Source organism: Pseudomonas sp. NFACC08-1 (genome assembly GCF_900106735.1).
Classification (GTDB): domain Bacteria; phylum Pseudomonadota; class Gammaproteobacteria; order Pseudomonadales; family Pseudomonadaceae; genus Aquipseudomonas; species Aquipseudomonas fluorescens_Q.
Window position 1 is genome coordinate 288,356 of sequence record NZ_FNNL01000002.1, and the last position, 57,247, is coordinate 345,602.

A 57,247-nucleotide genomic window follows, 5' to 3' on the forward strand; every position below is an offset into this window, starting at 1 on the left:
AACTGGAGCGCTACCAGACCGGCAGCTACCAGATGATGTCGTTCTCTTATTCGGGACGGTTCGACGCGGCGCAAAGCTACGAGTCGGTGATTGGCGACAAACAAAAGGAACCACGCAAAGTCTGGGACAACCCTGAGGCCCTGGCGATATTGCGTGAAGCCCAGCGTGAGTTGGACCCCGCCAAGCGCCGGCCCCTATTCGACAAGCTGCATGCCTTGATGCTCAAGGATGTGCCGATGGTGGTGATCTACAACGGTACAGCCATCGGCGCCATGAACAAGCGCATTGAAGGTTACCGCTCCTGGCCCGTTGCCAAGCCACGCCTGTGGGGCGTGAAGCTGGCCGACACTACCCACTGAGGCATACGGCTATGTTTCGATTCATATTGCACAGGCTCGGCATGGCGGTGCCGACCCTGTTGCTGATCTCGGTCATTGTGTTTGCCTTGATTCGCCTGATTCCCGGTGACCCTGCGCTGCTGATGCTCGGCGACATGGCCGACCCGAAAAGCCTGGCCGATATGCGTAGAAGCCTGGGGCTGGATCATTCAGTGGTGACTCAGTACCTGGTCTGGCTCAAGTCGGTGCTCAGTGGCGACCTTGGGGTTTCCATCAGCAGTCGCCAGCCTGTGCTGGAGTTGCTGGTCGAGCGTTTCAGCGTCAGCGCCACGGTGGTGCTGGTGGCGGTGTTACTGGCGACCCTGCTCGCGGTGCCGGTGGGCTTGCTCGCGGCCTGGAAGCAAAACAGCGCGATGGACCTGGGCCTGGTGGCGACTGCGACGTTGCTGTTGTCGGTGCCGAGTTTCTGGCTGGGGTTGCTGTTGCTGTATGTCTTCGGCATTCAGTTGGGTTGGTTGCCGGTGATCGGCTACGTCGGCTTCGCCAGCGACCCTGTGAAGGCGCTGACGTATGTGGTGCTGCCGATCATCACCTTGACCCTCGTGGAGTTCGGCGCCATAGCGCGGATGGCGCGGGCCAGCACCATTGAAGTGCTCCGCCTGGAGTACATCGCCCATGCGCGGGCCAAGGGCTTGTCCGAGCGTGCGGTGTTGTGGAAGCACGCTTTGCGCAATGCGTTTGCGCCGACCTGGACGCTGATCGGTCTGATCCTCGGCAATTTGCTCGGCGGTATCGCAGTCCTGGAGACGGTGTTCACCTTGCCGGGTATCGGCCGGTTGATGGTCGATGCGATTTTTTCCCGCGACTACCCGGTGCTGCAAGGCTGCCTGCTGCTGGTGACGTGCATCTACGTGGTGGTCAACCTGTTGGTGGATCTGCTGTATCCGTTGTTCGATCCAAGGGTGAAGCTATGAATCCCAAGACTCCTGCTTTGCCGACCGGGCTGGTTACTCCGCCTCGGCGGTCCTGGCGTTACCCGCCGCTGAATGCATTGATCGGCGGTACATTGCTCGCCGCCCTGGTATCGCTAGCTCTGCTGGGCGTGGTGTGGACTCCGTACGACCCACTCAAGCTGGACCTGTTGTCGCGCCTGCATGCGCCGAATGCAACGCACTGGCTAGGCACTGACGAATTCGGCCGCGACGTATTCAGCCGTTTGATCATTGGTGCGCGCACCAGTCTGTGGATCAGTCTGCTCTCGGTAAGCGTGGCGGTTATCTGCGGCACGGTGATCGGCATGCTCGCCGGCTATCTGCGCGGTTGGACCGATCGCGTGCTGATGATGCTCAACGATGCACTGCTGGCGTTCCCGGGCATTCTCATGGCGCTGGGCATCATGGCGATCGTCGGCGCCAGTCAGTACGGCATCGTGCTCGCGCTGGGCATCGCTTACACCCCCTCGGTGGTGCGAGTGGTGCGGGGCAGCGTGTTGTCGCTGCGGGAGCTGGAGTTTATCGAGGCGTCGCGAGTGATTGGCAACTCGGAGTTGTACACCATGTTCCGGCACATTACCCCGAACTGTCTGGCGCCGCTGTGCGTGCTCGCCACCAGCATGTTCGGCTGGGCCTTGCTCTCGGAGAGTGCGCTGAGCTTCCTTGGCCTTGGGGTGCCACCGCCCGCCGCCACCTGGGGCAGTATGCTTTCGGCCAGCCGTACCTACATTTCGACTGCGCCGTGGTTGGGTATCTTCCCGGGCATCTTTATCAGCCTGACGTTGTTGGCTATCAATCTGTTCGGCGATGCCTTGCGTGATCGTCTCGACCCGCGCATGAGGAAATGAGCATGAGCGCTCCGGTTACGTTACTGGCTGTTGAAAATCTACAGATTCGTGTCGGCGCGGACGGTCCGCTGGCCGTCGATGACTTCAGTTTCACCATGGCCCCCGGTGAAGTCGTCGCGTTGGTGGGCGAGTCGGGCAGCGGCAAGACCATGGCCGCCCGTGCTGCCATTGGCTTGCTGCCGGCGCCCATGCAGGTGTGTGGTGGTCGTATCCTCTTTCAGGGTGAGCCACTCGATAGCGGCAATGCCAAGGCAATGCGCAGCGTGCGCGGTGCACGGATCGGCATGGTCTTCCAGGAACCGATGGTTTCGCTCAACCCGGCCTTGACGATCGGCCGGCAGATGAGTGAGGCACTCAAGCTACACACCGCGCTCGACGCCGCGACCATCCGTCTGCGCTGTATCGCCATGCTGCAGCGCATCGGCATCAAGGACGCCGAGAAGTGCCTGGCGTCTTACCCGCACCAGTTCTCCGGCGGCATGCGCCAACGCATCATGCTCGCGTCGGTGATGTTGCTGCGCCCGGCACTGCTGATCGCCGATGAGCCGACCACCGCGCTGGATTGCCTGGCACAACTGGACGTGATCGAGCTGATGCTGGAGCTGACGCGCGAGCAAGGCACTGCGATCTTGTTTATCAGCCACGACCTGTCCCTGGTGGCGCGTTATGCCCACAAGGTGGTGGTGATGCGCTCGGGAAGGGCGGTGGAGCAAGGGCGGATCGAAGATATCCTGTTCGCACCAAAGGCCGAGTACACCCGGCAGTTGCTGGAAGCGCTGCCACGCCGTGGCGAGCTGGTGCCATTGCCATCGGCGGACCGCGCGCTGTTGCAGGTTCAGGATGTGTGCATCGAGCATCCCGGCCCGCGCAGTTTTTGGGGGCGCAGCGTGCCAAAGCGCGTGGTGCACTCGGTGAACCTGAGCATCGCTCCCGGCGAGACCCTGGCCCTGGTCGGTGGTAGCGGCTCGGGTAAGACGACCCTTGGCCGTGCGGTGGTCGGATTGGTCACGCCATGTGCCGGGTCGATCCTCTTCCAAGGCGTGGACATCCTCAAGGCCGCCAACCGCGCGCATCGCTTGCACTGCCAGATGATTTTCCAGGACCCGTATTCGTCCCTCGACCCACGCATGACCGTCGGCCAGATCATCGCCGAGCCGTTGCGCCATGAGCCAGGGCTGACACCTGCGCAAAAACGCCAACGGGTCACCGAGACCCTGGTCGACGTGGGCCTGCCTGAACAGTTCCGCGAGAGCTTTGCTCATCAACTCTCCGGTGGTCAACGCCAGCGCGTGGCGATTGGTCGGGCGCTGGTCAGGCGGCCCAAACTGGTGATCGCCGACGAGCCGATCTCGGCATTGGATATGACCATCCAGAAGCAGATCCTCGAACTGTTCGAGCGTCTGCAACGCCTATATGGGTTTGCCTGCCTGTTTATCTCCCACGATCTCTCGGCGGTGGAACGTATCGCCCATCGCGTGGCGGTGATGAATCAGGGCGAGGTGGTGGAGATGGGCTCGCGGGACATGATCTTCGACACCCCACAACACCCCTATACCCGTCGGCTGCTCGCGGCGGCCAGCCCCTTGGAGAAACGTGCGGATGGCAGTTATCGCCTCCGTGCCAGCGTGATTTAGCGACTGCTGCACCCCAGGCCACGGTTTGAACCCCGACCCTTCGTAAATCAGTGATTTGCGGAGCCGGCGAAGCCATGGCCGAAGAAAACAAAAACAAACCCACTCAACCTGTCTGCCAGGAACGTACACATGAATAACCGCATCACCAAAGTCGTTACCAGTGCTGGTGTCATGGGCGCCGGTTTCATGCCCCTGTTTGCCCAGGCTGACTTCGTCGCTGACAGCAAAGCTGCGCTTGAACTGAAAAACTATTACTTCAACCGCGACTACCGCGAATCCAGCGGGCAGAACAAACGGGCGGAGTGGGCACAGGGGTTTATCCTCAACGTTGAATCGGGTTTCACCGAAGGTACCGTCGGTTTGGGTCTCGACATGGTCGGCATGTTGGGGGTGAAACTCGATTCCAGCCCGGACAACTCAGGTACCGGGTTGCTGGCACGCTCGAGCGTGGCCGAGCCGGGCTCCCCCAGCTATGCCCGTCGCGCCCATGACAACTACGCCAAGCTTGGTATCACCGGCAAGGCGCGCCTGGCGCAGAGCGAGCTGCGCGTGGGCTACATGGTGCCGGACTTGCCAACCCTGCAACCGAACCTCAGCCGTCTTTTTCCACAGAGCTTCAGTGGTACGGCGCTGGTCTCCAAAGACATCGACAACCTGACGCTGAACGTGGGCCAACTGGACCAAGTCAAGCAACGTGACTCGACTCACTACGAGGACATGGGACTTACCAGCCAGTACGGTGCCTACAAAAGCAGCGCCAAAAGCGATGAATTCCGCTACGCCGGCGGCGAGTACAAACTGACGCCCAGCACCGTGGTCACCTACCAGTTCGCGCAGCTGGAGAGCCTGTACCAGCAGCACTACCTGGGTCTCAAAAACAGCTTCAAGTGGGGCCCTGGTACGTTCAAGACCGACATCCGTTACTTCAACGCCAACGAAGACGCCGCGGCGCTGGCCGGCAAAGTCGATAACCGTGCATTGAGTACCCGTGTGGGCTACGGCCTCTATGGCCACAGCCTGAGTGGTGGGTACCAGGCGCAGTACGGTTCGACACCGTTCACTTATGTCGACGGCACCAACACTTACCTGTTCACCGAATACCAACTGGCCAACTTCTCCCAGACCGGCGAACGGGTATGGCATGCCCGCTATGACTATGACTTCGCCACGCTGGGCATGCCGGGGCTGTTGTTTTCGACGCGTTATGCCCGGGGGGACAACGCCAGGGTCATCGGCTTCAACGGGGAAGGGCGTGAGTGGGAGCGTGATTTCAGCTTGGGCTATGTGGTGCAGAACGGCACTTTCAAGAACGTGTCGCTGCGTTGGCAGAACGCCAACGCCACCAGCAACTTCGCCCGCGACACCAATGAAAACCGAGTGATCCTGGGCTACACCCTGGCGCTCTGGTAGCGGTAACGACGCGCAGCAGGGTGAGCCTGTTGCGCGTCCAAGCAGTGTAATGAGGGGATAGATCAGATGACGAGTTTGCCGTTGCGGCGGGCAGCGCCCAGTCAACAACGCGTATCGGCGCGTGGCGTGAGTGATTTCATCGATGCGGTGAATGCCGCGGGCCTGGAGCTGCACAGTTTCATGCTGTATCGCGAAGGCGCGGTGGTGGCCGAAGCATTCTGGGCGCCTTACCGTGCCGACCGGCTCCACGTCCAGCACTCGGCGACCAAGAGCTGGGTGTCCATGGCCATCGGGTTGTTGGTCGACGATGGCGTGCTGTCGCTGGATGCCAAGGTCGTCGGTTTTTTTGCCGCCGATTGCCCGGCTCACATCAGCGAACACCTGGCGGCCATGACCGTGCGCGATTTGCTGACCATGCGTACCGGTCACCGGCAGGGCATCTCCGGGGGAGCCTGGCGCGGCCGCAGTGAAAGCTGGGTCAAATTGTTCCTTGATGAGCCGGTCGAAGACCCGCCAGGACAACGTTTCATCTACAGCAGCGCGTCGAGTTTCATGCTCTCGGCGATTGTCACGGTGGTCAGTGGCCAGACAGCCTTTGAACTGTGCAACGCACGTATCTTTCAACCCATGGGCATGGGCCGCATCGAGTGGGACCTCGCGCCCGGGGGCTATAACACCGGCGGTAATGGCTTGAGTTGCTGCACCGAGGATTTGCTCAAGCTCGGTGTGCTGCACTTGCAGCAAGGCCGCTGGGAAGGGCAGCAATTGCTGTCCAGCGAGTGGGTGGCCGAAGCCACGTGCGGGCATGTCGAGGATGTATGGATGGGGACCTTCGACGGCAAGCGCTACCTCGGGCGCGATGAATCAAGCGACGCCGGCATCACGCGGCGCGAGGGTTACGGTTATCAATGGTGGATGACCCTGCACGGTGGCTACTACGCCTCCGGGGTGTTTGGTCAGCAGTGCATTGTGCTGCCGAAGCAGAAGGCGGTGATTGCGTTTACGGCTGGGCTGCCTTTGGGCGAGCGGCGTTTGCACGGCCTGCTGTGGGAGCATCTGTTTCCTGCGCTGGACGTGTCGGCCGACAGCGGGGCCGATGAAGGGCTTGCCGCACTGTTGGCGCGCCAGCAACTGCCACCCCTGGCTGGCGCGTCGACCTCGCCGCGCCAAGCCGAGTTCAGCGGCACGTTCGAGATGGAGGCCAATGAAGACCAGGTCAGCCAGGTGCGCCTGGTGTTCGGCGCCGGCTACTGTGAGTTTTACCTCACGGATCCGCGTGGGACCCACTGCATTTGCGCCGGATTCGCCGACGCCATCGAAAGCCGCACCAGCATGACCGGCCACTACCTGCATCACCAGTACCAGGCGCCCATCACTCCAGTCGTGGCGCAGGCGGCCTGGATCGATGGGGTGTTGATCATGGCCTGGCAATTTGTCGAAACGGCGTTTTGTGATCGCGTCACCTGCCGGCTTGAGCACGGCACCTTGTCTGTAGACCGCAGCGTCAATGTCAACGCAGGCCCGTTGCAGCGCCCGACGCTGACCGGCCATCCGAGTAAAGCTCTGCAGGAGTCACTATGAACGATATTACCCATCCGACAGGTTCCGCACGTGGCGCGTTCTGGGCGCCGTTTACCCCGATGCGCCAGTTCTTGCAGCAACCGATGATGTTCACCAGCGCCGACGGTATGTACTACACCACCACCGATGGCCGGCGTGTACTCGATGCAATGGCAGGGTTGTGGTGCGTCAACGCCGGGCATGGCCAGCCCAGAATCGTCGAGGCCATTCGCGAAGCGGCGGGGCGCCTGGATTTCGTCTCGTCGTTCAAGATGAGTCACCCCCAGGCCCTGGAGATGGCCGAGCGCCTGATCGGCATCAGCCCGGCGGGCATGGAGCAGGTGTTCTTTACCAACTCGGGTTCCGAGGCGGTGGACACTGCGCTGAAGATCGCCCGGGCGTATCACCAGGCCCGGGGCGACAGCCGTCGCACCAAGTTTATCGGGCGGGCCAAGGGGTACCACGGCATGGGGTTCGGGGGCCTTTCGGTGTCGGGTATCGGCCGGCAGAAACGTGACTTTGGCCCGTTGCTGGGAGAGGTGTCACACCTGCCGCTGCCGTACGACGCGGGAATGCGTTTCAGCGTGGGGCAGCCGCAGCAGGGCGTGGCTTACGCCGAGGCACTGTCGCAACTGCTGGACATCCAGGACCCGGGCACCGTGGCCGCGGTCATCGTCGAGCCGGTAACCGGCTCCGGCGGCGTGTATCCACCGCCTCAGGGGTATTTGCAACGATTGCGCGAGATCTGCACCCGGCACGGCGTGCTGCTGATATTCGACGAAGTGATTACCGGCTTTGGTCGCGTCGGCGCCAGCTTTGCCGCCCAAGCGTTCGGCGTTACGCCGGACCTGATCACCACCGCCAAAGGCCTGACCAACGGCGCCGTGCCCATGGGGGGTGTGTTGGTCAGTGGTGCGGTGTATGACGCGTTCATGGCCGGGCCGGCGAACACCATCGAGCTGATGCACGGCTACACCTATTCGGCGCACCCGCTGGCGTGTGCGGCTGGGTTGGCGACCATCGAGGTGCATCGTGAATTGGGCATCAACCAACACGTCAATGCAGTCAGCGGCCTCTGGCAGTCTGCCGCGCTGACGCTGCAGGGCGTTGGTCCGGTGCTGGACGTTCGCGCCATCGGCTTGCTCTGTGCCGTGGAGCTGGAGCCGCGTCCCGGTGCCATCGGCGCGCGCGGCAGCGAAGTCGCACAGTGGTGCTTTGAGCATGGCGTACTGGTGCGCGGCTCGGGTGACACCATCGTGATCTCGCCGCCGTTGGTCATCAGCCCGCAAGAGATCGCCCAGGTGTTCGACACCTTGGCGCGTGCGTTGAGTCAGGTTGCCTGAGGGGAGTAGATCGCATGTCTGATTTGTTTGAGTTCTACATTGATGGCGACTGGGTCAAGCCGCACGGCGACACCGTCGAAACGGTGGTCGACCCGTCTACCGAGCAGGTGGTTGCGCGCATCATCCTGGGTGACGCCCATGATGTGGACCGCGCCGTCTGCGCGGCACGCCAGGCTTTCCCCGCGTTCGCCGCGAGTTCGCTTGAGTCGCGTATCGACCTGCTGCACAGCATTATCGAGGCCTACGAACGCCACAGCGAGGCTTTAATCGAAGCGGTCCACCTGGAGATGGGCGCACCACTTTCCCTGGCTCGCAATGCTCATGTGCCGGCGGGCCTGGGCCATCTGGTACAGGCGCTGCAAGTGCTGCGCGAGTACCGCTTCGAACGTCGCTTGGGCAATTCGCTGGTGGTGCGTGAGCCCATCGGCGTGAGTGCCCTGATCACGCCTTGGAACTGGCCGCTCAATCAACTCACCTGCAAGCTGGCGCCCGCCTTGGCGGTGGGCTGCACCGTGGTACTCAAGCCGAGCGAGCGCGCGCCATTGTCAGCCCATATCCTCGCCCAGGTACTCCATGAGGCCGGAGTACCCAAAGGCGTGTTCAACCTGGTCAACGGCGACGGCCCTGGCGTGGGCGCCGCACTGGCACGTCACGCTGATGTGGATATGGTTTCTTTCACCGGCTCGACTCGCGCCGGTATCGCGGTGGCCAAGGCAGCGGCCGATACGGTCAAGCGTGTGTCCCAGGAACTGGGCGGGAAATCCGCGAATATCCTGCTCGATGACGCCTACCTGCCTGACGCGGTGCGGCACGGCGTGTTGGGTTGTATCCGCAACAGTGGCCAATCATGTAATGCACCGACGCGCCTGCTGGTGCCCCGTGCGCAACAACAGGCGGTGATCGATATCGCCAGAGAAGTGCTGGCACAGGTGTGCTTCGACGACAGTAACCCGACCTCGGCGATCGGTCCGGTGGCGAACGCCCAGCAGTTCGAGCGGGTACAGGCCATGATCGCGCGGGCCATTGCCGAGGATTCGCGGTTGATCGCCGGAGGGCTGGGACGGCCACAAGGGATTGAACGCGGCTACTATGTGCAACCGACGATATTTGCCGACATCACGCCGGATAAGTGGGTGGCACGCGAAGAAATCTTCGGCCCGGTCCTGGTGATCATGCCGTATGACAGTGAGGCCGAGGCGATAGCCATCGCAAACGACAGCCCTTACGGCTTGTCGGGTTACGTCACCTCGGCAAGCCTGGAGCGCAGCCGCACGGTTGCCCGCCAACTGCGCACGGGCATGGTCCACCTCAACGGCGCACGGGCTGACCAGGCCGCGCCGTTTGGTGGCTATAAGCAGTCGGGTAATGGACGTGAATGGGGTGAGCTGGGGTTTGACGAGTACCTGGAGATCAAGTCGCTGTTCGGGTATGAGCGGTTACAAACTGTCGGCTCATTGCCGTAGCGTGGTATTGCGCAGATAGCGCGGGGTCCGGCGGATTGCTCGACATGCTCATCATCCGGCGATCAGCGCCGGCCAGGCTCGGGGCCTATCATTTAGTGATCCGTTACCGAGACTTGGCTTGGCTGTTGGAGCAATACGCGAACGTTGGGCGTTCCCCTTTATTGAGTCAGAACCGCAGTCAGAAAACGGTTTTCTTGAAGGGGCGAGCGGATACGCCCCGATAGAACGACAAAATGGCCAGCACCTGCACGACGACCGCGCCTGTCACGACGGCGACGATCGCGTGATTCGGATCGGTGAAGGCGGAGCGTACCAGGCCGAAAAAGGCCGGGGCGAAGGCGTAGGTGGCCTGACTGATCGCGACCATCAGGGCGATCACCTTGGCGGTTTGTTCACGGCTGAACTCGGTCTGGGCTATCAGTGGCGGCAAGGAGGTGGCATTGCCAATGCCCGAACCGATCAACACCACGGCTATCCAGGCCACTGTCGGGTGAAGGTCCAGGCCGAGAAGCATCAGCGTGCCCAGCATCTGGATGGCATAACCGAGGCAGGCCAGTTGTCGGCGGTTCATGCCTTGGATCATCAAGCGTGCGGCGACGTATCGCCCGCCCATCGCACTGGCAGTGGCCAGGCCCATGGCGAATGAGGCCTCATGCGCTCCCATGCGACCCACCAGGATCGAGTACAGGTGCGCGATCAAGCCGATCTGGGCGAACAGCCCCAAGGACATGCCGGCTGCCAGGGTGCGGAAACTTGCCGAGCTGAGGGTCTGCTTGGCGGTCCACGGCGTGGCGCTGGCGCTGATCGGCACGGGTTCCGGTTGGTCTGCATTGTCGGGATGTTGCCCCAGGCTTCGTGGGCTTTTGTTGAAGACCAGGAAAGCGAAGGCGCCTATGAGCAGCACCGCGACAATGCTGATCACCAGCGCCGCCATGGCAAAGCCGAAACGCTCGATCAGCAACACCCACAGCGGCGAAAAGATCACGCCACCCAGGCTGGCGCCGTTGTAGGCCTTGCCCAGGGACTTGGGTCTTTCCTTGACGTACCACGGCGCGATCAGGGTGTTGACGGCCGCGGCACCCAATGTCACCCAGCCAATACCCGAGCAGAGGGCGCCGCTATACAGCACCCATAATTGGTTGGCGTGAGCCCAGATGTTCACGCCGATGCCCAGGAGGACACTGCCCAGCAGGGTGATGACGGGTATCCCGAAGCGTGCGTAAAGGCGTGGCAGGTTGGCGATGACAAGCGTGCCGCTGAGAAAGTGCACGGTCACGGCAGCCGAGACCTGGGCGATCGGCCAACCCGTGCGCTCCATGACCGCTTGCATATAAATCGGCGGGCCATAGAAGCCGACCCCCCAACCGATCATCGCCAGGATGAACGTGCAGGCCAGTACGGTTTTGCCAAAAAAGCGGGTGTGTGTCATCGCCATCTCCTCCAGGGTGGCTCACAGACTATGGGATCGACAGGTTCCTCAATTCGAGGTGCGTCGAACTATGGATGTCGAGCGATTGCTTCCTGGATTTGGTTTTCGCGTCACTCCGGGACGCTGCTGCCGGCGGGTACGATGCACAGGCAGTTCAACTCACAGCCCTGGAGCATCCGCTACATTGAATGGAGCTGAGCTTCAATCGCTTCCTTGTCGATAATCGACCAGACCTCACGGATCCTGCCGTCCTCGAACGCGTAGAAGACGTTTTCCGTGAAGGCGATCCGTGCTCCATTAACAGCAAGCCCCAGGAACTCCCCAACCGGCGTGCAATTGAAGGCCAGGCGAGCCGCCAGCTTGGGTGGGTCGATCACCAGAAATTCGACTTCAAAGCGCAAGTCGGGAATGTCCCGATAGTTCGCTTCCAGCATGCTTTGATAGCCATGCAATCCTAATCGTCTCGCGTTGTGAACCACCTCCTGGTGCACAAAAAGGCCCAGATTTTCCCAATCCTGTGCATTCAGGCAGGCAATGTAGTCGTTATAAATATCTGCAAGATTCGAGGTCATGGGGACTGATCTCCGCTACGTTTCTGTTCAAAAAAGCATAGTCATGCTGCAGCTTCGGCCTGCTCGTCGTGACGTCGGCAGCTCCATTGAGTGTGCCAGCGACATATCGAAAAATAATGGCGTCGATCTGTCGATTTCGGCCAATGCCATTCGATTAACCCATAGAGCCGCCACACGGACGGCCTAATCCATTCACTCTCAGGAGATCAGAGCATGCGATTTATGGTGATCGTCAAAGCCAGTCCGGAATCGGAAGCCGGAGAAATGCCTAGCGAGGAACTGCTGGCCGCCATGGGTGCCTACAACGAAGAACTGGTCAAGGCCGGGGTGATGCTCGCTGGTGAAGGCCTGCACCCCAGCGCCGAGGGCGTGCGCGTGCAGTTTTCCGGCAAGGACCGGACGGTGATCGATGGGCCCTTTGCTGAAACCAAGGAGTTGATCGCCGGTTTCTGGATCTTCAAGGTCCAGTCATTGCAGGAGGCCATCGACTGGGTCAAGCGCTGCCCCAACCCGATGGTCAGCGACAGTGAAATCGAGATCCGCCAGATCTTCGAGCTCGAGGAGTTCGGCGAGTCCTTAACCCCTGAGTTGCGCGAGCAGGAAGAACGCTTGCGGGTGCAGATGTCTGGCCAATCCTGAAACCGACTACAGGAGACCCTACCATGAGAATCATTCCTTACCTGACCTTCAACGGTAACTGCAAGCAAGCCTTCGCTTTGTATAAAGAGGTACTGGGCGGCGATCTGTTTTCCATGTCTTTTGCCGAGGCCCCCGAGGAAACCGGGATGCCCAAGGACCCCAACCTGATCATGCACGCTTGCCTGACCGTCGGCGCCTTCAGCCTGATGGCCTCCGATTGCCCGCCAGGCCAGCCGTTTCGCAAGCCGCAAGGCGTGTCGGTCTCCCTCAATGTCGACAGTGTGGAGGAGGCCGAGCGGCTGTTTAAAGGCTTGAGTGCAGGTGGCAGCGTGTACATGCCCTTGGAGAAGACCTTTTGGGCGGAACGCTTTGCCATGTTCGAAGACCGTTTCGGGATTGCCTGGATGGTCAATTGCGAGGGGGAAAAATAAGTCGAGCGCAGCCCATGGATGGACGACCCGGGTGAACCTTGCGCCAATACTGCGTTCACTTATTGAGGTGCCGTTTTAAGTGGTCCTGTGGGAGCGAGCTTGCTCGCTCCCACAGGGGCCAGTCTGAATCTGGCGGCCGCCCTCCAGTGCCGATAAGGACTTCGCATGCATCCAACCTCGTCCACATTTCCCTTGGGCTCCGCCGTCGAACGCGAACTCAGTCCGCGTGCGGTCAGTACGGGAATCGTCCTCGGTATTCTGCTGACGCCTTCCAATGTCTATGCCGGGTTGAAGATCGGCTGGTCGTTCAATATGTCGATCATCGCCTTGCTGGTTGGCTATGGCATCTGGCAAGGCTTGGCGAGTCGATCGGTGGGGCGACTGCCCTGGACGCTGCACGAAAGCAATATCAACCAGACCGTGGCCTCTGCCGCTGCGTCGATCATTTCCGGTGGGTTGGTCGCTCCTATCCCGGCCTATACCTTGCTGACTGGCCAGCAGTTGGACGCCATCCCCATGGTGGCCTGGGTCTTTTCGGTGAGCTTCCTGGGGATCTGGATTGCCTGGTACTTGCGCCCGTCACTGCTCAATGACAAGGCGCTGAAATTTCCCGAGGGCATGGCGACCCTGGAAACCCTGCTGCATATCTATAACCACGGCCACGAAGCCGCGACGCGCTTGAAGGTGCTGCTCAGCGCCGCGTTACTGTCCGGGTTGGTCAAGGCGGTCGACACCTTTATGTGGGCCATCCCGCGCTGGTCTCCGAGTGCCCAACTGGAGCGCCTGACGTTTACCGCCGACCCTTCGCTGTTGTTAGTGGGGTTCGGCGGGATCATCGGTATTCGCGTGGGCCTGACCCTGCTGCTCGGTGCCTTGCTGGCGTGGGGCGGGTTGGCGCCGTGGCTGCTGGGGCAGGGCCTGGTGCGGTTGCCGCATGGCAGCAGTGGCCCGCAGTTCGCGGCGCTGGTGGAGTGGTTGCTCTGGCCGGGGGTGAGCCTGATGGTCTGCTCGACCCTGGCCTCGTTGGCGATTCGCTTGTGGGCATTGCACCGGTCCACCAAGGCGGGCGGCGGGGCGATCTGGACGATCCCCAAGCCTGGGCCTGCCGTCGGTTTCATGCTGTCGATCATCCTGGTGGTGAGCCTGCAAGTGCTGTTGTTCGGCATCAATCCGTGGATGGCCTTGTTGACCATCCCCTTGGCGATCTGCCTGGCGGCGGTGGCCGCCCGGGTGGTGGGCGCCACAGGCATTCCGCCGATCGGGGCCATCGGCCAATTGTCCCAACTGAGTTTCGGCATCGTCGCCCCGGGGCAGGTGCCGATCAATCTGATGAGCGCCAACACCGCCGGTGGTTCGGCCGGGCAGTGCACCGACCTGATGAACGACTTCAAGGTCGGCCGGGCGATCGGCGCCACGCCGCGCAAACAACTGATCGCCCAGACCCTCGGTATTTTCGTCGGTAGCATTGTCGGGGTGTTGGCCTACCTGGCCCTGATCCCGGACCCGCCAACCATGCTGCTCACCGAAGAGTGGCCGGCCCCGGCGGTTGCCACCTGGAAGGCCGTGGCGCAAACCCTGACCCTGGGTCTGGATTCGTTGTCAGCGAGCATTCGCTGGGCGATTTTCATCGGCGGCCTGGTCGGCTTGTTGTTGGGGATCCTCGACAGCCTGCTGCCGGCGCATCGGGCCCGCTACTTGCCAAGCACGGCGGCCTTGGGCCTGGCCTTTGTCTTGCCGGCCTCGGTGTCGCTGATGATGGCCCTTGGTGCGGTGCTGACGTGGCTGGCGAGCTGTCGCTGGCCGAGCCTCACGGAACGCTTCGCCATCACCGCGGCGGCAGGGTTGATTGCCGGGGAGAGCATTACCGGGGTGGGGGCGTCGTTGTGGCAGATGCTTACCAACGGCTCGTAGGTGCGACGTGCCCCCTTCAACTGCTAAGGCTGGCCCGTGGTCTTGGTGGAGACAATTTTGCCGTAATTTTCTGCTGGCGGCGTCTCGACGACCAACATACGTCCTTTGCGACACTTGAACTTCACCCCTTTGCGCGGCGCCATGACTTTGGCCGTCTCCATGCACATTGCCTTGGAAGCAAAGGTTGGCCCTGGTTGTCGTTCCTCGACACAGCCTTCGAAGCCACTGCAGATCGTCATCACAACAAAATAAACAGTCATCATCTCGGTGTCGCTCCATTGAGAGATGCGATTAATTACTTCCTGTAGTCCAGGTCGGTGGCCTAAACGTTTTGCGGGGGTTGCCTGCGGATGATGAGCTTCGATTTGAACCCCCAGCAATGGCACAGGGGTACCGTGCGTCGGGAAACCGTCACTGTATTAATTTATTTTTATTTCGTTGAATTTTGTGCCAATAAGTTGGCGTCATCCGGGGTGAATTGGACGTGCTCGAGGTGGCTTGGGATGGCCTTCACCGGGCGGTGAAATGGCGCAGAGAAACGAAAACCTGTGGGAGCGAGCTTGCTCGCGAAGGCATTGGGTCAGCCAACATCAATGTTGAATGGCACACCGCTTTCGCGAGCGAGCTCGCTCCCACAGGCTTTCTCTTGGTTGGCTGGTATTGTGCCGTCGGCCTGTTTTATGAGGACCTGGCAGTGCCCGTTTGGACAAGCTTGGCCTCGAGCCATTCCTTCAGCGCCAGCGTGGCGGAGGAGGCGAATTTCGCCGAGGGCCGGATAAGGTAGATCCCTCCTTTGGCCCCCAACTCCCAGTCCGGTAATACCCTGACCAGTTCTTTGTTTGCCAACGCACGGCTGAACAGCCACTCCCCCGCACCCAGGATGCCGGTACCTGCAATGGCCGCGCTCAAAAGCGCTTCACTGTCGTTGGACACCAGGGAGCCTTGAGGGCGTACGGTCACTTGTTCACTGGCACTGATCAGCTTCCATTCAGGATAAGACGCCAGCCCCGTGAACCCCAGGCAGTTATGATGGGTCAGCTCCGTGGGTGATGCTGGCCAGCCATATCGTTCGATATAACCAGGAGACGCGCAAAGAATGCGCCGATGATCGCCGAGGCGCTTGGCAATCAGGCGGCTATCGTTGAGTTCCCCCAGGCGTATCGCCACATCGAAGCCTTCGGCGATCACATCAACCAAGCGCTCGCTGTAGTTCACGGTGAGCGTCAAATGTGGATGGGCCGCCAGGAACTCCGGCAGTATCGGCGCCAACCAGAGCCTGCCCAGGGCGGCCGGCACCGCCAGCCGCAGATTGCCGCGCACCTCGGCAGCCCCTGACGCTGCCTCTTGTTCTGCTTCATCCATCAACTCGGTTGCCAACCGCAGGCGCTTGACCAGAAGGGTTCCTGCCTCTGTCAGGCGGATATGGCGGGTGCTGCGTTCTAGCAGCCTGACCCCCAGCCGGGCTTCCAGCGCCGCGAGGCGCTTGGAAATGATCGTGGGGTGGCGCTGCAAAAGCCGAGCGGCCGCCACAAATGAACCTTGCGATTCGAGCGCGAGCAACGCGGCAAATTCGTCTGTGTGGCGGCTATCCAGTGTGATCACGTGTCCACGGCCTCCAGGCTTCTCAAGGACATCTCAGGGAGTGAGCAGGAGAGTACCTGAAGCGCGGCCGCTTTCCAGGTCCGCGTGGGCTTGTGCGGCGTTCTCCAGCGGGTAGGTTTTCCAGACGGCGGGTTCGATGATCCCGGCCTGGAGTGCAGCCAGGACGTCATTGGCGCGCGCCTGATACTCCTCGACGCTGCTGGTGTGGGCGGCAATCGAAGGGCGGGTGAGGAACAGCGAACCCTTGGCATTCAGCAGGCCCACTTCGACCGCTTGTGGCGCGCCTGACGACGCGCCGAAAGACACCATCAGCCCGCGCGGGCGCAGGCAATCGAGCGATGCCGCGAACGAGAGACGTCCAATCGGGTCGTAAACCACATCGGCCTTCCTGCCGTCGGTGATTCGAGCCACCTCCTGCGCCAGTGTCTGTGCATCGAAAACCAGGACATCATCGCAGCCCAGTGCACGTGCCTTCTCGACGCTTTGCGCACGAGAGACGACACCGATCACGAAAGCGCCCAGGTGCTTGGCCCACTTGGCCATGATGGCGCCCACACCGCCGGCGACGCCATACAACACCATGACCGTTCCCGGCCCCACCGGATAAGTGCTCTTGAGCAGGTACTGGGCCGTGATGCCCTTGAACAGAACGGCGGCGGCATCCTGGAAACTGATCGAGTCGGGAAGGGGCACCAGTTTCCCGGCCGGAACCAATCGACCACTTGCGTAGGCACCCAACGGGCCGGTGGCATAAGCCACGCGATCACCCACTTTGACTTGAGTGACATCCGGCCCCACGGCAGCGACCACCCCGGCCCCCTCCAGACCCAACCCCGACGGCAGGGCGACGGGAACCGCGCCGTTGCGCTGGCTGACGTCGAGGTAGTTGATACCAATGGCATGCTGCTCGACCCACACTTCACCGAGGCCGGGCGCAGCATGATCGTTTTGTCGGACCTCTAGAACGTCCGGTCCACCTGTGGATGAAAAACCAACGACAGTGACCATCTCAGCGACTCCTCAGGGTTTGAAATAGATGTCACTGGAGGATGATTGCAGATCAGTGCATGGACAATACCTTGGATATGCATGGCATAGCTGCACCTTATGCAGCAATCCGCTTGCTCGAATCCGTGGTTGGGCTGACCCTGTCTTTGCTTGGATTCCTGTAGTTTTTTATCACCTGCATCGCACTTTTACCCACAAAGGACTTGGTGGCAGCAGAACCGACTATTCTTTCGGAACACTGCCTTCTTGGCAAAAAGGGACGTCATGCCAGACATCGATCGCACCACCGGCCCCACACACGGCATTACATGCGTCGATCGAACCTGTTCGATTGGGCCCAGGTTTCCAGGATCCTCGTTACTCCGGATGGCTTTAATGACGGTGTCCTGCCTTTTCACGGCAACTTCCGCATACAGCCAGGACCTGTCAACCGTAGCGGGACTCGAAAACACCACGGTCACGGTGATGCAAGCGCAGGAGGTCGTTGCCAGGGCCACCCTTGGCGCCGCGCGCTGGAGCGGCCCTGTGTCCGGCCCGCAAGCCCAGCGGGGCAAGAGCATCGTGCTTGTCGCAGAAGATTTGCGTAACGGAGGCATTGTCGGTGTCGCGCAGGGTGCCCGGGAGGCCGCCAATGCGTTGGGCTGGACGCTGAAGATATTCGATGGTGCCGGCTCATCGGCCGGGCGCGCCAAAGCCTTTGCCGATGCCCTGGCCGCGAAGCCTGACGGCCTTATCCTGTGCGGCTCCGACGCTCTTGAGAACAAGGCCGCGCTGCTGCACTTCGCCAACAAGGAGATACCGGTGGTTGGCTGGCACGCCGGGGCACGCCCGGGGCCGATTGACGGCACGCCGGTGGCCATGAATGTCACGACTGACCCGCTTGACGTGGCGCGTCTCACGGCCATGGCGGCAGTGGCGCAATCAAATGGACGCGCCGGCGTGGTCATCCTGACCGACTCCAAGTACAGCATTGCCATGGCGAAAGCCAAGGCCATGGAAGACGTCATTCGGGCCTGTCGTGAATGTACGTTGCTGGAGGTGCGCGATGTGGCGATCTCCGAAAGTGGTGAGAGGATGCCGGCGGTGACCAAGGAATTGCTTCAGCACTATGGCAAACGCTGGACCCATGCGTTGGCTATCAACGACATCTATTTTGACTATTCGATTGCCTCGCTGACCGCCGCCGCCATACCCAGTGACGGCATCAGTCTGTTGTCTGCCGGTGACGGCAGCGCTTCGGCTTTCCTGCGCATACAGGCAAAAACCTACCAGACCGTGACGGTGGCCGAGCCGCTCAACCAGCATGGCTGGCAAGTGATGGATGAGTTGAACCGGCTGTTTGCAGGTCAGCCAGTGAGCGGCTTCGTCGCGCCGATTCACTTGGTCAATAACGACAATATCGCCTTCGATGGCGGGAAAAAATTCCAGTACGATCCTGACAATGGCTATCGAGACATCTATCGCCACCAATGGAATCCCTGATGTTGGACGTGACTTCCCGGCTTGGACGCCAGCTATTGCCCCAATCGCTGCGCGCACAATTCACCCTGGCGTTCCTGACGCTGGCGCTGCTGATCCTGGCAGGTGGTGCTACAGCGGTCTACGCGCTGCGCACCTCGAACAGCGCGACTCGACAACTGACGGATGAACGACTGGTCCGCATGCAAAATGGCCAAGACATGGTGCAGCGCACCTTGCTGATCGAACGCCAGACTGACCAGCTTCTGACAACCCGTTCCTCCGACATCCTGCGTTCAAGCTATGCAGCGACCGTCGAACAGCTTGAAGCCCTCGATCAACTGGTGCAGCAACTGACTGCCGCAAACAGTGGCGTGGCGATACTCGACATGCATCAGTCGAGTCAGATGTTCCGCAATACCGCCAACATCGTGGCGCAACTGCGAGAAAGCCTGCTGCAAACCGAGGTCACCTTCGAGCAGGCCCTGGCGGATCACACTGCTCGATTAACGGCGGCCCAGACCCGGGCCAGCCTGGAGTTGGCGGTGCTGCTTTTCGATCTGCCGCAGGCCGTTGACAGTGAGGCCGTGCAACGGCTGCGGGCCCGATATGAGCGCCTGCCACGCACCGTCGGCGCGTTATCCGACGCTGAGGTGCAGATTCCGGATCTCTTCTCCCTGCGCCAGACGCTCATCAATCAACACAACGTCCTGCAGCGTTTCAACGAGCAACTCAAGAATGAGGCCGGGGTCCTGGTCGCGGTGGCCCGTACGCAATCGAATGCCTACACCCAAGACTATCGCGAAGCGGTACAGCGTCTGGTTGAGGCCTCGAATCGCAGCCAGCGATGGGTGCTGATCATGTTGGGCGCCAGCCTGGTATTCGCCTGGTTCGTGACCCGGGTTTTCATGGGGCGTCATGTGCTCGTGCGCCTGAATGAAATAAGCCGGCAATTGCGTCAGGAACACACGGACAAAACGCATTTGATGATGGCCGACCATGGGAAGGACGAGATCGGCAACATGGCGCGGGCGGTGAATCAATTTCTCGAAGACCGACTTCAACTGGAGAAAAGAACGGCCCAACTGAGTATCGCCACACAACGGCTCGCCGTGCAAAACGATCGATTGGAGCAGGAGGCCATCGTTCGTGCCGGACAAGGTCATGTCCTGGAACTGATCGCCAGGAGCACCGAGCTTGCAGAGGTGCTTGATAGCCTGGCGCACCTGGTTGAGTCCCAACTGGAGGGCATGAAGGTCTCCATCCTGCTGCTGGATGAGGAGGGCAAACACTTGCTGCACGGGACTGCACCCAGTTTGCCGAAAGCCTATAGCGAGCTCATCGACGGAATTGAAATCGGTCCGGACGTCGGTTCATGTGGTACCTCGGCGTATCGACGAGAGCCGGTCATTGTCACGGACATCGAGCAGGATCCACTGTGGGAAGCGTACCGTTCACTGGTGGCGCCCTATGGGTTTCGCGCCTGCTGGTCGACGCCGATCCTGTCCCATGAGCGAAAGGTCTTGGGTACGTTTGCCTTGTATGCCAACACCGTGCGCAGCCCCAGCGCGGCCGAGACGCAACTGATCGACATGGCCACACCGCTTGCCGGCATTGCGATAGAACGCCAACTGACCGAAAAGCGCATTCGCTTTATGGGCGACCATGACGCCCTGACCGGGCTGCCGAATCGCACGCTGCTCGAAGACCGCCTCAAGCAGGCGATGCTATATGCCCAGCGCTACAACCGGCTGGTGACAGTGGTGTTTCTCGACCTGGACAAATTCAAACTGGTGAATGACAGCCTTGGGCACAGTGCCGGGGACGAACTGCTGAAAACCGTCGCCCAGCGCATGCTGGGATGTGTACGGCGTACCGACACCGTGGTGCGACTGGGTGGCGACGAGTTTGTGATCATCCTGTTCGACCAGCCCTCGGACCTGGACGGCGTGACGCCCGTCCTGCACAAGATCCAGGAAGCCATCCTGCGGCCGATTCAACTCAGCGGCCATACGCTCCACGTCACCTGCAGCATGGGGTTGGCCACGTACCCTACCGATGGCACAGACACCGACACGTTGCTCAGCAATGCGGACGCCGCCATGTACCGTGCCAAGGAGCTGGGGCGCAACAGCTTCCAGTTCTATACGAGCGAGATGAATAACAAGGTCCAGGGCAAGCTCGTCATGCAAGACGGGCTGCGAAGCGCACTCAACAATGATGAGTTCCTGCTGTTGTACCAGCCACAAGTGGATTTGCAGTCAGGCCAGATCATCGGCGTGGAGGCATTGATCCGCTGGCAGCATCCCGAGCTCGGTATGGTCTCTCCCATCAAATTCATTCCCCAGGCCGAAGAGACCGGGCTGATCGTGCCCATCGGCGACTGGGTGATTCATAGCGCCTGCAGACAGAACAAGGCGTGGCAGGATGCCGGCTGGCCGCCGATCACCATGTCGGTGAACATCTCGGCTCGCCAGTTCATCGAAAGGGACCTGATCGACCGGGTGATGCATGCCTTGCAGGAATCCGGACTGGACCCGATGTACCTTGAGCTGGAGCTGACCGAAAGCCTGATCATGCAAGACCTTCAGCAAGCCATCAGCAAAATGAAGGCCCTGCAAGCCATGGGGATCAGCCTTTCGATCGACGACTTCGGCACCGGCTACTCCAGCCTCGCCGCATTGAAAAGCTTCCCGATCGCGAGGCTCAAGATCGATCAGTCTTTCGTGCGTGATCTGCCCGACAACGAGAACGACAAAGCCATCGCCACCGCCGTGATTTCGTTGGGGCACAAGCTGAATCTCAAGGTCATTGCCGAAGGGGTCGAAACCGAGGAGCAGCAAACCTTCTTGCGTGATAACGGCTGCGATGAAATCCAGGGGTATTTTTTCAGCAAGGCGGTCAGCGCGCAGGAGATCGGTCTGTTGTTGCGTATGCCCCGCCTGCCTCACGCGAGCCGTATTGCGAGCCCTGGTACGCCCAGGCAAAACAAACGTGATGTAAAACGCCCGAGCGGTCCAGTGTCTGGGCATTGATGATGCAGTTGGCTGCTGGGCTCGGCCAAGTGCATGGGTCGACCAGGCTGCGCATGAGCGCGACCCTCGCCTGGAATCAGGCGCGAACACCCACACGGGGGTGCAGGTGTTCGGCGTTATCCGGCCTCAGAACTGTTCGGGTTGCAGTTGCAGCAGTGACGGGCTGCCGGCGCGGATGCTTTGTTCCAGGCTGAGGATCCGCGGCAGCAGACGGCTGAAGTAGAAGCGCGCGGTGCCCAGCTTGGCGCCATAGAACGTAGGGTCTGTGGCGTGTTGGTGTTCGGCTGTCTGGGCCATGCGTGCCCACATGTACGCGTAAGCGACATAGCCGAACAGCTGCAGGTACTCGACGCACGCGCTGCCGATGGCGTGGGGATCGAGGCTGGCCTGTTGCTGCAGCCAGTCGCTGAGGTTTTCCAGGCGTTGCACGGCGTCCAGCAATTCAGCGGCATAGGCGGCGCCGGGCAGGTAAGCGAAGTCACGGATCTGAGTGGTGAACAGGCGCAGGGCCACGCCGCCATTGCCCACTACTTTGCGCCCCAGCAGGTCGAGTGCCTGGATGCCGTTGGTGCCTTCATAGATTTGCGCGATGCGCACGTCGCGTACCAGTTGTTCCTGGCCCCATTCGCGGATGTAGCCGTGGCCGCCGAATACCTGTTGGCCATGGACGCAACTGTCCAGGCCGGTGTCGGTGAAGAAGGCCTTGGCCACTGGCGTCAGCAGGGCCACCAGGGCTTCGGCATCAAGCCGCTCCTGGGGATGGTCGCAGAACTTGGCCAGGTCCAGCTGCTGGCCGACGTAGCAGGCGAAGGCCCGGCCGCCTTCGGTCATGGCCTTCATGCTGAGCAGCATGCGTCGCACGTCGGGATGGACGATGATCGGGTCGGCGATCTTGTCCTTGGCCTGGGCGCCTGCGGGGGACCGGCTCTGGATACGCTCCTGGGCATAACGGCGGGCGTTCTGGTACGAGGCTTCGGCGCAGCCAATGCCCTGGATGCCAATGGACAGCCGCTCGTAGTTCATCATGGTGAACATCGCCGCCAACCCCTTGTTGGCCTCGCCGATCAGCCAGCCACTGGCACCGTCGAAATTCATCACGCATGTGGCCGAGGCCTTGATGCCCATCTTGTGTTCGATCGAACCGCAGCTGACGGCGTTGGCTTTCCCGAGCGTACCCTGCGCATCAACGCGGATTTTCGGCACCAGGAACAGCGAGATGCCCTTGGGGCCGGCGGGCGCATCCGGCAGCTTGGCCAGCACCAGGTGAATGATGTTTTCCGTCAGGTCCTGCTCGCCGCCGGTGATGAAAATCTTGCTGCCGGTGATCCGGTAGCTGCCATCCGCCTGGGGTTCGGCACGGGTGCGAATGATGCCCAGGTCGGTGCCGGCATGGGCTTCGGTCAGGCACATCGAGCCGGCCCAGCGCCCCTCGTACATCGGTGGCAAGTACAGGGCCTTGAGTGCTTCGCTGGCGTGGGCGTCGATGGCCAGGCAGGCGCCGGAACTCAGCGCCGAGTACAGGGCAAAGCTGGAGTTGGCGGCGTAGAGCATTTCTTCGAACTGTACGGCGAGCATCTTTGGCATCCCCATGCCGCCGTAGGCCGGGTTGCCGCTCAGGCCAACCCAGCCGCCGTCGATGTAGGTCGAGTACGCTGCCTTGAAACCGTTCGGCGTGCTGACCTGGCCGTCGTGCCACTGGGCACCTTCCTCATCGCCGCTGCGGTTGAGTGGAAAGATCAGGTGATGGGTGACCTTGGCGGCTTCTTCGAGAATCGCATCGGCGGTGGCGGCGTCGACGGTATTCGCCAGCGCGGGCAGGCGGGCCCAGAGGTTCGGTGCGTTGAAGACTTCATGCAGGACAAAACGCATGTCGCGCAACGGGGCGTTGAATTCGGGCATTGCAATGAACCTCATGCAAGGAAAGGAGGTGGAGTGGCGCAGTCGCGCGGTTCACGGACCACGATCCCAGGCACCGCTGACGCGCGGGTGCTCGCTTGCCCACGAGACGGCCAGTGAGAAGCCGGGCTTGTCAGCGATGCCTGGGTTTTTTCAGCGGTCGGGCTAGAGATTCTTCGCCATGTCGCGCAATACGAACTTCTGGATCTTGCCGGTGGAAGTCTTGGGCAGTTGGGTGAAGACCACCGTGCGTGGCACCTTGAAACCTGCCAGGTGCTCGCGACAGAAGCTGATGATCTCGGCTTCGCGCACGTCTGTATGGTCGGATTTCAGGGTGATGAAGGCACAGGGTGTTTCACCCCATTTTTCGTCAGGACGGGCCACCACGGCCGCTTCCAGCACTGCCGGGTGCCGATAGAGCACGCCTTCCAGTTCGATGGTGGAGATGTTCTCGCCACCGGAAATGATGATGTCCTTGAGCCGGTCGCGGATTTCCACGTAGCCATCGGCATGGGTCACGGCCAAGTCGCCGGTGTGGAACCAGCCGCCTTCAAAGGCTTCGGCGGTGGCGCTGGGGTTCTTGAGGTAGCCCTTCATCACGGTGTTGCCGCGCATGAAGATCTCGCCGATGGTCTGGCCGTCATGTGGGGTTGGTTCGAGCGTCCTTGGATCGGCGACCATCAGCCCTTCCAGGGTCGGGTAGCGTACACCTTGGCGAGCCTTGATCTGGGCTCGCTGCTCCAGTGGCAGCTCATCCCAGGCCGCGTGCCAGGCGCATAGGGTCACCGGCCCGTAGACCTCGGTCAGGCCGTAGACGTGGGTGACCTTGATGCCCATTTCCTCGACGGCGCCAATCACCTTGGCCGGTGGCGCCGCTCCTGCAACCATGGCACTGACCGGATGGTCGATCGCGGCCTTGGCCGAGTCGGGCATGTTCACCAGGGCATTGAGCACAATGGGCGCACCGCAAAGGTGGGTGATCTGATGTTCGCGAATCAGATTGAGGATTTTTTGCGGGTCGACCCGGCGCAGGAACACATGGACGCCGGCCAGGGCGGTCACGGTCCAGGGATAGCACCAACCGTTGCAGTGGAACATCGGCAAGGTCCAGAGGTACACCGGATGATTGCCCATGGCCCATGTCATTTGGTTGCCGAGGGAGTTGAGGTAGGCGCCGCGGTGGTGATAGACCACGCCTTTGGGGTTGCCCGTGGTGCCAGAGGTGTAGTTCAGGGATATGGCCTGCCATTCATCGTCTGGCCACTGCCAGGCGAAGTCCGGGTCGCCCTCGGCAAGAAACGCCTCGTAGTCCAGTTCACTGACCGCCTGGCCTTCGCCATATTCCGGATCGTCGAGGTCGATCACCAGGGGCGGATGGTCGAGCATGCCGATGGCCGCTTGCACCACGTCATGGAACTCACGGTCGGCGATCAATACCTTGGCTTCGCCGTGAGCCAGCATGAAGGCGATGGCCTCGGCATCCAGGCGTACGTTGAGGGCATTGAGCACCGCTCCGATCATCGGCACACCGAAGTGCGCTTCAAGCATGGCCGGAATGTTCGGCAGCATGACCGCCACCGTGTCGTTTTTACCGATGCCGCGACCGGCCAGGGCTGAGGCCAGGCGCCGGCAGCGGCGGTAAGTGTCGGCCCAGGTGCGCCGGATCGAGCCGTGGATCACGGCTGGATAATCGGGATAGACGCTTGCGGTGCGCTCGATGAAGCTCAGGGGGGTAAGGGCGGTGTGGTTGACGCCGGTTGGCGCAAGACCTTGCTCGTAGATGGACATGGCTGGGGTACCCGGTGGCTGATTATTAGCTCTATTGGCCGAGGTTCTCGGGGGGGCACGGGCTGCCGGTGCTAGCCCAATCGCAGTGCGATTGTCGACAGACGCGTTCACCACAGAAAAGCTCGGTGACTTATCCGGGGGAATTTATATACTGTTTGCCGATTGATATGGAAGTACTACCTGAGTTGTATAGTAAATGTACTATATGTTGCTCGCCCTATTTTCACGACAGGTTTCCTGATGATCTCCACCACCGTTCGCTTGCACGGCTGGTTGCGCCTGCAACGTGAAGGCATGGCCCTGGCGGCTTGTGCCGATGCCCTGTGCCGGGCCTTGCAGGATTGTGCGCAAATCCGCCGGGCGATCTACCTGAGCTGGCATGCGCCAAGTGGCATCTATCGGCATGAAGGCCGTGCCCGGCATTTGCCGCCGGGCTTTGGTGAAGCTTTGCAAAGCAGTGACCGGGCTCTTTTCCAGCGCTTGCAGGACGAGGAGCGGCTGGAACTGGCGCAGGTGCGTCAGCTCGATTGCTGGCTGGCCGGTCGTCTGCGCCGCGCGGCCCTCGAGCATGGTCAGGTCCTGGCGTTGGCCCTGCAGCCGGGGCAGCAAGGCTTGCTGCTGGTTGAGCTACAGCCCGAAGTGGGGCAGGACTGGCTGGTGGCGGTGCACGAATTACTGAGTCTGCTATTGGCCAGCGTCAGCGGCCAGTTGCGCGATTCGCCGCTGCTCGGCCATGACCCGCAGCCAAGTGCATTGCTTGATTCGCGAGGCCGACCGCTGGAGCTCAACGAGGCGCTGCTGGCGCTGCTCGAGCAACTGTCGTTGGTCGATGCCTCGAGCCTGTTACCGGTCAGCCACGCGCACCTGGTCCAGGCCTGTCTGACCCAGCAGCGAGCCATCGAGAACGTGGAGGTGCAGGTTGCCGAGCAGATCCTGGTCTGGACGTTCATCCCCGACCCCAAGGCCAATCGTGTGCTGGCCCGCTGTCGCCAGGCCACCGCGCAGATCCTCGCCGAGCGCGAGTCGGCCAAGGCGCGACGCCTGTACCGGCTGATCACCGAAAACACCACCGACCTGATTTCCCGCCATACCCCGGACGGCTGCTTTCTCGATGCGTCACTGGCTTCTTGGACCTTGCTCGGCTATTGGCCGCAGGAGCTGCACGGGCGTCAGGCCCACACGCTGTTTCATCGGCAGGACCAGGCCGGCCTGATGCAACGCACCCGCGACGCCCTGGAGCAGGACGGCTATCACACCATGACCTACCGCATTCGCCATCGCGACGGCCATTACCTGTGGTTCGAGACCGCGTGCCGAGCCATTCGCGAAACCTACACCGGCGCGGTGGTTGAAGTGGTCAGCGTGTCCCGGGACATTACCGCCCGGGTCCAGGCCGAAGAAAACAAGCGCCGTCTGGCAGAGGTGGTGGAGGCCAATACCGACCCGGTGCTGTTCATCCAGCCCGATGGCGCGGTGACCTACCTCAACCCGGCGGCGCGCCGCACCCTTGGGTTGGATGCGCAACACAGCCTGCCAACGCTGGATGCCTTTCTCAGCGCCGAGGTGCTGGTCAGCCTGGAGCAGGAGGGCTGGGATTATGCCGAGCGCAATGGCCGCTGGAGCATCGAGGCTCGCCTGCAACCGCCGGCCGGAGGGGCTTCGGTGCCGGTGTCGCTGATGCTTCTGGCCCATCGCGCGGCCAGTGGCGAGCGCTTCTATTCGCTGGTGGCCCATGACCAGTCCGAACGGGAGTTGCGTGAAGCCCAGCAGCGTCATCATCAGGACGAACTGGCTCATACGGCGCGCCTGGTGACCCTGGGTGAACTGGCCTCGGGCATTGCCCATGAGATGAATCAGCCACTGGCGGCGGTGGTCAATTATGCCAACGCCAGCCAGCGCTATTTGCAGGCCTTGGGCAGTCATTCCGAGGCCGCCGAGAAGGTGGCCCAAGGGCTGGAGCGAATCGCCGTGCACGCCAATCACGCATCGGAGGTGATCAAGCGTTTGCGCGCTTTCTTGCGCAAGGGCCGCCGCCGCATGGAGGCCCTGGATCTCAGTGACGTTGCCCGGGCAACCACGCGCCTGTGCCTCTGGGAAGCTAGCAGTTGTCAGGTAGAGATCGTGGAGCGGTTGCCGGATAATCTGCCGCTGGTCTATGCCGACCGGGTGCTGCTGGAGCAGGTGCTGCTCAACCTGCTGCGCAACGCCATCGAGGCCAATCGCGAGGCCCATCCCGGCCAGCCGTCGCAGATTGTCTTGGCGGTCGAGCCTGGGGCTGACGGCGGGGTGCAGGTCAGCGTCAGCGACCAGGGACACGGCGTGCCGACGGCGCAACTGGAGCAGATTTTCACCCCGTTCTATTCCAGCAAGGTCAATGGCCTGGGGTTGGGGTTGTCCATGAGCCGCAGCATCATCGAAGGTTTCGGGGGCGAGTTGCAGGCCTGGCCCTTGGCCGTGGGCTTGCAGATGCGCTGCAACTTGCCGGGGCCGACCCTGGCCGGCGTGGTCCGACAACAAGAGGAGTAGGGCAATGATGGATGTGGCGGAACAGGTGGTGTATGTGGTCGACGATGACCAAGGCATGCTCGACTCGACGGTCTGGCTGCTGGAGTCCGTGGGCCTCAGGGCCCTCTCGTTCACCAGTGGCCGGGAGTTTCTCGAGGCCTGCAACAACCCGCTCAATGGTTGCGTGCTGCTGGATGTGCGCATGCCAGGCATGGGGGGGCTCAACGTCCAGGAAGAGATGCGCAACCGTGGGCTGCGCCTGCCGGTGATCTTCGTCAGTGGGCATGCCGATGTGCCGATTGTGGTGCGGGCGTTCAAGGCCGGGGCCCATGATTTCATCGAAAAGCCCTACAACGAACAATTGCTGCTCGACAGCGTGCAGCAGGCCTTGAGCCTGGCCGACGACAGCCAGACCGTCAGCGCGGGCCAGGCGCGGGTGCAGGCGCGGCTTCAGAGCTTGACCCCGAGGGAAAATGACGTGTTGCTGCCTCTGGTCCAGGGCTACACCAACCGGGAAATCGCCGATCAGCTTGGGGTCAATGTCAGGACCATCGACCTCTATCGTTCCCGGGTCATGAAGCGCATGGGCGCCGAGAACTTGCCGCAGCTGGTGGGCATGGCGATTGTCGCAGGCCTGGTCGACCCCTTGCAGTTGCGCTGAGGGCTTGGCTCAGGCCGCGCTGACGCGCAATGTCGGTTCGGCGGCGACCTTGGACGCCAACAGCCGTTCTATGGCGCCAGCGAGCAGGTTCTCCAGCAACTCATCGTGTTCGTGCTGCTCCAGGGGTTGGTGCGCCAGCCAACTGGGCGCGCTGTTGAGCAGGGTGGCAATGGCGTGGCCGGCTGCGGCTATTGCCCGGGAGGGGAGGCGCCGAGGCGTTCCCAACATCAGCAACAGCCGCCGTTCGTATTGCTCGCGTAAATGCTGCACCCGCCGTTGTTGCTCGAGGTTGAGGCACCCGCTGTCGCGCTCCACCAGGCGAAAATGCCAGGGCATCTCCCGGTGCAGCTTGAGGTGGGCGCGGATCAACCGTTGCAGGTTGCCGCGCTTGTCCCGGGGTTGCTGTTCAATGCGTCCGAGCGTGGCCAGCAGTTCTTCGAAAAACTCCTCGATCAGGTCGGCCAGCAGGTGCTGTTTGCTTGGGTAGTGGTGATACAGCGAGCCGGGCGTCAGCCCCAGGTGGCTCGCCAGTTCCCGCATGCCGACCTGGCCGAAGCCCTTGCTGGCGAACAGTTCCAAGGCCTTGTCCCGGCTTTCGGCGAAGCGCGAGCAACGCTCAGCCATAGGCATGGAAACCCCGCCCGGACTTGCGTCCCAGGTAGCCGGCGGCGACCATTTCCTTGAGCAATGGAGCGGGGCGATATTTGCTGTCGTTGAAGCCTTCGTAGAAGGCCTCAAGGATTGCCAGCAAGGTGTCCAGGCCGATCAGGTCGGCCAGGGCCAACGGCCCGATGGGCTGGTTGCAGCCCAGGCGCATGCCCGCGTCGATATCTTCGGCGCTGGCCAGGCCTTCCTGGAAGACCAGGATGGCTTCGTTGATCATCGGCACCAGGATCCGGTTGACCACGAAGCCTGGGCGGTTGCCGGCGGTGATCGCGGTCTTGCCCAGTCGCCGGGCCATTTCCAGGGCCAGGGCGTGGGTCGCGTCGTGGGTCTGCAGGCCACGAATCACCTCGATCAGGCCCATCACCGGCACCGGGTTGAAGAAGTGCAGGCCGATAAAGCGCTCTGGATGACTGACGCCGGCGGCCAGTTGGGTGATCGAGAGCGAGGAAGTGTTGGACGCGATCACGCAGTCGCTGCCGACTTGAGAAGCGACCTGTTGCAGCAGTCGCAGTTTCAATTCCAGGTTCTCGGTGGCGGCCTCGATCACCAGTTGTGCGCCGGCCAGGCTGGCGTAGTCGGTGCTGGTGCGAATCTTGTCCAGGGCGAGGTTTTTCTGCGCTTGGCTCAGGGTCTGCTTGGCGATTTGCCGGTCGAGGTTCTTGGCCACGGCGGCCAGGGCTTTTTCCAGGGTGCTGGTGGAAATGTCCAGCAAGGTCACTTCGAAACCGGCCAGGGCGCAGACCTGTGCAATGCCGTTGCCCATGGTGCCGGCGCCGATTACGCCGATAGTGTGCAGATGCATGTGGGATGTTTCCTTTTTCAAGCGCGCCCAAGCGTGCAGCCACTGGCCGGCCCTGGACGCGATCCGCTGGTGGGGCTCGACAGATGGTGCGCCGTGGCCCCTTAATGCCGCCAGTCTAGAGGTCGCCGTTGGGTGGGCCTATGCCATAACTGTTCAGCGATACTGGCGTTTTTTGCCATCGAGGAAGTGGGGAAACTGGGTTTATGCGGGAAAAGGATTCGGTCGCGGTCTACTTCGTGCACACCATGATCCACGCGCTGCGGGACCAGCCTCAACGGCTGGCGGCGATACTGGCCGAGGCCGGCATCGACCCAGCGTTGCTGGGCCAGCCTGAGGCCCGGGTTCCAGCGAGCGCTTTTGCCGCTTTGTGGCTGATCCAGATTCGCGAATTGCAGGACGAGTTCTTCCAGCTGGATTCCCACGGCATGCCGGTCGGCAGTTTTGCCCTGATTTGCCGGGGGTTGATTCAGGAACCCGATCTGGGCAAGGCCCTGCGCCAGTGCCTGGGCAACTTCGGATTGTTCCTGCGGGATTTTCGCGGCAGTCTCAGCGTGCGCGGCAAGCGGGCGGTGATCAGTCTGCAGACGTGCTCGGTGGATCCCGATGCCCGCCGTTTTGGTGAGGAAACCTTCCTTGTGCTGATGATCAGCCTGCTGTGTTGGCTGGGCGGGCGGCGCATTCCCATCGATCGCGCGGACTTTCGTCAGTCGCGCCTGTCCCTCAGTGACGATGCGTTGCTCTGGGGGCCCAACCTCAGCTTTGGCGCCGAGCGCACGGAAATCGAATTTGCCAGCCGCTACCTGCGCTTGCCAGTCGTTCAAGACCTGGCCTCCCTCAAGGTATTTCTGCGCAGTGCGCCCCAATGGCTGGTGATCCGTTTTCGCAATCAGCATGGCCTGGCTACCCGGCTTCATCAGTGCCTGCGCCACAGCCATTACAGCCAGTGGCCCACCCTGGAAGCCTTCGCCAGTGACCTGCGGATGAGCCCCAGCACCTTGCGTCGACGCTTGGAGCGCGAAGGAAGTTCGTTCCAGGAAATCAAGGACGAGGTCCGCCGTGGGCTGGCCGTCGAGCTGCTGCGCCAGACCGGCAGCAGCATCAGTGACATCGCCGAGCAGACTGGCTTTCAGGAGCCCAGCGCCTTCCATCGTGCCTTCAAGAAATGGACCGGCGAAAGCCCCGGTCGCTATCGTGCACGCTTCCAACGGTCGGCATGACCAACCCACAAGCCACCGCAGCACTGACGGCCTGTTGGCGGCTTACCGAGCCCAGCTTGCGTCGCGCATTGAGCAGGTGGAAGTCGATGGTGCGTTCGGAGCAGGTCAGGATGTGGCTGATTTCCCAGGTGGTCTTGCCTTCGCTGGCCCAGTACAGGCAGTCCATTTCCTTGGGCGTCAGGTCCTGGCGCGGTTGGGCAGGCCGTTGCAATTGATGTCGTATCCCGGCGAGCAGGTAGGGGATGAGCATGAACAGTTGGTAGACGGCAGGGTTGGAAAAACCCTTCTGTTCGGTGATCTGTGTGTCGTCGAAGGCCACGCTCAAGGTTCCCCTGAGCATTTCGTAGCGCAGTGGGATGCTTACGCCGCTGCGCAGGCCGTGTAGCTCGCGTTGCTCCCAGAAATGCCGGGAGCGTCCCCGGGCGCGCCGTCGTTCGCTGTCCCAGAAAAGCGGCACCAGCTCGCGTCGACAGTGCCTGAGTATCGGGTCGATCTCGATCAACCCATCACAGCGGTAGTGTTCCAGCCAGCGTTTGGGAAAGGTGGTGATGAGGCCAGCGAGAGGGTCGGTATCCCTCGGCGTTGCCGGCCCGAGGCTGATGAGGTAGCTGCCGAAGCCGAGTTGGCGCAGCACTTTGTTCAGCAGGCGCTCCCAATCGCAACGGTTGGCATCCTTGGCGAGGCTCGTGAAGGCGGCCAGCGTAGCGGCACGCTCGGCCTGGGTCCGGCCGCAGGCGGGGGAGTGGTGTTTGTCCATAAACGGATCGCTCTCGTTGTAGCAGGAATGACGCAGTCGCAGTATGGGGAAGGAAGGGGCGCATGCCCCTTCCGGATGGATCACTTGTGCACGTGACACCGGATGAAGCTGCGGAACAGGTCCAGGCCGTTTTCGGTGAGGATGCTTTCAGGGTGGAACTGCACGCCTTCCACCGGCAGGTGGCGATGGCGCACGCCCATGACATAGCCGTCGTCCGTGGATCTGGATGTGATCTCCAGGCAGTCGGGTAATGGCTGCTCGCTGATCATCAACGAGTGGTAGCGGGTCGCCCGAATCGCCTGTGCCTGGGTGTGGTCATAGACGCCCTTGCCGTCGTTCTCGATCGTGCTCACCTTGCCGTGCATCACGTGAGGAGCCCGGCAAACCTGGGCACCGAAGGCCAGGCCGATGGCCTGGTGACCCAGGCACACTCCCAGCAGCGGCAGGCGTCCCTGAAAGTGCCTGATCACTTCGATGTAGCCCACATCGGCCGGATGCCCAGGCCCAGGGCCCAGCACGCAGAAATCCGGTGAGAACGCTTCAATGCGCTGGATGAGGTCCGGTACGTCGTGACGCTCGACGTGGGTTTCCAGCCCCAGTTGTTCCAGGTATTGGCTGATGATGAAGACGAAGCTGTCATAGGCGTCGATCAAGAATACTTTCACAGTGCGATCTCCTGGCCGGTCACTGCCCGATAGACGGAACCCATCTTGTACAGCGTCTCTTTCCACTCAAGCTCTGGCACCGAATCGGCCACCACTCCGGCGGATGCACGCAAGTGGTACGTACCCTCATCGAAGACCGTCGAGCGAATGCACAATGCGGTGTTGACGCTGCCATCGAAACCGACCAGGCCCAGGGCCCCGGCATAAATGCCCCGGCGGTTGCTTTCCATCCCTTCGATCAGCTCCATCGCCCTGACCTTGGGCGCGCCGGACATGGTGCCCGCGGGGAACGAGGCCTTGATCACGTCGAAGGCATCCAGGCCCGGGCGCAGCAAGCCGCGAACGTTCGACACCATGTGGTAGAGGTGCGAGTACTCTTCCACCAGCATGAACTCATCGACCTCCAGCGAGCCGGCCTGGCACACGCGACCGATATCGTTGCGACACAGGTCGATGAGCATCAGGTGTTCGGCGCGCTCCTTCTCGGAGCGGGTCAGCTCCAGGACCAACTGAGTCGGATCGACGCCAGGCTTCTTACCCACGGTGCCGGCGATCGGACGCATCTCGATCAAGTCGTCCTTGATCCTGACGAATAGCTCGGGGCTGGCGCCGATCAAGTCGATGCCGCCTACGTGGGCCAGGTACATGTAGGGGGAAGGGTTGCGCAGGCGCAGGTTCTGGTACACATCGAACGGCGAAACCTGCGAGCGGATGCGAATCTCATGACCGAGCTGGATCTGGTAGACGTCGCCGGCGCGGATGTGCTCCATCGCCACTTCGACACGCTCGACGAATTGCTCCGGGGTCACCGTGCGCTCTTCCTCGAAGCCCTCGGGGTACGGTAGCGGGGCCAGCGCCTCGGATGCCGGGGTTGTGCTCAGGAAGGGGTAGTCCTCCAACGTGCGTGGCGACCAGAGATCGTGGTTATTGATCAGGGTTTCGACGATGCCATTGCTGTGGAAGTAAACCAGGGTCTGATAGACCGACAGGGCAATGAGCGGGTAGTCGTAGGTCTGTTTGGCCAGATCGGGAAGTCGCTCGATCAGGCGAACGCAGTCGTAGGAGAAATAGCCGAAGAAGGCCAGGCTGGAAGGGGCATTGGACGCCGGTTGGAACGTTGCCTGGATCGCCCGGAGCAGGTTCCACGCAGCCTCGCTGTCGGGTAGATGGATCTTGTGTTCCGGATCGACCTGCATGCCCGCTTGCCGCAGGCTGGCGGACAAATGTTCACACAGGGCGGCGCAGCCTCGCAGTTGGGCCTGGCCCTCATCGATACACACTTCGAAAAGCGGTTCGAGCCCGACGATCGTCGCCCGGCGATCACGGCTTGGGCCGGACAGTGATTCAAGAATGAAAACAGACTCGCGACCGAGTTGTTCCAGTGCATTTGCATATATGCCAAGTGCATCCGTAGGTCGACGTTCTTCACGGCGAAGAACATTCACGCCAATTAAATTTTTATTCACGGTTAATACCATATTCAAGGTGTAACGATTCAGGCGCTCGATTAAGAGAGCGCCACGGGAATATAAAGCGCGCAGGCACTTTAAATACGTGTTGACGGATATTCTGAATAGACGGGACGGACGCTGTTCATGTCGCGCGCACTAAAAAGCTTGCAATGGATTGCAGCCAATTGTTGCGCAGGGCACAAGACGCGAGCGCCTTCGATTTCAGAGGGGAAAGATCAGGACGTTGCTGGCAGGCAGCAGACAGGCTCCGGTCTTCGCTAGATTAGCGACGCCAGATATTGCTTTTGAAGATGGCCAGAATGGCCCGGGAACAGCTGTCGGGATAGCTGTGGGAGGAACTGATAGCAGAAAGGTGATAGTACATTTTTAGACATCCCAGTCTTGGCTAAGCACTGCGGGAATAATTGGCAGTGCGGCGAAATTACCAGCGTGCCCTGGGGCCTGTCAACTGCTGAGGGCATATTAATCTTTCATTCATTTCTGAATGTCGACAGAGCTATCCCTGCGCGTATGTAGCCGCGCGTGCTTTTAACAAGAAACTCGTGCGCGCACAACTGCGAGATAGCTCAGCTGGGTATTTGTAAGTTCTGTTACTAACGTAGCGGCCGTTGAGTTCCAGTAACCCATCAAACCTGAGCGGCTGAAATGAAAGAGCATTTAGAGACATTCAAGAAGCGGTACGATCCGATTCATCATGCCTATTGGACCGACGTCCTCAGCGACACCGAGCTGGCGGCCTGGCACCAGGCACAGTTGCGGGAAGTGGTCGGCCACGTGAAGCGGTCCTCGCCGTTCTATTCCAGGCACCTTGCCCAGGTCGACGAGCGTTCGCTGACCTTGGATGACCTCGCCACCTTGCCATTCACAACCAAGGATGATCTACGCGAAGCAGGCTTCGACATCTTGTCCGGCCCGCTGGAAGACAGCATCTTCTATTACGAGACCACGGGGACCACCGGGCCCGCCACGCCATGCCCGCGGGACCGCAAGGAGAGCTACGCGAGCAATCGCCAACTGGCCATGGCCTACCAGGCCGTGATCGAAAAGCATTTCCCGGGCGAAAAGACCGTGGTCGGCATCATGGGACCTACCGAGGTCCATTCCTTCGGTGACACCCTGGGCGATGTCTGCACCCAGCTCGACCTGTGCAATGCCAAGATCTGGCCGCACTCACCGGTGATCGGTTGGCCCAAGGCGCTGCAACTGCTCAAGGACCTGCGGATCGGCGTGCTCGCATCGGCGCCGGGACTCTTGCTAGCCATGGCCAAGGAAGCCGAGCGTCAAGGCTTGAACCCACGCGAGGACTTCGCCCTGCGTGCGTTCATGATGAGCGGCGAGCTGTGCACCCCTGCGTTGAAGAACAACCTCTACAGCCTGTGGGGCGCGCAGGCCTACAACAGCCTGTATGGCTCCCAGGAAGCGATGATCATCGCGGCCTGCAACGCCAACGACCAGTTGGTGCCGCATCGCCTCAACTACATCATCGAGGTGCTCGATCCCAAGTCCGGGGAAAGCCTGGGCTGTACCGGCGACGGTGAGTTGTGCGTGACCATGCTGATTCCTGGCAGCAAGCCGTTGATTCGCTACCGCACGGGTGATCTGGTTTCGATCCAGTCGCGCCCCGGCTATCCGCAATCGATGCGCCAGACCGTCAAGGTCGTCGGTCGGGTGAAGGATGCCGTGCAACTGAACGATCGCGCCTTCTCGGCCGCACAGATCGAGCAGGCGCTGCTTGAAGGCGTCGAACAATGCCTTGGTTACCAGATCATCCTCAGTCGCGCCAATGATCGCGACACCGTCATCGCCAAGTTGGAAATGTCGCGCTTCTTCGAAGGCGATCGTGGACGTCTGGTGCTGCTGATCAAGGAGCGCCTGCGCGAACGGCTGGGGGTCGATGCCACGGTCATGGTGGTGGGCGATCTGGCCGAGCATGTGAACCTTGGCAGTTGGTTCAGCTGGAAAGAAGCGCGCATCGTCGATCAGCGTCAAGGCCAGTGAGGTCAGCGATGAGCCTGTCTGTTCGCGTGATTGACAACGCCAATGAACTGTTCGAGTCCGTCAGGCAACTCAGGAGTCGCTACCTGGGGACCAACCCGGCACGGGAGGACGACTTCGAGCGAAGGGAGCAGGTGCGCGACGCCTTGTCCTATCACCTGGTCTACCTGGACAAGGACGAAGTGGTCGGGACGTTGCGCGTCACGCCGCTGGGTCATGGCCTGAGCTTTGTCGAGCGAGCGGTCGACGTGCAGGCCTATTTCGAACAATCGACGGATGCCTTCGATGCCAATCGCCTGGTGCTGGACGAGCGGTACCGCGGCGGTCGGCACCTGCGCATGTTTCTCCTGCAAGCGGCCATTTGGCTGAAAGCCAACACTCACCTGCGATTCATCTCGGCACTGTGCCGCGGCCAATTGGCTGCGCTCTATGTCGGCCTGGGCGGGCGCGTGCTGGTGGATGACGTTACCTGGACCGGGGAACAGGTCGAGCGGCGCTACAGCCTCGTCTACCTGGAACTCGAAAGTGTTTACCTCAATGTTAAAGGAGCCAATTGAAATGCAAGCATTCTTCAAGGAACTCGACGCTATCGTCGACACGGGCTGGGCCCAGATCAAGCAGGGCGCCTACTGGAAATTCAGCCTGGAGAACCCAACGCCGCCAGCCCTCTACCAACAGCTCATGCTGCAGGTCTACCACTACACCCGCTACAACTCGGTGAACCAGGCCGCCTGCGCCTTCAGTGCCGATCCAGAGGAAACGACGCTGTTGCGCTTCGTCTACAAGCACGCCTTGGAAGAGCTGGGCCACGAGCGCATGGTGCTGCGTGACCTGGAGTCGGTCGGGCTGTTGCCGCAAGCCATGCCGGCGCCCCTGGCGCCGACCCAGGCACTGATTGCCTTTCTCAACGATGTGGCCATCCGCAAGGGGCCGATCGCTCGCCTGGGCTACAGCTACTGGGCCGAGGACGTCTACGAGCACATCCAACCGATCCTGGAACGGTTCCGTGCCGACCTGGGCTTGAAGGATGAGCAGATGACTTTCTTCGTCGCCCACTCGACCATCGACGAGAAGCACGCCGAGGAAGTACGTATGGCGATGCAGCGTGCGGTGAAGACCGAAGCAGATCGTCGTCAGATCAAGGAAGTGGCACGCGTCACGCTCTGGCTGACCGGGCAGTTGATGGAAGAGGCTTTGCGCGCCTACCTGGCTGGCGAAGAAGGGTTGCGGGAGGCGTCCTGAATCATGAATCTGACCATCATTGTCGGGTCAAGCCGACCTTGTGGTGTCAGTGCACGGGTGGTGGCGCTGGTGCGCCGCCACCTGGGCGAGGAGGTCGCGGTCGATGACATCTGGCTCAAGGATTACCGGATCGACTACTGCGACGCCGACAACGCCTGTTCCGACCAGGACTGCCAAGTGCAGGACGACGTCGGGCAGTTGGTGGCGCGGCTGGACCGCGCCGATGCGGTGCTCTATCTCCCCGTCATGCATGCCTACGGCACCAACAGTCGCTTCCAGGCGTTTCTGGAGCGAGTCGGCTATGGCTTCCTGCGGCCTCGGGAGCGTCCGCTGCGCGACAAACTCGCGGCAATTGCGGTCGTCGGCCGACGCTATGGACACACGGCGGTTTTCTCCCAGGTCGCGCTGAACGTGCTGCTCAACAAAATGATTCTGGTCGGCTCGGGATTTCCGCCGTGCTTCCAGACCCAACTGGCCCACGATCCTGAAGCGGAGCAGGCCCTGCGCGAGACATTGGACCGGCTCTGCGAGCACCACTGTCGACTTAACCCCCCAGCCCTTGCGACAGGCAAGCCGGAAAGAATCCTGCGGCCCATTCAATTTCAGAAGGGATAACTGTCATGCCATTGAAAGACTCATTGCTCGCGTTACTGGTCGCGTTTCTCTGGGGCGCGCAGGTCACTGCAGTGAAAATCGGCGGCGCCGAGTTGCCGCCTATCCTCATGGTCGCCATGCGCTACGCGATCATGGCGCTGTTTCTCCTGCCGCTGCTCAAACGCGTCAAGCGTGAGCAGTTTGCGTCCGTGGCCCTGATCGCCACGATTACCGGGACCTTGCATTTCGGTTTGCTGTATTGCGGTATCGCTCGGGTAGACGCCTCTACCTCGGCGATCATTTATCAATTGGCGGCACCGTTTACCCTCGTCCTGGCATTCGCGTTATTGGGGGAAGTCCTGAAACTGCGGCTCCTGGCGGGCATCGTGCTGGCGTTCGCCGGTGTCCTGGTGCTATTGGCTACGCCATCGGCGGGCGGGACGTTCATCGGCATGTTGCTGGTGGCGCTGGCGGCCTTGGCATTCGCTGCCGGGTCAGTGTTGACCAAGCGTCTCGGGCCACTGGACCCGCTGGCCTTGAGTGCCTGGACCGCGGTCATCGCCGCACCGCAACTGTTGCTGTGGTCGTTCGTCCAGGAAGGCGAGCAATGGACGCGCGTCTACACGGCCAGCGCCCAGGCGTGGTGGGCGGTGCTCTACACCGCACTCAGTGGTGGTCTGCTGGGGTTCGGTCTGTGGTTCTGGTTACTCGGTCGCAACTCGATGCAGCAACTGAGCCCGTACCTGCTTCTGGTGCCGGTGTTCGCGATCGCTGTCAGCCAGGTCATGCTCGCCGAAGGTTTCAGCCAGCGCCTGGTGATCGGCGCCGTGTTGACGCTGTCAGGCGTGGCGCTATGCCAACTGCGCCTGCCGGCAAGATTCTTTCTCAAGGCCGGTAGCAAAGGGCAAGGAGTGGCGGATGAACCGCGTTGATCGATTGCTGCTCGGCACTTTGCGCCTGGTCCACCGCTGGCAGTTCGGTTTGAAACTGCGCTGGCACACCGGTAAACATGGACGCCTGGCCTATCTGCAAAGCCCTGCACGGCAACAGCGGACGACGCTGGTCATGCTCCATGGTTTGGGCGCCAGCAAGGATCAGTGGGGCGCTGCGATGCTGGGCATGGCGCGCCATCACCACTGCGTTTTCGTCGACTTGCCGGGGCATGGCCAATCCGTATATGAGGCGGGTGCCGGCTTTGGTCCCCTGGCAATGCTGGCGGAACTCGAAGGCCTGCTGGATACCCTCGTCGAGGGTTCCTTCGTGCTGGTCGGCAGTTCTTTGGGCGGGTGCGTGGCCGGCCTTTATGCCGCCAAACACCCGCAGCGTGTCAGTCACTTGGTCTTGCTGGCGCCTGCCGGTCTGGGCGAGCAAGCGCTAAGCCCCACGTTGAAAGCCAGCCTGCAAGGGGCGGGCACGGTGTTTGGCTATCGTACGGTCGAAGAGATGAAGCGCTTCTGGAGCCTGGTGTTCCAGGCGCCGCCCGAGGTAGGAGGGCGCTTGGCCCAGGCCATGGCGGCCAGCGGCAAGTCGAGGTTTGCCGCTGTGCAGCGGGTCGTCGAGGATTTCCGTCGCGAAGGCCTGGACGTGCTGCTCGAACGGTTGCCCCAGATCGCTGCCAAGACGCTGGTGATCTGGGGCCGGCATGACCAGGTATTCTTGCCGGCGACCCTGGACAACCTGCTCCAGCAACTGCCCGATGCACGCGGCGAGTTCATCGAGGACGCCGGCCATGTGCCCTATCTTGAACGGGGCGCCGATGTGGTGGCGGCCATCACAGGGTTCATTGCAACGTCCAGGGTCTAGCCGGATTCGATCAAAGCCTGGCCGCCAAAGTCCCCTTTCTGACCTCCCATAGCCTCAACAGTCGGGTAGCGCTGCCGTAACGTGCACCTGACTGCGCACGCAGAGGGAGCGTCCTGATGAATCGTAGAACCTTTATGCTCGGCACCGCCGGAGTGGGTGCATTGATGGTCGGGGCGGGGGCGCTGTTGCGTCCGAGCGATCGGGGCAGCCCCTACAACGAGTACTTCCGCGCGTTGAACCAGGAGCTCAAGCGCCATGGGCCGATGCGCCCCGTGATGCTGATTGACCTGGACCTGCTCGATCACAATATCAATGTGGTCACGCAATCCGTTACACGCGCCGGTAAACACTTGCGCCTGGTGGAGAAATCCCTGCCATCACCGGGGCTGTTGGCGTACATCGCCAAACGTACCGATACCCGGCGGCTGATGTCGTTTCATCAGCCGTTTCTCAATCACGACGCGGTGACCTTTCCCGAGGCTGACATCTTGCTCGGCAAGCCTTTACCGGTACGCTCGGCGGAGGTGTTTTACCAAACCCACAAGGGCGCCTTCGACCCTTCCAGGCAACTGCAATGGTTGCTCGATACCCCCCGGCGGCTGATGGATTACCTGGCATTGGCGCAAGGCCTGGGCATCCGGATGCGGGTCAATATCGAGCTGGATGTCGGCCTGCACCGTGGCGGAGTCGCTGACCACGCGGTGCTCGGCGAGATGCTGACGCTGATCAGTGCGCATCCGCAGCAGCTCGAATTTTCAGGCTTCATGGGGTATGACCCGTTTGTCGGCATGGGCGTGCCCAGGGTCCTCGGTTCGTCCCAGGCGTTGTTCGACAAGGTGATGGTCATTTACAACGGCCATGTGAATGACCTGCGTGAACACTTCCCTGCACTTTGGCACGAAGGGCTCACGCTCAATACCGCCGGTAGCCCCAGCTACGGTATACATGAGCAGGAACGCTTGAGCAGCGAGGTTTCGGTGGGAACGGCGTTTCTCAAGCCGACCCATTACGACCTGCCATCGCTGGTCGAGCATGTGCCGGCGGCCTTTATCGCAACGCCGGTGCTAAAGAGCACTGGCCCCGTCAATTTCCCAGCCCTGGATGACAAGTCCCGATTGTTCTCCTGGTGGGACCCTAACCAGCGCGCAACATTCTTCCTCTACGGCGGTAACTGGATGGCCGAGTTCGAGTCACCCAAGGGGCTGCAAAGCAATGAGCTCTATGGTCGCAGCTCCAATCAGGAAATGGTCAACGGCTCCCTGGCCGTAGGGTTGAACGTGGAGGACCAGGTGTTTTTACGGCCGACCCAGACTGAATCCGTGCTGCTGCAATTTGGTGATTTGCTGGCCGTGCGCGGTGGCAAGATTGTTGAAACCTGGCCGGTGTACTGATTGGCGCAGGGAGGCGAGCTTTTGGCTTGGCCGAGAAAGCGTCCTCAAAGGCGCCCCCGCAACAGAAACAGCACCAGCGCCACCAGGCAGGCCATCGTCTGAATCCCACCCAGCGTCGTGACCGGCGCGAAGCTCAAGACCGAGGCCAGCCAGGTGCTCAGAGCAGCCGCCCCCATGGAGAGAAAACCCAGCAATGCGGAGGCCATCCCGGCTTCCTTGCCGAAAGGCCCCATGGTGATTGCCGTGCCCAGCGGATTGGCCAGGCCCATGCCCCACAGGAAGGTGATCATCGAGAGGGCATACCACCCAAGACCAGGCGCGGCTGGGCCGACGAGCAGCAGGCCGCCGCCAGCCATGGCGCAGGCAATGCCCACGAGTGTGGCGATTCGGGCGCCATGACGATGCGCCAGGCGCGGGGCCGCCATGCCGGCTGCGAACACGACGAATACCGTAGCGGCGAAATACAGGCCGGTTTGCAACGAGGTCAGGCCAATACCTTGCATCAGGATGGCGGGTGCCGCCGCGAAGGAGGCGAACAGGCCGCTCATCAGTAGGCTCATTGAAAGGGCAGGGAGGATGAAGCGCTTGTCCAGTGCCAATCTGCCATAGGCGAGCACCACGCTCTTGGCCGAGTGCGGCGCCCGGCGATCGGCGGGATGGGTCTCTCCGAGGTCGCGTACGTAGAAAAAGGCCAGTACCACGGCGGCCAGTCCCACCAGGATGAAGATGGCTCGCCAGCCGAGCGTGACGGACAGGACGCTGCCAGCCAGCGGCGAAAAACCCGGCGCCGCGGCAGTGGCGATCATCGTCAGCGACAGGGCGCGGGCCAGCGTCTCGCCTTCGAACAGATCCCGTGCGATGGCGCGCGACAGCACCGAGGCTGCGCACACGCCCAACGCCTGGACGACGCGTCCGGCGATCAGCACATCAAGGGTGGTGGCAAGGCCGGCGATGACGGTGCCGACCACGAACACTGAAAGGCCGCCGAGCACCAGTTTCTGGCGCCCGTAGCGGTCGGCCAGCGGCCCGACCACCAGCTGGCCCAAGGCGAACGTGATGAAGAAGCTGGACAGCGTCAGGCCGAGCTCGCGAGCGGTTACGCCCAAGTCTTTGCCGATATCCGCGAACGCCGGGAGAATGATGTTGGTAGACAGCATGCTGATCGCCGCCAGGCCTGCAAGCAGCGCCACGACTTTGCCGGTCAATGGTTGTGTGGAAGCGTGCGGTTGCGTAGCTGTAATCGCCAATGAAGTTCTGGCTTCCATACATCCTCTCCTAGGCTTGGTTGGCGGGCAAAGGCATTGATGCCAAACGCCAAGACTGTGGTTCGCGAGCTCGGTGCAGTGATGGAGATTTACACATGACGCTCATAATATTTTCATGAATATGATGATCGTAATCTCTTGCGTCAAGTTAAATATCTGGAGTGCGCAGGCAGGATTTCACTGTTGCCTATAAGTAGGAGCGAGGGAGAGCGGATGGGGAGGGTGTGAGGTCGACGCTTTTCAAGCGTCGTGACCTCGGTATCTGGTAGGTCCGGATCGAAAGATGTCTCAAACGGCCGGTCGACGCATCGCCAGAATGGCCGCACCGAAGCCGATGAACGTCGAGCCGACGAGCCTGCTGATCCACACGGAAAACGCTGGCCGTTTCAGCACGCCTTTGGCCTGGGCCGCAATGGCGGCATACAGGCTCAAGGAAACCAGCGACAAGCCGGCGAATATCGAGGTAAGGAGCAGAAACTGCGGCAGCAGTGGGGCGCTCTGGTCGATGAATTGCGGGAACAGGGCGGTGAAGAACATCGTCGCCTTGGGGTTGGTGATGGCTGTCAGAAAGGCCGACTTGTATAGCTTCGAACGCGATGGCTTGCTGGTCTTGCCATCGGCTTGCACATCCTGCGCGAGTATCGGGCTCTTTTTGAACAGCTGCCTGGCGCCCAGGTAGAACAGATAACCCGCCCCGAGGACTTTCACGGCGTTGAACAGCCATTCGGAGCTGGCGAGCAACGCGCCGAGACCCAGCATCGCGGCGGCCGACAAGCAGAACAGCCCGCTGGCGTTGCCCACCGACGACCACACCGCGTAACGCGGGCCGTAGGCCAGGCTGTTATTGATCGCCATCAAGGTGGCAGGTCCAGGACTGGCGATGGCGATGGCCGCGACCAGGGTAAAGGCGAGAATTGAGTGCAGTTCCATTGTTCACATTCGCGACTGGTTGAGAGGATGTGCATCCTACAGGAGAACCTGGGGTTGTCTGAATACAGCCGCCATAACGTTTCTATCGGTGCAGCCGCCCTCGGGGTGTCCATCGAGTGGTTCGCGACCCCGCTGGGGCCTTGCCTTGGGCACTGAGCCGTTGGGGCGGCTTTAATGCTACAGTCCGGCCTTTCCTGGGGAGGGGCGCGTCATGCGGATCGTATTAATGGCTTTGACGATGGCGCTGCTGGGCGGATGCGCCACGGCCAACGAAACCTTTGGCATGGGACAGCTCTGCGGCCGCCATCCTTACTGCGGTGCGGCGACCGATATCGAGATCATCAAGGCCTCGACGAATGACAACGACGTGTATTCACGCGCGCTGGCACCGTTTGCAGTTGTCGACCTTCCTTTTAGCATCGTGGCCGATACGCTGATCCTGCCTTATACGATTTTTCATATGAGGCCTGCCGAGGAGTAGGGGGAGTGCCTCGACCGGTTGAATGCGCCTGGCCGGGTCACCAACATTGGCAACCCCAAGTCCATGGCTTTCTATGCCGCTGTTTTTTCAGCCGCGGCTCCCGCCCACGTTTCGCCAGGCACGTTTTTGTCGATGCTGGCAGTTGTCGTGGTGGTTTCAATGGCTTGGTATGGAATGGTCGCAATTATGCTTTCGCAGCCCAGGATTGCTTGTGCCTATCAAGGTAGGAAAAAAGCAATTGATCGACTGTGTGGTGGTTTGATCTTGTCTCTGGGGGTTCGCCAGCTGGTTTAGCGAGTAGCCGTTGCTGGAGCAAGCCTTCGTCGTTATACGCCAGGTTGGTCTTCCGCTGACCGACCTGGCGCTGGACGAAGTGACTGTACCGCACTAGCGGTTGATCGTTCCCACGCTCCTGCGTGGGAATGTCGCCAGGGACGCTCCGCGTTCCGCTTCTGGATGTGACGCAGAGCGTCACCGGTTGCATTCCTACGTCTTGCTGCACCGAAGGTTCGCGCATTTGTCGATTTCATGTGCGCCAGGTACGCGGACATGTCTCTGGTGCTGAAGGGATAGGGACGATCAATATCACGTCGGGTTGTCGGCAATGAGCCTCACCCTGTGGCAATCGGCCGGTTCGAGTTTCTGACCGTTTGAGGAACGAACATCCATCGGCATGAGCGCCTGCCCGGACGTATTGTCCAGCAGCACGGAACGCGTTTCTCCTGGCTCGAACAGGAAGCGTTCGCCCCACTGTCGCAGGCTGACCACGACCGGAAAGATTTCCCGGCCTTTGTCCGTCAGGACGTACTCCTTGTAGGCGCTTCCATCGGATGCGGGTCGAACGTCGAACACACCGGCCTCGACCAACGCTTTGAGTCGCGAAGCCAGAATGTTCTTGGCCACGCCCAGGCTCTTCTGAAATTCGCTGAAGCGGCGAATGTCATCGAATGCGTCACGGATGATCATGAGCGACCAGCGATCGCCAATCACGTTCAGTGTCCTGGCTACCGGGCATTCGCTGTTTTGTGGTGAAGCGTTTTCCATTTTATTGACCTTCTGAAAAAAGGATCGCAAGTCCGGTCGATGTCTGTGGTTGCAAAATGAAACCTGATCGGGCAACAATCCAGTCAGGTTTTTAATTGAAACCAGTTTAGCGCCAAGGAGATGCGCATGACAGCCGATGTCGACTGTTTCACCCAGCAGCCTTCGGACAAACAGGGGGGCGAGGGAGTTTGCTCCCGCTTGAGTGCGAAGCGCTCACGGAAGGGGCCGCTTCGCAGCCCAGCGGGCGCAAGCTCCCTCGCCAGAGGTTCTTTGAATGCGCAGCAGTGCCCGGGGCTTTCGCCGGCGCTCACGTTGTTGTTTTCCGTGACCTGCGCACTGGCCGCCGCCAATGTCTACTTCGCCCAGCCCTTGCTCGCTTCAATGGCCGAGAGCCTGGGCGTCGCGCCAGGATTGATCGGGGTGGTGGTGACGGCCACTCAGGTGGGTTACGCGCTGGGGTTATTGTTCATCGTCCCGCTGGGGGACAGAGTCAACCGTAAACGACTGGTTTGCGCGCAATTGGTGTTGTCCGCGCTTGTGCTGGCGGCCGTCGGTGCAGCCCAGCATTGGTTGGCTTTGCTGGGGGCGATGATCGTGATGGGCTTGCTGGCGGTGGTTGTCCAAGTGCTGGTGGCCTATGCCGCCGTGCTGTCCACGCCCTCCCAGCGGGGGCAGGCCGTGGGAACCGTCACCAGCGGCGTTGTCCTGGGTATTCTGCTGGCGCGGTTTACCTCTGGAGTGATCGCCGATCTGGCGGGTTGGCGCGGGGTTTATTTCGTTTCCGCGGGATTGATGCTGACCATCGCGGCAGTGTTTTGGGCGGTGGTGCCTGCCGTCGTGTCGTCACCTGACCGGCAGCCTTACCTGGCGCTTATCCGGTCGCTGTTCAAACTGTTCATGACCGAGCCGGTGCTACGGATCCGGGGGCTGCTGGCCTTGCTGATCTTTGCCGCGTTTTCGGTGTTATGGACCGCCATGGTGCTGCCGCTGAGCGCCGCGCCGCTGGCGCTTTCACACACGGCCATCGGCCTGTTTGGCCTGGCCGGCGTCGCCGGGGCCCTGGCAGCCAGAAGGGCCGGCCGGTGGGCGGATCAAGGCTTCGGAGAGCGCGTTACCGGCTGGTCGCTGGGGCTCCTGATGCTCTCCTGGCTGCCCATCACGTTTACCGAGACCTCCCTGATCGCACTGGTGTGCGGCGTGGTATTGCTCGACTTCGCGGTACAAGCCGTGCATGTCACTAATCAGAGCTTGATCTTCGCTGCACGGCCCGACGCCCAAAGTCGCATGGTCGGTGCTTATATGTGCTTCTACTCGGTGGGCAGCGCACTGGGCGCGGCGGCCGCGACCCAGGTTTATGCGCTGTGGGGCTGGATGGCGGTCAGCCTGCTAGGCGCCTTGATCAGCTTCGCCGCGCTGGCGGTGTGGAGGCTCTCGCTTCATTGCGGCCACTGCTCAAGCAGGATCGAGACAAACTTCTCCGCAGCCGGGGAAAGCGATGCGCCCCGGCGGTAGACCAGGCCCAGCGAGCGGTTTACCACCGGCTCGATCAGCGGCACGCTGACCAGCGTTGGATGATCCCCGGCCGGCATCGCCAGGCTGGGCATCGCCGACACGCCGAGGCCAGCCTCGACCAGTCCCAGCGACGTCGACAAGTGCTGCACTTCGTAAAACCACTGCGGGCGCCAGCTCAGGCCCGACAGTGCGTGGTCCAGCAGCATGCGGTTGCCGCTCAGGCGACCGACGCCGATCAGCCGATAATCACTGAGTTCCGACCAGGTAACCGCACTGCGTTCAGCCAGTTCATGATCGCGCCGGCAGGCCAGCACAAAGGGTTCGTTGACCAGGGGCACGAACTCGATGTCCGGGTGCTGGCCGCTCATCATGTTGATGCCGAAGTCGGCTTCACCACGCAGTACCGCTTCGAGCCCTTCGTTGGCGCTGAGGTCGAGCAGGCGGATGCGGATTTTCGGGTAGCGCTCGTTATAGAGGCGAATCACCGAAGGCAGGAAATAGAACGCCGCCGTGGGGATGCAAGCCAAGGTCACCCGGCCGATCTGCCGCTCCGCCAGCTCGCGGATGTTGAGAATCGAGTCATCGAAATCATCCAGCAGGCGCCGCGCCTTGGGCAGGAAATCACGGCCGACACTCGTCAGGCTGACCTTGCGGGTCGTGCGATCGAGCAAAGCGGTACCCAGACCCTCTTCGAGTTTTTTCATCCGTCGGCTCAGGGCCGGTTGTGACAGGTGCAGCGCATCGGCGGCTTCGTGGAAACTGCCCAATTCGGCGATTTTCACGAAAGATCGTATGTCCTGGAGTTCATATTCCATGTTCTACCTCACCGGAGAGGGGATGCGCGGTGTAAATCATCGTAAAGTAATTCATTTGTGAAACGCAATAATCTCTCTGATCTTTGCATTGGAAACACTTTTCAAATTTTGCCACTCTTGTGTCCAGAGCATCAATTATCAAGATTGATCAACAAGAGTTAGTGATCATGCAGCGAATTCCTTGTGTGCTAATGCGCGGCGGTACGTCCAAAGGCCCGGTGTTTCTCGCCTGGGATCTGCCGGTCGCCATCGCCGAACGTGACGAGCTGCTGCTCAACCTGATGGGTTCCGGCCACGAGCTGGAAATCGACGGTATCGGTGGCGGCAGCCCACAAACCAGCAAAGTGGCGATCGTCAGCCCATCGCTGCACCCTGACGCGGATGTCGATTATTTGTTCGTCCAGGTCATGGTTTCCCAGCGTCGGGTCGATACCGCCCCCAACTGCGGCAACATGCTCTGCGCCGTCGGCCCCTTTGCCATCGAGCAGGGGCTGGTCAAGCCGTCCGGCGATCTGACCCGGGTGCGTATTCGTAATCTCAACACCGGGACTTTCGTGAATGCCCACGTGCAAACCCCGGAAGGCAAGGTCAGCTATGAAGGCGACACCGCCATCGACGGCGTGCCTGGCACAGCCGCTCCGGTACAGTTGACGTTTCTCGATGCGGCGGGCAGCAAGACGGGGAAACTCTTCCCGACCGGGCAGACCCAGGACCTGATCGACGGTATCCCGGTGACCTGCATCGACATGGCGATGCCGATGGTGATCGTTCAAGCCAGTCAGCTCGGCAAGCGCGGCGATGAAAGCCCCGCTGAGCTGGACGCCGATAAAGCCTTCCTGCAGCGGCTGGAGTCCCTGCGTCTGGAAGCCGGCCTGGCCATGGGCTTGGGTGATGTCAGTGACAAGGTCATTCCCAAACCGGTGCTGGTGTCTCCGGCCAAGTCTGGCGGGACGGTCCAGGTGCGTTATTTCATGCCGCATAACTGTCACCGCGCCCTGGCAATCACCGGCTCCATAGGCTTGGCCACCGCGTGTGTGACCGAAGGCAGCGTCGTCGCACAGTTGCTTCGCACCGTCAGCGAGCCGCGCTTGCAACAGGTTCGGATTGAGCACCCAAGCGGCGGTATCGATGTCGTACTGTCCTACACCGGTGAAAAGGGTGAGACCATCCGGGCCTCGGTGGTGCGTACCGCGCGCCGGCTTTTCTCAGGTTACGTCTACGCCACGGCGTCCCAACGGTTGGCCGGATAGCCTAGGCAGCCAGGGTCTTTTGCATCAGAACAATTCTAAAAATGGGTGATGCCATGAAAGTTGTTAAATCGCTCTACTTCCAGATCATCTGCGCTGTGCTGCTGGGCGTGGTCGTCGGGCATTTCTGGTCGCAACAGGCGATTGCCTTGAAGCCGCTGGGTGATGCCTTCATCAAGTTGATCAAGATGATGATCGCGCCGGTGGTGTTCTGCACCATTGTCACCGGTATCGCCGGCATGAGCGACAAGCGCTCGCTGGGACGTTTGTTGAGCAAGACCATGCTGTTGTTCCTGGCGCTGACGGTGATCAGCCTGATCATCGGCCTGGTGTCGGTCTACCTGTTCAAGCCCGGCGCGGGCATGAACATCGACCCGACCCAGTTGAGCACCCAAGGATTGTCGCAGTACACCGAATCCGCCGCGAAACTGAGTGTGGTGGACTTCTTCATGCACATCATTCCCGATACCTTCATCGGCGCTTTCAATAAAGGCGAGGTGCTGCCGGTGCTGTTTATCGCGGTGCTCTGCGGTTTTGCCCTGTCGTCCCTGGGCGAGCGCGGCAAGCCTGTGCTGGAGGTACTGGAGTCAGCTTCGCACATGGTGTTCAAGATTTTCTCCTACCTGATGCGTTTCGCTCCGATTGGCGCTTTCGGGGCCTTGGCCTTCACGGTGGGGCAGTACGGCATCACGTCGCTGGGCTCGCTGGCCAAGCTGATCATGACCTTGTATATCGCCTGCGCCTTCTTCGTCTTCGTGGTGTTGGGCAGCCTTTGCCGCGCCCACGGTTTCAGCCTGTGGAAGCTGCTGCGTTATCTGCGTGAAGAATTCCTGGTGGTGCTGGGCACGTCCTCGACCGAACCGGTAATGCCGCGGATGTTGGAAAAACTCCAGGCCCTGGGTTGCAAGAAAGGGGTCGTGGGGCTGGTGCTGCCGACGGGCTACTCGTTCAACCTCGACGGCACGGCGATCTATCTGTCGCTGGCGGCGATCTTCATTGCCCAGGCCTGCAACATCGACCTGACGCTGACCCAGGTCATCACCATGCTGGCGATCATGCTGCTGTCGTCAAAGGGTGCCGCGGGTGTGACCGGCAGTGGGTTTGTCGCCCTGGCCTCGACCTTGACGGTCATCCACGATATTCCCCTGGCGGGCCTGGCCCTGTTGATCGGGATCGACCGGTTCATGTCCGAAGCGCGGGCGTTGACCAGCCTGGCGAGCAACGCCGTTGCGACCGTGGTGATCTCCCTTTCGGAGAATGCCTGCGACCGCGAAGTCCTGTTGCGGACCCTGGATGGCAAACCGGCCCTGACGCAGACCTCGGCAACGGACTCTACCTGGGACGACACGAAGGTCGCCAAACACATCTAGCCGCTCGCGGCTGACTCGACGGCACCACATCCGCTCACTCACTACCTGCGCCAGGCACTTTTGCGTGTTGCCTGGCGGGTTGGGGGGCGTGCGCCTGAATGTCAGCCAAGCTACTCATAACAACAAGAGAACTGACATATGCTCGCTTTACTTGGCTTGGCCATGGTGGTGGTCTTCACCTTCCTGATAATGACCAAACGGTTGTCACCGATCGTCGCCCTGACGGTGGTCCCCATCGTCTTTGCCGTGCTCGGCGGCTTTGGCGGGACCACCGGCAAGATGATGTTGGACGGCCTGAAAATGGTCGCGCCGTCGGCGGCACTGTTGTTGTTCGCGATCCTGTTTTTCGGCCTGATGATCGACGCCGGTCTGTTCGACCCGTTGATCCGCAAGATCCTCAAGCGGGTCAATGGCGACCCGATGAAGATCGCCGTGGGCACTGCGCTGCTGTCGCTGTTGGTGGCGCTGGACGGTGACGGCACGACGACTTACATGATCACCTGTGCCGCGATGTTGCCGCTGTACAAACGCATCGGCATGAATCCGATGATCCTGGCGACTGTTTCCATGCTCTCCTTGAGCATCATGAGCGGCATGACCCCTTGGGGCGGCCCGGCGACCCGCGCGATCGCAGCGTTGGGCCTGGATGCCGGTGAGTATTTCGTGCCGTTGCTGCCGACCATGATCGGCGGTGCGATGTGGGTGGTGTTCACGGCCTTCCTGCTGGGCCGTGCCGAGCGCAAGCGCATCGGCAACGTCCAGCTGCAAAGCGGTGGCGGTGACTGCTACATCAACGCGATCATCGAGGACACGCCGCACAAGCGTCCGAAGCTGGCCTACGTCAACCTGCTGCTGGTGATTGCGGTGATGGTTGCGCTGGTGATGGGGCTGATGCACTCGGCGATCCTGTTCCTGATCGGTTTCGTCCTGGCGCTGATGATCAACTATCCGCAACTGGATATTCAGAAGGAGCGCATTCTCGCCCATTCGGGCAACGCCATGACCGTGGTCCTGCTGGTGTTTGCCGCGGGCATCTTCGCCGGGATTTTCTCCGGGACGAAAATGGTCGATGCGTTGGCACAGACCCTGGTCGACTGGATTCCGCCTTCCTGGGGCCATCTGTTCCCGCTGGTGGTGGCGATTACCAGCATGCCGTTGACCTTCGTATTGTCCAACGATGCCTACTACTTCGGGGTCGTGCCGATCCTGGCCAACGCCGCGGCTGCCTACGGGATCGATCCGGTGGAAATTGCCCGGGCCTCCATTCTCGGCCAGCCGGTGCACCTGATGAGCCCGCTGGTGGCCTCGACGCTGTTGCTGGTGGGCATGGTCGACCGCGACTTGGGCGACTTCCAGAAAGCCACCGTCAAATGGGCGGTGCTCACGTCCCTGGTGATTACCGCGCTGGCCCTGCTGACCGGGGCACTGACGCTGTTTTCCTGATTCCCCCGACAACCTTGTTTTCCTGCCTGACACGCCCCCCGCGAGGGGGGAGTGCGCAGGCGTGCATGCCCAATAACAACAACGAGTAGCCAGACATGACCATTTTGCTGACCCGCGGGGCTTTGTTTCCAATCCTTGGCCTGTTGCCCCTGGCCTCGGCCAGCGCCGAAGGTTTCATCGACGACAGCAAGCTGAAGCTGCAATTGCGCAACGTCTACTTCAACGAAAATTTCCGCGATGAGCACGGGATGAGCACGCGGGCGGCAAGGACAGCCAAGAGTGAGCGCACCGAATGGGCCCAGGGCTTCCTGCTGGATTACCAGTCAGGCTTTACACCGGGCACCCTCGGCTTCGGGGTCGATGCCCTGGGCCTGCTCGGGGTCAAGCTCGATTCCGGGCGTGGCCGCAGCGGCACCGGCCTGCTGCCGGTGCATGACGACGGTCGCGCCGCCGATGAGTTCGCCAGCGCGGGCATGACCGCCAAGGCCAGGATAGCCAAGACCACACTCAAATATGGCACCTTGCTGCCCAAGACTCCGGTGCTGGTCTACAACGATGCACGGCTGTTGCCCCAGACTTACCAGGGCGCTCAGATCAGTAGCACTGACATCGACAACCTCACCGTCACTGGCGGGTATCTGGAGCGTTTCAAGCTGCGCGATTCGAGCGACAGCATGCCCATCGTGCCCGATGGCTACGGCGGCGATAAGTCCGGTGATTTCAGTTATGCCGGTGCCGACTACAAGTTGGGCAGAAACATCCGCCTGAGCTATTTCTATGGCGAGCTGGAGAATTTCTATCGACAGAACTTTGTTGGCATCCAGCATGATCTGCCCCTGGGCGCCGGGATATTGACCAGCGACCTGCGTTACTTCAACAGCGTCGATTCGGGTTCGGCCTACGGCGGCAAGATCGACAACGACATGCTCAGCGGGCTGCTGTCCTACGCCGTTGTCGGCCACACCCTGAGCGCCGGCTATCAAACCCTCAGCGGCGAGGCGGGCCTGCCTTATGTCAGCGGCGCCACGGTGTACTCCTTCAGCAACGTCGGGATCGGCAAGTTCATCGAGGAAGACGAGAAGACCTGGATGCTCGGTTATGGCTACGACTTCGCTCGCCTCGGTGTGCCTGGCCTGACATTTTCCACCCGCTACCTGAGCGGTAACGACGGCAAGTCCAACACCACGGTCAAAGAGTGGGAACGTGACGCAGAGATCGCCTACGTGGTGCAGCAGGGTACGTTCAAGGGGCTGGGGGTGAAGTTGCGCAACTACGTCTATCGCTCGGACTTTTCCCGTGGCCGTGACAGCAATCGTATCTACTTCACCTACGACATCGCGCTTTGGTAGGTCATGCAGTTCACCTAAGAAACAACGATGGACCTGTGGCGAGGGAGCTTGCTCCCGCTCGGTTGCGAAGCAGTCGTGAACCGGCGGGTGCGGTGTGTCTGTGTTACGCGTTCGGCAGGTTTTGGGGGCGCTTCGCGACCCAGCGGGAGCAAGCTCCCTCGCCACGGTTTTCTCAGTGGCCCGGTTCGATTCTTTGCGACATCATTGCGTCAATTTTCTTTGGGGCAATGCCCGTCGAGGCCGCTATGGATCGCAACCGAGACCGACGTAACAACCTTTCCCTGGATGGCCTGAATTTCTTCCTCGCGGATGTGCGCGATGGGTTGGGTCCTTACCTGGCGATCTACCTGCTGGCGGTGCATCGCTGGGACCCGGCCAGCATTGGCGTGGTGATGACGGTGGCGGCCATGGCCGGGCTCGTCGCCCAGGCACCCGCCGGCGCGTTGATCGACCGGGTGCGCAGCAAGCGTGCCGTGGTGGCTGTGGCGGCCTTGGCAGTGACGCTGGGATGCCTGGTGCTGCCGTTCACCTCGTTCTTTGGCCTGGTGGCGTTGACCCAGGCCATCGGCGCCGTGGCAGCGTCAGTCTTTGCGCCGGCTATCGCGGCGATTTCCCTGGGCATTACCGGCACCAAGGCCTTTACACGGCGCACCGGGCGCAACGAAACATTCAATCACGCGGGCAATGCCTGCGCCGCGCTGCTGGCGGGTGGGTTTGCCTGGTTGTTCGGTCCCATCGCGGTGTTCTACCTGATGGCCGCCATGGCATTGGCCAGCATCGTCGCGGTCAGTTGCGTGTCCGCCGAGGCCATCGACCATGACGTGGCCCGAGGCCTGGAGGCGGGGCAGTTGGTCCACGGCCCTGTACCCTCGACGCTGCGGGTCCTGGTGGATAACCGTACGCTGTTGTTGTTCGCCATTTGCTGCGGGCTGTTCCACCTGGCGAACGCGGCGATGCTCCCGCTGGTCAGCCAGAAGCTCGCCCAGGCCAATGTGCACCTGGCCACGCCGTTGACGTCGGCCTGTATCGTCGCGGCGCAACTGGTCATGGTGCCCATGGCCTGGCTGGTCGGCGTCAAGGCCGATGCCTGGGGACGCAAGCCGTTGTTGCTGGCCGGCTTCATGATCCTGCCCATCCGCGGTGTGTTGTACGTGCTCTCGGACGACCCCTATTGGTTGGTGGCGGTGCAGTTGCTCGATGGGATCGGTGCCGGGCTGTTTGGCGCGTTGTTTCCCTTGGTGGTCAAGGACCTTACCCAGGGCACCGGGCGTTTCAACGTCAGCCTCGGGGTGTTGTCGACGGTGTTCGGGTTCGGCGCGGCGTTGAGTAACAGCCTGGCCGGCTTTGTGGTGCAAGGGGCTGGCTACAGCGCGGCATTCCTGACCCTGGCGGCGATTGCCGCGCTGGCATTCGGCCTGTTGCTGGCGATGCCTGAGACCTTCAGGCCAAGCCGCGTGACCCAGGCCGACACCCTTGCAGTGCCTGACGGCGGGGTCGCCTAGGTCCCGGGCCTTTGGCGCAAGGCCCGGGTGTGCGCTCAAACGATATCGTCGATCAGGATGTGGTGCTGTCCGCGGCTGCATCGTTCGATCCGCGCCTCGACCTTGTAGACCTTGCGAAGCATCGACTCGGTAATTACATCAGCGCTCGGGCCGCTGCCCTGGGCGGTGCCGTCGGCAACCACCAGCACCTGATCGGCAAAGCGCAGCGCTTGGTTCAGGTCGTGGATGGCGATGAATACAATGACTTCGCGCTTGCGCGCCAGGGCACGCATGAAGCCCAGCACCTGGACCTGCCGGTGCATGTCCAGGGCGCTGGTCGGTTCATCCATCAACAGGATTTCCGGTTCGCGCACCAGGGTCTGGGCGATCGACACCAGTTGCTGCTGTCCGCCGCTGAGCTCTCCGAGGTTACGGAACGACAACTCAGTGATGCCCAGCGCGGCGAGAATGTCGTCCACCCGCTTCAGTTCATCATCATGGACGACCCAGCCCGGCGTGAGCTGCTTGCGCGCCAGCAGCACCGACTCGTACACCGTCAACCGGGCGCTGGCGTTCAAGCCCTGGGGCATATAGCTGATGCCCTGCGGTCCCTTTTTCGAGCCCTCCAGTACCACCTGTCCGGGGCCGTCGATCAACCCGGCCATGCGCTTGAACAAGGTGGATTTGCCCGCCGCGTTGGGGCCGACCACCGCCACCACCTGGCCGCCGACAAAAGCTGCCGTGGTCACGCCGTGAATGACCGTGCGCTGGCCATAGCGAGCTCCGAGGTTCTCCAGCCGGATCGTTACCATGAGTTTTTCTTCCCGCCGAGAATCAAGGAAATGAAGAAGGGCACGCCGATCAGCGACGTGACCACGCCGATGGGGAAAATGGCCCCAGGGATCAGGGTTTTGCTGATCACCGAACTGGCGGACAGAATCAATGCGCCGGTCAACAAGGACGCCGGCAGGAAGAACCGTTGGTCTTCACCGATCAGCATCCGCGCGATGTGCGGGCCGACCAGGCCGATGAAGCCGATCGTGCCGACAAACGCCACCGGGAACGAGGCGAGCAGGCTGACCATGATCAGCGTCTGAAAGCGCAGGCCGCGCACGTTGATGCCGAAACTCGCGGCCTTGTCGTCCCCCAGCCGCAGCGCGGTCAAGGCCCAGGCGCGCCGGGCGAAAATCGGCAGAGTGACGAGGATCACCAGGCAGATCACCCCGAGCTTGGGCCAGGTGGCTTTGGTCAGGCTGCCCATCGTCCAGAACACCACGGCGGCCACGGCTTGTTCGGTGGCGAAGAATTGCACCAGTGCCAGCAACGCGTTGAAGGTGAACACCAGGGCGATGCCGAGCAGCACGATAGTCTCGGCGGTGACGCCGCGGCGCAGGCTCAGGAAGTGGATCAGCAACGCCGACAGCATGGCCATGATGAACGCGTTCACCGGCACCATGTACTGCGCCGCCAACGGGAACAAGGCCACGCCAAACGCCAGCCCCATGGCCGCACCGAAACTGGCGGCGGCGGAAATGCCCAAGGTGAACGGGCTGGCCAGCGGGTTGTTGAGGATCGTCTGCATCTGCGCGCCGGCCAGTGACAACGCGGCGCCGACCGCAACGGCCATCAGCGCCACGGGCAGGCGGATGTCCCACATCACCACGCGGACCTGGGGCGATGCGCTCTCCGGTGAAAACAGCGCGCCGAGTACTTCGTCGAGGCTGTAGCGTGCCGGCCCGAGAGCCAGGTCGAGCAGGACGCTGCAGATCAGCAACAGCGTGAGCCCCCCGAGAATGAGCCGCTTGCGCAGCACCAGGCGCCGGTAGGTGTCACGCTGCATGACCAGGGTTTCGTTCAACGAAGTCATGGCTGGTCCTCAGTCTGGCGCAGGCTGACGGCGTAACCCGGCTCATAAGGGACCGGCAGGAACTGCTCGTGCAATTGGCGGAACGAGGCGTCCGGGTCCAGGTCGGCGAACAACGTCGGGTGAAACCACTTGGCCAATTGCTGGATGGCCACGAACTGATAGGGGCTGTTGTAGAACTGATGCCAAATGGCGTGGAACGCCTGGTCGTCCTGGGCCTTGATGCCGGCGTAGGCCGGCCGCTGGGTGTACCACGCCAATTTTTTCCTGGCTTGGGCCATGTCCGCCCCGGGGCCGACGCCGACCCAATGGCCACCGGGTGCAAAGGCTTCCCAGTTGGCACTGGTGACTACCACCTGCGCCGGGTTGGCGACCACTACTTGCTCGGCGTTCAACTGGCCGAACGTGGTGGGGATGATGCCTTTGGCGATGTTGTCGCCACCGGCCATTTCGACGAACAGGCCGAAGTTCTCGTTGCCGAAGCTCAGGCAACAATCATCGGTGTATCCGCCGATGCGTTCGATGAAGATCTTTGGCCGGGCAGGGTGGCGCGCTTCAATGACGTCGGTGACCCGTCGAATCTGTTGGTTGCGAAAATCGATGAAGGCTTCGGCACGGGCTTGCTTGCCGAACAGTTGGCCGAACAGGCGCATGGTCGGCTCGGTGTTCTGCATCGGGTTGTTGCGAAAGTCCACGTAGACCACCGGGATGCCCAAGGCGTCGAGCTTCTCGATGTAGCGCGCATCCTCGGTGGCGTGCTGGGCTTCGATATTGAGGATGATCACATCCGGACGCTGGGAGATGGCCTGTTCGATGTCAAAGGTGCCGTCCTCGAACCCGCCGAAGGTCGGGATCTTGGCAATGTCGGGAAATTTGCGCAGGTAGGCGCCGTAGGTGTCCGGGTCTGACTGGATCAGGTCCTTGCGCCAACCGACGATGCGTTCGATGGGATTTTGCGTGTCCAGCGCCGCCACCAGATACAACTGGCGGCCTTCGCCGAGGATCACCCGCCTGACGGGGAGGTGGACCTTGACCTGGCGCCCGAGCAGGTCGGTCACGCTGCCCAGGGCTGGATCCGCATCGGCGGCCAAGGCATTGCGGGGCGTCAGTGAGAGAAACGACACACCGAGCAGCCCGGCGAACAGCAGGGCGGCGAGGGTGTGAGGGCGGCGAAAAACAGTAACCATGGTTCAGGCCTTTACAAAAGCCGGGCCGGACAACGGCGCAAGTCGCCGCCCCGACCCGCAGGTTTCAGAAATCAACGGTGGCGGATAACAACAGCGTGCGCGGTGCGCCTTGGGAAAACGCGCCATAGGACG

General features: G+C 61.4%; 50 protein-coding genes and 1 pseudogene (2 of these 51 cut by a window edge). 31 read left to right on the forward strand and 20 right to left on the reverse strand.

The window, feature by feature from the left end:
- From BLU76_RS05030 to BLU76_RS05065, 8 genes are all read left to right on the forward strand, one after another.
- Positions 1–359: the 3' end of an ABC transporter substrate-binding protein gene (locus BLU76_RS05030; protein WP_092221717.1), read on the forward strand. The gene continues 1,210 nt to the left of window position 1, outside the view; only the last 359 of its 1,569 coding nucleotides appear in the window; its start codon lies off the left edge, out of view; its stop codon occupies positions 357–359.
- An 11-nt stretch (positions 360–370) separates the two neighbouring features.
- The gene (locus tag BLU76_RS05035) at positions 371–1,312 is read left to right on the forward strand and encodes an ABC transporter permease (protein WP_092221719.1); all 942 of its coding nucleotides are present in this window, start codon (positions 371–373) and stop codon (positions 1,310–1,312) included.
- The gene (locus tag BLU76_RS05040; RefSeq protein WP_092221720.1) at positions 1,309–2,178 is read left to right on the forward strand and encodes an ABC transporter permease; all 870 of its coding nucleotides are present in this window, start codon (positions 1,309–1,311) and stop codon (positions 2,176–2,178) included. The genes BLU76_RS05035 and BLU76_RS05040 overlap by 4 nt, the downstream gene beginning before the upstream one ends.
- 2 nt (positions 2,179–2,180) lie before the next feature.
- Positions 2,181–3,812 carry an ABC transporter ATP-binding protein gene (locus BLU76_RS05045; protein ID WP_092221722.1) on the forward strand — a complete coding sequence of 544 codons (1,632 nt, stop codon included), beginning with the start codon at positions 2,181–2,183 and terminating at the stop codon, positions 3,810–3,812.
- 129 nt (positions 3,813–3,941) lie between these two features.
- Positions 3,942–5,222, forward strand: coding sequence for an OprD family porin (locus BLU76_RS05050; RefSeq protein ID WP_092221724.1), 1,281 nt, complete (start codon positions 3,942–3,944; stop codon positions 5,220–5,222).
- A gap of 66 nt (positions 5,223–5,288) precedes the next feature.
- Complete coding sequence (locus BLU76_RS05055) at positions 5,289–6,803, forward strand: serine hydrolase domain-containing protein (protein ID WP_092221726.1); 1,515 nt, start codon at positions 5,289–5,291, stop codon at positions 6,801–6,803.
- Positions 6,800–8,125 (forward strand): omega-aminotransferase AptA, encoded by a 1,326-nt coding sequence (locus tag BLU76_RS05060; RefSeq protein WP_092221728.1) that lies wholly within the window; start codon positions 6,800–6,802, stop codon positions 8,123–8,125. The genes BLU76_RS05055 and BLU76_RS05060 overlap by 4 nt, the downstream gene beginning before the upstream one ends.
- Positions 8,126–8,139: 14 nt before the next feature.
- Positions 8,140–9,588, forward strand: coding sequence for an aldehyde dehydrogenase family protein (locus BLU76_RS05065; protein WP_092142214.1), 1,449 nt, complete (start codon positions 8,140–8,142; stop codon positions 9,586–9,588).
- A gap of 178 nt (positions 9,589–9,766) precedes the next feature.
- On the opposite strand, the gene BLU76_RS05070 is transcribed toward BLU76_RS05065, so the two are convergent.
- Both BLU76_RS05070 and BLU76_RS05075 read right to left on the reverse strand, forming a co-directional pair.
- Positions 9,767–11,017 (reverse strand): MFS transporter, encoded by a 1,251-nt coding sequence (locus BLU76_RS05070; RefSeq protein WP_092221731.1) that lies wholly within the window; start codon positions 11,015–11,017, stop codon positions 9,767–9,769.
- A gap of 179 nt (positions 11,018–11,196) precedes the next feature.
- A complete protein-coding gene (locus tag BLU76_RS05075) occupies positions 11,197–11,589 on the reverse strand; it encodes an ester cyclase (protein ID WP_092142208.1) in 393 nt (130 codons plus the stop codon).
- A gap of 213 nt (positions 11,590–11,802) precedes the next feature.
- Between BLU76_RS05075 and BLU76_RS05080 the strand changes: the two genes are divergently transcribed.
- The 3 genes from BLU76_RS05080 (at position 11,803) to BLU76_RS05090 (ending at position 14,570) form a co-directional block, all read left to right on the forward strand.
- Positions 11,803–12,228, forward strand: coding sequence for a YciI family protein (locus tag BLU76_RS05080; protein ID WP_063321741.1), 426 nt, complete (start codon positions 11,803–11,805; stop codon positions 12,226–12,228).
- A gap of 23 nt (positions 12,229–12,251) precedes the next feature.
- A complete protein-coding gene (locus BLU76_RS05085; protein ID WP_063321740.1) occupies positions 12,252–12,659 on the forward strand; it encodes a VOC family protein in 408 nt (135 codons plus the stop codon).
- Positions 12,660–12,824: 165 nt separating this feature from the next.
- Entirely contained in the window at positions 12,825–14,570 is a 1,746-nt protein-coding gene (locus BLU76_RS05090) for an OPT family oligopeptide transporter (RefSeq protein WP_092221733.1), read from the forward strand.
- Between the two features lie 23 nt (positions 14,571–14,593).
- Here BLU76_RS05090 and BLU76_RS05095 read toward each other — a convergent pair whose 3' ends face one another.
- The 3 genes from BLU76_RS05095 to BLU76_RS05110 all read right to left on the reverse strand — a co-directional run bounded on the left by BLU76_RS05095 (position 14,594) and on the right by BLU76_RS05110 (position 17,180).
- Positions 14,594–14,833: a hypothetical protein gene (locus BLU76_RS05095; protein ID WP_092221735.1), complete on the reverse strand. Its 240-nt coding sequence runs from the start codon at positions 14,831–14,833 to the stop codon at positions 14,594–14,596.
- 415 nt (positions 14,834–15,248) lie between these two features.
- Positions 15,249–16,172, reverse strand: a complete 924-nt coding sequence (locus BLU76_RS05105; RefSeq protein ID WP_092221739.1) for a LysR family transcriptional regulator — start codon at positions 16,170–16,172, stop codon at positions 15,249–15,251.
- A 33-nt stretch (positions 16,173–16,205) separates the two neighbouring features.
- Positions 16,206–17,180: a quinone oxidoreductase family protein gene (locus tag BLU76_RS05110; protein WP_092142199.1), complete on the reverse strand. Its 975-nt coding sequence runs from the start codon at positions 17,178–17,180 to the stop codon at positions 16,206–16,208.
- A gap of 462 nt (positions 17,181–17,642) precedes the next feature.
- Here BLU76_RS05110 and BLU76_RS05115 point away from each other — a divergent pair, with 462 nt between their 5' ends.
- The gene (locus BLU76_RS05115; RefSeq protein WP_092222151.1) at positions 17,643–18,662 is read left to right on the forward strand and encodes a substrate-binding domain-containing protein; all 1,020 of its coding nucleotides are present in this window, start codon (positions 17,643–17,645) and stop codon (positions 18,660–18,662) included.
- A complete protein-coding gene (locus BLU76_RS05120; RefSeq protein ID WP_092221741.1) occupies positions 18,650–21,673 on the forward strand; it encodes an EAL domain-containing protein in 3,024 nt (1,007 codons plus the stop codon). Before BLU76_RS05115 ends, BLU76_RS05120 begins: the two co-directional genes overlap by 13 nt.
- A gap of 126 nt (positions 21,674–21,799) precedes the next feature.
- Here the strand turns inward: BLU76_RS05120 and BLU76_RS05125 are convergent, their stop codons facing one another.
- Positions 21,800–23,572 carry an acyl-CoA dehydrogenase C-terminal domain-containing protein gene (locus BLU76_RS05125; RefSeq protein ID WP_092221743.1) on the reverse strand — a complete coding sequence of 591 codons (1,773 nt, stop codon included), beginning with the start codon at positions 23,570–23,572 and terminating at the stop codon, positions 21,800–21,802.
- 162 nt (positions 23,573–23,734) lie between these two features.
- Positions 23,735–25,357 (reverse strand): acyl-CoA synthetase, encoded by a 1,623-nt coding sequence (locus BLU76_RS05130; RefSeq protein WP_092221745.1) that lies wholly within the window; start codon positions 25,355–25,357, stop codon positions 23,735–23,737.
- A gap of 240 nt (positions 25,358–25,597) precedes the next feature.
- Here BLU76_RS05130 and BLU76_RS05135 point away from each other — a divergent pair, with 240 nt between their 5' ends.
- Positions 25,598–27,883 (forward strand): PAS domain-containing sensor histidine kinase, encoded by a 2,286-nt coding sequence (locus BLU76_RS05135; protein WP_170867275.1) that lies wholly within the window; start codon positions 25,598–25,600, stop codon positions 27,881–27,883.
- A 4-nt stretch (positions 27,884–27,887) separates the two neighbouring features.
- On the forward strand, positions 27,888–28,523 hold the full coding sequence (locus tag BLU76_RS05140) for a response regulator transcription factor (RefSeq protein ID WP_063321731.1): 636 nt from the start codon (positions 27,888–27,890) through the stop codon (positions 28,521–28,523).
- Positions 28,524–28,532: 9 nt separating this feature from the next.
- On the opposite strand, the gene BLU76_RS05145 is transcribed toward BLU76_RS05140, so the two are convergent.
- Both BLU76_RS05145 and BLU76_RS05150 read right to left on the reverse strand, forming a co-directional pair.
- Positions 28,533–29,147: a TetR/AcrR family transcriptional regulator gene (locus tag BLU76_RS05145; RefSeq protein WP_092142188.1), complete on the reverse strand. Its 615-nt coding sequence runs from the start codon at positions 29,145–29,147 to the stop codon at positions 28,533–28,535.
- Entirely contained in the window at positions 29,140–29,991 is an 852-nt protein-coding gene (locus tag BLU76_RS05150) for a 3-hydroxybutyryl-CoA dehydrogenase (protein WP_092221747.1), read from the reverse strand. The genes BLU76_RS05145 and BLU76_RS05150 overlap by 8 nt, the downstream gene beginning before the upstream one ends.
- Before the next feature lie 203 nt (positions 29,992–30,194).
- Here BLU76_RS05150 and BLU76_RS05155 point away from each other — a divergent pair, with 203 nt between their 5' ends.
- Positions 30,195–31,208, forward strand: a complete 1,014-nt coding sequence (locus tag BLU76_RS05155; protein ID WP_063321728.1) for an AraC family transcriptional regulator — start codon at positions 30,195–30,197, stop codon at positions 31,206–31,208.
- On the opposite strand, the gene BLU76_RS05160 is transcribed toward BLU76_RS05155, so the two are convergent.
- From BLU76_RS05160 to BLU76_RS05170, 3 genes are all read right to left on the reverse strand, one after another.
- On the reverse strand, positions 31,147–31,965 hold the full coding sequence (locus tag BLU76_RS05160) for an autoinducer binding domain-containing protein (RefSeq protein WP_063321727.1): 819 nt from the start codon (positions 31,963–31,965) through the stop codon (positions 31,147–31,149). The genes BLU76_RS05155 and BLU76_RS05160 overlap by 62 nt on opposite strands.
- An 80-nt stretch (positions 31,966–32,045) precedes the next feature.
- Positions 32,046–32,630, reverse strand: coding sequence for an anthranilate synthase component II (locus tag BLU76_RS05165; protein WP_063321726.1), 585 nt, complete (start codon positions 32,628–32,630; stop codon positions 32,046–32,048).
- Positions 32,627–34,096 carry an anthranilate synthase component I family protein gene (locus BLU76_RS05170; protein ID WP_092142182.1) on the reverse strand — a complete coding sequence of 490 codons (1,470 nt, stop codon included), beginning with the start codon at positions 34,094–34,096 and terminating at the stop codon, positions 32,627–32,629. The genes BLU76_RS05165 and BLU76_RS05170 overlap by 4 nt, the downstream gene beginning before the upstream one ends.
- A 651-nt stretch (positions 34,097–34,747) precedes the next feature.
- Between BLU76_RS05170 and BLU76_RS05175 the strand changes: the two genes are divergently transcribed.
- From BLU76_RS05175 to BLU76_RS05205, 7 genes are all read left to right on the forward strand, one after another.
- On the forward strand, positions 34,748–36,100 hold the full coding sequence (locus BLU76_RS05175; RefSeq protein WP_003200644.1) for a phenylacetate--CoA ligase family protein: 1,353 nt from the start codon (positions 34,748–34,750) through the stop codon (positions 36,098–36,100).
- Between the two features lie 8 nt (positions 36,101–36,108).
- Entirely contained in the window at positions 36,109–36,654 is a 546-nt protein-coding gene (locus BLU76_RS05180) for a GNAT family N-acetyltransferase (protein ID WP_003200646.1), read from the forward strand.
- 1 nt (position 36,655) lies between these two features.
- Positions 36,656–37,339 carry an iron-containing redox enzyme family protein gene (locus tag BLU76_RS05185; RefSeq protein WP_092221749.1) on the forward strand — a complete coding sequence of 228 codons (684 nt, stop codon included), beginning with the start codon at positions 36,656–36,658 and terminating at the stop codon, positions 37,337–37,339.
- Between the two features lie 3 nt (positions 37,340–37,342).
- Positions 37,343–37,954, forward strand: coding sequence for a flavodoxin family protein (locus tag BLU76_RS05190; protein WP_003200650.1), 612 nt, complete (start codon positions 37,343–37,345; stop codon positions 37,952–37,954).
- Positions 37,955–37,959: 5 nt separating this feature from the next.
- The gene (locus tag BLU76_RS05195; protein WP_092142176.1) at positions 37,960–38,865 is read left to right on the forward strand and encodes a DMT family transporter; all 906 of its coding nucleotides are present in this window, start codon (positions 37,960–37,962) and stop codon (positions 38,863–38,865) included.
- A complete protein-coding gene (locus BLU76_RS05200; RefSeq protein WP_092221751.1) occupies positions 38,852–39,736 on the forward strand; it encodes an alpha/beta fold hydrolase in 885 nt (294 codons plus the stop codon). Before BLU76_RS05195 ends, BLU76_RS05200 begins: the two co-directional genes overlap by 14 nt.
- Before the next feature lie 185 nt (positions 39,737–39,921).
- Complete coding sequence (locus tag BLU76_RS05205; RefSeq protein ID WP_170867283.1) at positions 39,922–41,127, forward strand: DSD1 family PLP-dependent enzyme; 1,206 nt, start codon at positions 39,922–39,924, stop codon at positions 41,125–41,127.
- A 44-nt stretch (positions 41,128–41,171) separates the two neighbouring features.
- Here BLU76_RS05205 and BLU76_RS05210 read toward each other — a convergent pair whose 3' ends face one another.
- Together BLU76_RS05210 and BLU76_RS05215 are read right to left on the reverse strand one after the other, a co-directional pair.
- Positions 41,172–42,392 (reverse strand): multidrug effflux MFS transporter, encoded by a 1,221-nt coding sequence (locus BLU76_RS05210; RefSeq protein WP_092221755.1) that lies wholly within the window; start codon positions 42,390–42,392, stop codon positions 41,172–41,174.
- Between the two features lie 288 nt (positions 42,393–42,680).
- On the reverse strand, positions 42,681–43,322 hold the full coding sequence (locus BLU76_RS05215; protein WP_092142167.1) for a LysE family translocator: 642 nt from the start codon (positions 43,320–43,322) through the stop codon (positions 42,681–42,683).
- A 211-nt stretch (positions 43,323–43,533) separates the two neighbouring features.
- Here BLU76_RS05215 and BLU76_RS05220 point away from each other — a divergent pair, with 211 nt between their 5' ends.
- Together BLU76_RS05220 and BLU76_RS05225 are read left to right on the forward strand one after the other, a co-directional pair.
- A complete protein-coding gene (locus tag BLU76_RS05220) occupies positions 43,534–43,803 on the forward strand; it encodes a YceK/YidQ family lipoprotein (RefSeq protein WP_028236548.1) in 270 nt (89 codons plus the stop codon).
- Positions 43,804–43,833: 30 nt separating this feature from the next.
- Positions 43,834–44,097: pseudogene (locus BLU76_RS05225) on the forward strand (LysE family transporter); the annotation flags it as partial.
- A 291-nt stretch (positions 44,098–44,388) separates the two neighbouring features.
- Here the strand turns inward: BLU76_RS05225 and BLU76_RS05230 are convergent.
- Complete coding sequence (locus BLU76_RS05230; RefSeq protein WP_092221757.1) at positions 44,389–44,847, reverse strand: winged helix-turn-helix transcriptional regulator; 459 nt, start codon at positions 44,845–44,847, stop codon at positions 44,389–44,391.
- Positions 44,848–44,973: 126 nt separating this feature from the next.
- Here BLU76_RS05230 and BLU76_RS05235 point away from each other — a divergent pair, with 126 nt between their 5' ends.
- Positions 44,974–46,359 carry an MFS transporter gene (locus BLU76_RS05235; protein ID WP_256572643.1) on the forward strand — a complete coding sequence of 462 codons (1,386 nt, stop codon included), beginning with the start codon at positions 44,974–44,976 and terminating at the stop codon, positions 46,357–46,359.
- Here BLU76_RS05235 and BLU76_RS05240 read toward each other — a convergent pair.
- Positions 46,284–47,174: a LysR family transcriptional regulator gene (locus tag BLU76_RS05240; RefSeq protein WP_003200706.1), complete on the reverse strand. Its 891-nt coding sequence runs from the start codon at positions 47,172–47,174 to the stop codon at positions 46,284–46,286. The genes BLU76_RS05235 and BLU76_RS05240 overlap by 76 nt on opposite strands.
- 167 nt (positions 47,175–47,341) lie before the next feature.
- On the opposite strand from BLU76_RS05240, the gene BLU76_RS05245 reads away from it, so the two are divergent.
- The 5 genes from BLU76_RS05245 to BLU76_RS05265 all read left to right on the forward strand — a co-directional run bounded on the left by BLU76_RS05245 (position 47,342) and on the right by BLU76_RS05265 (position 54,085).
- On the forward strand, positions 47,342–48,424 hold the full coding sequence (locus BLU76_RS05245) for a 4-oxalomesaconate tautomerase (protein WP_092221761.1): 1,083 nt from the start codon (positions 47,342–47,344) through the stop codon (positions 48,422–48,424).
- A gap of 41 nt (positions 48,425–48,465) precedes the next feature.
- Positions 48,466–49,791, forward strand: a complete 1,326-nt coding sequence (locus BLU76_RS05250; protein WP_092142154.1) for a dicarboxylate/amino acid:cation symporter — start codon at positions 48,466–48,468, stop codon at positions 49,789–49,791.
- Between the two features lie 138 nt (positions 49,792–49,929).
- Positions 49,930–51,234: a CitMHS family transporter gene (locus BLU76_RS05255; protein ID WP_092142151.1), complete on the forward strand. Its 1,305-nt coding sequence runs from the start codon at positions 49,930–49,932 to the stop codon at positions 51,232–51,234.
- A 95-nt stretch (positions 51,235–51,329) separates the two neighbouring features.
- Positions 51,330–52,583: an OprD family porin gene (locus BLU76_RS05260; protein WP_092221763.1), complete on the forward strand. Its 1,254-nt coding sequence runs from the start codon at positions 51,330–51,332 to the stop codon at positions 52,581–52,583.
- Between the two features lie 245 nt (positions 52,584–52,828).
- Entirely contained in the window at positions 52,829–54,085 is a 1,257-nt protein-coding gene (locus BLU76_RS05265) for an MFS transporter (RefSeq protein WP_092221765.1), read from the forward strand.
- Positions 54,086–54,120: 35 nt separating this feature from the next.
- Here BLU76_RS05265 and BLU76_RS05270 read toward each other — a convergent pair whose 3' ends face one another.
- The 4 genes from BLU76_RS05270 to BLU76_RS05285 form a co-directional block, all read right to left on the reverse strand.
- The gene (locus BLU76_RS05270; protein WP_092221767.1) at positions 54,121–54,876 is read right to left on the reverse strand and encodes an ABC transporter ATP-binding protein; all 756 of its coding nucleotides are present in this window, start codon (positions 54,874–54,876) and stop codon (positions 54,121–54,123) included.
- On the reverse strand, positions 54,870–55,931 hold the full coding sequence (locus BLU76_RS05275; protein ID WP_092142140.1) for a FecCD family ABC transporter permease: 1,062 nt from the start codon (positions 55,929–55,931) through the stop codon (positions 54,870–54,872). Before BLU76_RS05275 ends, BLU76_RS05270 begins: the two co-directional genes overlap by 7 nt.
- On the reverse strand, positions 55,928–57,115 hold the full coding sequence (locus BLU76_RS05280) for an ABC transporter substrate-binding protein (RefSeq protein ID WP_092221769.1): 1,188 nt from the start codon (positions 57,113–57,115) through the stop codon (positions 55,928–55,930). Before BLU76_RS05280 ends, BLU76_RS05275 begins: the two co-directional genes overlap by 4 nt.
- Before the next feature lie 64 nt (positions 57,116–57,179).
- Positions 57,180–57,247: the end of a TonB-dependent receptor gene (locus BLU76_RS05285; protein WP_092221771.1), read on the reverse strand. 2,344 nt of this gene lie beyond the right edge of the window; 68 of the gene's 2,412 nt are visible here — the last part of the coding sequence; its start codon lies off the right edge, out of view; its stop codon occupies positions 57,180–57,182.

Excerpts from the sequence above, each read along its gene's own strand:
- BLU76_RS05035 (WP_092221719.1), top strand. The coding sequence starts at position 371 with ATGTTTCGATTCATATTGCACAGGCTCGGCATGGCGGTGCCGACCCTG.
- BLU76_RS05040 (WP_092221720.1), top strand. The coding sequence starts at position 1,309 with ATGAATCCCAAGACTCCTGCTTTGCCGACCGGGCTGGTTACTCCGCCT.
- BLU76_RS05045 (WP_092221722.1), top strand. The coding sequence starts at position 2,181 with ATGAGCGCTCCGGTTACGTTACTGGCTGTTGAAAATCTACAGATTCGT.
- BLU76_RS05050 (WP_092221724.1), top strand. The coding sequence starts at position 3,942 with ATGAATAACCGCATCACCAAAGTCGTTACCAGTGCTGGTGTCATGGGC.
- BLU76_RS05055 (WP_092221726.1), top strand. The coding sequence starts at position 5,289 with ATGACGAGTTTGCCGTTGCGGCGGGCAGCGCCCAGTCAACAACGCGTA.
- BLU76_RS05060 (WP_092221728.1), top strand. The coding sequence starts at position 6,800 with ATGAACGATATTACCCATCCGACAGGTTCCGCACGTGGCGCGTTCTGG.
- BLU76_RS05065 (WP_092142214.1), top strand. The coding sequence starts at position 8,140 with ATGTCTGATTTGTTTGAGTTCTACATTGATGGCGACTGGGTCAAGCCG.
- BLU76_RS05070 (WP_092221731.1), bottom strand. The coding sequence starts at position 11,017 with ATGACACACACCCGCTTTTTTGGCAAAACCGTACTGGCCTGCACGTTC.
- BLU76_RS05075 (WP_092142208.1), bottom strand. The coding sequence starts at position 11,589 with ATGACCTCGAATCTTGCAGATATTTATAACGACTACATTGCCTGCCTG.
- BLU76_RS05080 (WP_063321741.1), top strand. The coding sequence starts at position 11,803 with ATGCGATTTATGGTGATCGTCAAAGCCAGTCCGGAATCGGAAGCCGGA.
- BLU76_RS05085 (WP_063321740.1), top strand. The coding sequence starts at position 12,252 with ATGAGAATCATTCCTTACCTGACCTTCAACGGTAACTGCAAGCAAGCC.
- BLU76_RS05090 (WP_092221733.1), top strand. The coding sequence starts at position 12,825 with ATGCATCCAACCTCGTCCACATTTCCCTTGGGCTCCGCCGTCGAACGC.
- BLU76_RS05095 (WP_092221735.1), bottom strand. The coding sequence starts at position 14,833 with ATGATGACTGTTTATTTTGTTGTGATGACGATCTGCAGTGGCTTCGAA.
- BLU76_RS05110 (WP_092142199.1), bottom strand. The coding sequence starts at position 17,180 with ATGGTCACTGTCGTTGGTTTTTCATCCACAGGTGGACCGGACGTTCTA.
- BLU76_RS05120 (WP_092221741.1), top strand. The coding sequence starts at position 18,650 with ATGGAATCCCTGATGTTGGACGTGACTTCCCGGCTTGGACGCCAGCTA.
- BLU76_RS05125 (WP_092221743.1), bottom strand. The coding sequence starts at position 23,572 with ATGCCCGAATTCAACGCCCCGTTGCGCGACATGCGTTTTGTCCTGCAT.
- BLU76_RS05130 (WP_092221745.1), bottom strand. The coding sequence starts at position 25,357 with ATGTCCATCTACGAGCAAGGTCTTGCGCCAACCGGCGTCAACCACACC.
- BLU76_RS05135 (WP_170867275.1), top strand. The coding sequence starts at position 25,598 with ATGATCTCCACCACCGTTCGCTTGCACGGCTGGTTGCGCCTGCAACGT.
- BLU76_RS05140 (WP_063321731.1), top strand. The coding sequence starts at position 27,888 with ATGATGGATGTGGCGGAACAGGTGGTGTATGTGGTCGACGATGACCAA.
- BLU76_RS05145 (WP_092142188.1), bottom strand. The coding sequence starts at position 29,147 with ATGGCTGAGCGTTGCTCGCGCTTCGCCGAAAGCCGGGACAAGGCCTTG.
- BLU76_RS05150 (WP_092221747.1), bottom strand. The coding sequence starts at position 29,991 with ATGCATCTGCACACTATCGGCGTAATCGGCGCCGGCACCATGGGCAAC.
- BLU76_RS05155 (WP_063321728.1), top strand. The coding sequence starts at position 30,195 with ATGCGGGAAAAGGATTCGGTCGCGGTCTACTTCGTGCACACCATGATC.
- BLU76_RS05160 (WP_063321727.1), bottom strand. The coding sequence starts at position 31,965 with ATGGACAAACACCACTCCCCCGCCTGCGGCCGGACCCAGGCCGAGCGT.
- BLU76_RS05175 (WP_003200644.1), top strand. The coding sequence starts at position 34,748 with ATGAAAGAGCATTTAGAGACATTCAAGAAGCGGTACGATCCGATTCAT.
- BLU76_RS05180 (WP_003200646.1), top strand. The coding sequence starts at position 36,109 with ATGAGCCTGTCTGTTCGCGTGATTGACAACGCCAATGAACTGTTCGAG.
- BLU76_RS05185 (WP_092221749.1), top strand. The coding sequence starts at position 36,656 with ATGCAAGCATTCTTCAAGGAACTCGACGCTATCGTCGACACGGGCTGG.
- BLU76_RS05190 (WP_003200650.1), top strand. The coding sequence starts at position 37,343 with ATGAATCTGACCATCATTGTCGGGTCAAGCCGACCTTGTGGTGTCAGT.
- BLU76_RS05195 (WP_092142176.1), top strand. The coding sequence starts at position 37,960 with ATGCCATTGAAAGACTCATTGCTCGCGTTACTGGTCGCGTTTCTCTGG.
- BLU76_RS05200 (WP_092221751.1), top strand. The coding sequence starts at position 38,852 with ATGAACCGCGTTGATCGATTGCTGCTCGGCACTTTGCGCCTGGTCCAC.
- BLU76_RS05210 (WP_092221755.1), bottom strand. The coding sequence starts at position 42,392 with ATGGAAGCCAGAACTTCATTGGCGATTACAGCTACGCAACCGCACGCT.
- BLU76_RS05215 (WP_092142167.1), bottom strand. The coding sequence starts at position 43,322 with ATGGAACTGCACTCAATTCTCGCCTTTACCCTGGTCGCGGCCATCGCC.
- BLU76_RS05220 (WP_028236548.1), top strand. The coding sequence starts at position 43,534 with ATGCGGATCGTATTAATGGCTTTGACGATGGCGCTGCTGGGCGGATGC.
- BLU76_RS05230 (WP_092221757.1), bottom strand. The coding sequence starts at position 44,847 with ATGGAAAACGCTTCACCACAAAACAGCGAATGCCCGGTAGCCAGGACA.
- BLU76_RS05235 (WP_256572643.1), top strand. The coding sequence starts at position 44,974 with ATGACAGCCGATGTCGACTGTTTCACCCAGCAGCCTTCGGACAAACAG.
- BLU76_RS05240 (WP_003200706.1), bottom strand. The coding sequence starts at position 47,174 with ATGGAATATGAACTCCAGGACATACGATCTTTCGTGAAAATCGCCGAA.
- BLU76_RS05245 (WP_092221761.1), top strand. The coding sequence starts at position 47,342 with ATGCAGCGAATTCCTTGTGTGCTAATGCGCGGCGGTACGTCCAAAGGC.
- BLU76_RS05250 (WP_092142154.1), top strand. The coding sequence starts at position 48,466 with ATGGGTGATGCCATGAAAGTTGTTAAATCGCTCTACTTCCAGATCATC.
- BLU76_RS05255 (WP_092142151.1), top strand. The coding sequence starts at position 49,930 with ATGCTCGCTTTACTTGGCTTGGCCATGGTGGTGGTCTTCACCTTCCTG.
- BLU76_RS05260 (WP_092221763.1), top strand. The coding sequence starts at position 51,330 with ATGACCATTTTGCTGACCCGCGGGGCTTTGTTTCCAATCCTTGGCCTG.
- BLU76_RS05265 (WP_092221765.1), top strand. The coding sequence starts at position 52,829 with ATGGATCGCAACCGAGACCGACGTAACAACCTTTCCCTGGATGGCCTG.
- BLU76_RS05270 (WP_092221767.1), bottom strand. The coding sequence starts at position 54,876 with ATGGTAACGATCCGGCTGGAGAACCTCGGAGCTCGCTATGGCCAGCGC.
- BLU76_RS05275 (WP_092142140.1), bottom strand. The coding sequence starts at position 55,931 with ATGACTTCGTTGAACGAAACCCTGGTCATGCAGCGTGACACCTACCGG.
- BLU76_RS05280 (WP_092221769.1), bottom strand. The coding sequence starts at position 57,115 with ATGGTTACTGTTTTTCGCCGCCCTCACACCCTCGCCGCCCTGCTGTTC.